The organism is Tissierella sp. (assembly GCF_032104385.1).
Lineage (GTDB): Bacteria > Bacillota > Clostridia > Tissierellales > Tissierellaceae > Tissierella.
Map to the genome: position 1 here is coordinate 190972 of NZ_DAMCHJ010000003.1, position 57671 is coordinate 248642.

Sequence of the window (57671 nt, forward strand, 5' to 3'; positions counted from 1 at the left end):
CACTAATGCAGCTGGTGGTGTAAATACTGGATTTATTCCTGGAGATTTAATGATTATTAATGACCATATTAATTTCACGGGTCAAAATCCTTTAATTGGAGAAAATTTGAAAGAGTTTGGGGCAAGATTTGTAGATATGTCTAGGGCTTATAATAGAGAATATATAAGAATTGCAAAAAAAGCAGGGGGAAAATTAGGATTAAACCTTAAAGAGGGAGTTTATATGTGGTTTACAGGCCCTACTTATGAAACTCCTGCAGAAGTAAAATTAGCTAGAAATTTAGGTGCTGATGCAGTAGGCATGTCTACAGTTCCAGAAGTAATCGTAGCAAATCATCAAGGAATTAAAGTTTTAGGTATATCATGTATAACTAATATGGCAGCTGGAATACTAGATCAACCTCTTAATCATGAAGAGGTTATAGAAACATCTATGAAGGTAAAGGATGATTTTGAAAAATTATTAATTGAAATAATTAATAATTTTTAATTGAGGTGATATTTATGAGAATGTATGATATTATCAAGAAAAAAAGAGATGGATATTCTCTTACAACGGAAGAAATAAATTATTTTGTTGAAAATTATACTAATGGAAATATTCCTGATTATCAAGCTTCAGCATTGTTAATGGCAATTTATTTTAATAAAATGGATAAGAGGGAAACTCTAGATTTAACAAAGTCCATGATTAATTCTGGAGATACATTTGATTTATCAGGAATAAATGGAATAAAGGTAGACAAACACTCTACAGGTGGAGTAGGAGATAGCGTGACTTTAATTTTAGGTCCAATGATTGCGGCCTGTGGAGTTCCGTTTGTTAAAATGTCTGGCAGAGGTCTAGGCCATACAGGAGGAACTTTAGATAAATTAGAAGCTATTAAAGGTTTTAGAGTTGCTTTAAATAACGATGAATTTGTAAATAATACAAATGATATCAATATTTCTATTTGTAGTCAAACTGGAAACATTACTCCTGCAGATAAGAAATTATATGCTTTAAGGGATGTTACAGCTACTGTTGAAAATATATCATTAATTGCAGGCAGTATTATGAGTAAGAAATTAGCTATTAAATCAGATGCTATACTTTTAGATGTTAAAGTTGGTTCTGGAGCTTTTATGAAAAATATAGATGATGCAATTACTTTAGCTGAGGAAATGGTTGCTATCGGTAATTCATATGGTAGAAAGACAACTGCTGTGGTTACTAACATGGATGAACCTCTTGGCAGGGCTGTAGGAAATGTTTTAGAGGTAAAAGAAGCTATAGAAACTTTACAAGGTAAAGGACCAGATGATTTATTTGAACTATGTTTAGTTTTGGGTTCCAAATTACTGATTCTCGCTGAAAAGGTAAAAGATGAAACAGAAGGAAGAAAAATGCTCATTGAGGTTATAGAGTCAGGAAAAGCATATGAAAAACTTATTGAATTAGTTGAACACCAAGATGGCGATATTTCCTATGTGAAAAATATAGAACTATTACCTAAGGCTAAATATATTTTAGAAGTGAAAAGCGATAGAGAAGGATATATTAAATCTATTAATGCTGAAGAAGTAGGAAAATCTGCTTTAATTTTAGGTGCAGGTAGGGAAACAATAGACTCTCAATTGGATTTATCTGTTGGAATTATTTTAAATAAAAAGGTAGATGACAAAATTGAGATGAATGAACCTTTAGCTTATATTCATGCAAATGATTTAGAAAAGGCCAAAGATGTAGAAAAAAGATTGAAGAAAATTTTTATTATAGGTGATAAAAACATTGAAAATAAGCAGTTAGTTTATAGGGAGATAAATCACATTTAATTACTATAACCAATTAATGTTATTGTTCATTATCCTGTATAAATAAGGAATTTTGTGGATAATATAAAAGCAAACACATGAAATGGAGGTAATAGGTTGAAAAGAAGACTTGTATCCATTATGTTATTGCTTTTAATATCAACCACTTCTATTCCTTTTGAAGCCTATGCGGATACTGATTTAAATATCAATGGCAAGTCCGCGATACTTATGGATGTTAATACAGGAGCTATAATTTACAAGTTAAATGAACATGATAGATTAGCTCCTGCCAGCATAACTAAGATAATGACTTTATTATTGGGAATGGAAGCAGTAGACTCTGGCAGAATAAAATTGACTGATAAGGTAATGGTTAGTGAATATGCTTCTAAAGTAAAAGGTTCTACTGTTTTTTTACAGGCGGGAGAAACTCAGATTGTAGAGGATTTGTTTAAGGCTATAGCCATTAGGTCTGCTAATGATGCTTCTGTTGCATTAGCAGAGCATATTGCTGGTTCCGAAGATATTTTTGTAAAAATGATGAATGAAAAGGCTAAGACATTGGGCATGGAAAATACTAAATTTCATAATGCCAGTGGTATGCCTAATGACAATCACTATATTTCTGCATACGATGTAGCATTGATGTCTAAAGAATTGTTAAAGCATGAAAAGATTCATCAGTGGCTAACTACTTATATGACTGAAATGAAAGTAGGTAAAAATAAATCTAGTACTCAGGTTATGGTAAATACTAACAGATTAATCAAAGAATATGATGGAGCCACAGGAGTTAAAACTGGTTCAACTAATGAGGCTGGATTTTGTTTGTCTGCATCAGCTAAACGAGGGAATTTAGAGTTAATAGCAGTTGTTATGGGAGTAAATAATTCTAAGCTTAGATTTGATGAGGCAAAAAGAATGTTGGACTATGGTTTTGCCAATTATGAATCTATTACTATAGGAAAAAAAGGAGATATTATTGCTACATTGCCTGTAGAAAAAGGTAAACTGAAAGAAGTAGATCTTATGCTTTCTAAAGATTCTCATATATTATTACCAAAAGGAGAAAAAGCTGAACTTGTTAAAGACATTATTTTACCTGATATAGTAAATGCACCTATACTAGCTGGTGATGAAGTTGGTGAACTTGTAATTAGTATAGATGGTAAGGAAGCTGATAAAGTAAAATTAATTTCTAAAACAAATGTTGAAAAGGCTAATTTATTTAATATGTTAAATAAGACAATAAAAAATTATTTAAGCATAAGATAAAATTAACATAAAGAATTTATATAACCTCGACTTTAATGAGTCGAGGTTGTATAATGTTATAGTATAGGTTATTAGAAAAGGGGAATCAGGATGAATATTATTTATAATTTACCAGGTCTTTTTATAGCTATTATATTCCACGAGTTAGCCCACGGATTAACAGCATATTGGCTAGGGGATAATACAGCAAAAAATGCGGGAAGATTGACATTAAATCCCCTTAAACATGTGGATTTGGGAGGATTTCTCTGTTTAGTTATATTTAAATTTGGTTGGGCCAAGCCTGTTCCAATAAATCCATTTAATTTCAAGAATAGAAAGAAAGATACTATCTTAGTATCTTTAGCGGGACCAATATCTAATTTTATAATTGCAATTATTATTGGATTTATTTTATCTTTAAATATAATAACTAATGCTGTATTTTTTAAGGTTCTTTTTATAACTTTATGGTATAACATTATGCTAGGAGTATTTAATTTACTTCCATTTCCTCCGCTGGATGGATCTAAGATTGTTGCATCTTTACTTCCTAGTAAAATAGAGTATTATTTCTATAAATATGAAAGATATTTGTATATGATTCTTATAGTTCTTATAGCTACCAATATCATAGATAGAATAATGAGCCCTATTATAGATGTTATATTAAATTTACTAATTTCAATAATAGGGTAGGAGTATTTATATGGACTATAAAATAACAATTGATGCATTTGAAGGACCTATGGATTTGTTGCTTCATCTTATTGATAAAGCGGAGATAGATATATATGATATACCAATTAATCTTATAGCGGAGCAATTTATTGAATATATTAGACAAATGGAAGAGTTGAACTTAGATGTAGCTAGTGATTTTTTGGTAATGGCAGCTACATTATTAGAGATTAAATCTAAATTGCTTCTTCCAAACAAAGTTAGTCCTTGCGATACTCAGTTGGAGATGGAGGAAGTAGACCCTAGAGCAGAGCTTGTAAGGAGATTGGTTGAATATAAAAGGTATAAAAATATAGCGGAAGAGTTACGAATATTCGAAAATATACAATCCAAAGTTTATTATAAGCCAAAAGAAGATTTAATGGATTTTGAAGATAAAGAATTTCAGCTTGAAGAATTAAACATAGACTTATTATTAAAATCCCTGAGCAATATTATTGAAAAAAGGAACAAGGAAAATAAAGTTTTAGACATTAGTGAAATACAGAGAGATGAATTTACATTAGAAGAATGTATAAAGGATATAAAACAAAAACTTAATATAGACAGAATATTAAAATTTAGTTTTTTCCTAGATGAAAATAGTACTAAAAAAGAAATTATAACATATTTTCTATCTATTTTAGAACTAATCAGAATGAAATATATAAATGTAATGCAAGAAGAAGATTTTTCAGATTTAATTATTCGTAGAAGAACAGAAGAGGAGCAGTAGTTTATGGATAGTAAAGAACTTAAATCTATAATTGAATCTTTATTATTTACTTGGGGTGATCCCTTGGATATTAAGGACATATCATCTATTTTAGAAGTTGATGAGAAAGAGCTATCTAATATTATGCAGGAAATGATAGATGAATTCGATTATAATATGCGGGGAATTAAAATAATAAAGGTAAATGATTCTTATCAATTGGGAACTAGACCAGAGAATTTTGAATGGATTAAAAAATTATCAAATCCTAAGGTAACAAAAAATTTATCTAATGCAGCTTTAGAAACATTATCAATTATTGCTTATAGACAACCTATTATTAAATCGGATATAGAGGCAATAAGAGGTGTAAGATGTGACAAGGCAATAGAAACATTAGTGGAGAGAGGTATAATTGTAGAGGTTGGACGGCTAGAAAGAGTAGGCAGACCAATATTATATGGGACTACTGATGTTTTTTTAAGGTGTTTTGGCTTAGAAAGTTTAGATGATTTACCTCCTTTAAAAGATATTGTAGATGATATAAACAATATAAATGTGGAAAAATAATACTAAATTTAGTATTATTTTTCTTTTTTTTGGAAATATATAGATATTAGTCACAAAGGAAGTGATACTATTATATATGTTTTTCTTTTTATACTCTTGTGTTTAATAATATTTCTAATACCATTTAAGATTAAAATTTATTATGAGTTTATCAATAGCTCAAAATATAAGATAACTCTTACATATTTATTTGGTTTTATTAAAAAGGAGATTGCTTCTACGAATAAATATATAGAGAAAGATAATGCTAATAGATATAATAATTTAAAGTTAAATTATATTAGGCTTATTCAACATTTTATTAACAAAGGAAAAATGGAAAAGCTATATTTTACAGTCAATATTGGCTTTAATAGTGCTAGTTTATTAGGCATATCCATAGGTATTATTTGGGCTATGATTAACAGTATGTTTATGTATTTTCTTAATGATTATGATATAGATAGAATTTATGATAAGGATATACAAGTAAATCCAAGATTTAATCAAGATATTTTTGAGTTGTTTTTTTTATGTATAATTAAAGTAAATTTGGTTTATATTATTATTGAATATATTAAGATATTAAAGATGAGAAAAGGTGGTGAGAGTATTGCCAGAACATCCAATTGAAGGATTAATGAAAACGACAATGACTAGCTTAAAAGAAATGGTAGATGTAAATACTATTGTAGGCGATGCTGTACATGCAGCAGATGGTTCTGTGATAATACCAGTTTCTAAGATATCATTTGGATTTGCATCAGGTGGAAGTGAGTTTAGTAGAGATAAAAAAAATAATATGTTAGATGGAGATTTTCCATTTGGTGGAGGAAGTGGAGCAGGTGTTTCTGTATCACCAGTAGGATTTATTGTTGTAGGGAATGAACAGATAAAGTTACTAACAGTGGATGAAGGTAGTAGTGCTCTAACAAATCTACTTGGATTTGTTGAGAAAATGGCGGGTAATTTACAGCAGTCCTTTGCTAGTAAAAATAACAATACTAATACTCAAGAAAATATGAATTGTAATGAAATACATTAGAAATTCACAAATTATTTTCTATATTAGGAGCAGGATATATATCTTGCTTCTTTTAAATTAAAGTGGATTGATAGGAGGTTATCTCAATGAAAGTATATAAATATATAGCTTTGATATTGATAATAATTTTAAGTTCTAGTATAGTATATGGTGAAAATTTAAGTTTAAGTGCTGAATCTTGTATATTAATAGAGGGGCAAACGGGAAGAATACTTTATGAAAAAGATGCACATAGAAAAATGCCAATGGCAAGTACTACAAAGATTATGACAGCTTTAGTTGCGCTAGAAAAAGGAAGTCTGGATGATAAAGTGGTTATTAAGAATGAATGTGTGGGTATAGAAGGGTCTAGTATATATTTAAGAGAGGGAGAAGTTATCACCTTAAGGGATATGCTTTATGGTTTGATGCTAAGATCAGGAAATGATGTGGCAGAAGCTATAGCCTTACATATTAGTGGAAGTATGGATAGTTTTGTATCCTTAATGAATGAGAAGGCCAAATCAATAGGAGCATTAAATACAAATTTTGTTAACCCTCATGGTTTGCACAATGATTTACATTATTCAACTGCTTATGATTTAGCGTTGATAACAAAAGCAGCATTTTCATATGATGAATTTGCTAATATTGTAAAGTCCAAGTCCTATGTTTCAGATAGAATAGAAAATAATTATTTTTATAATAAAAACAAAACTTTATGGGAATATAATGGTGGAGACGGTGTCAAAACTGGATATACAACTAAATCAGGTAGGTGTTTAGTTTCATCAGCAAGTAAAAATGGTATGCGTCTTATAGCAGTATCTCTTAGGGCTGGTGATTGGTTTAATGATAATTATAAATTATTGGACTATGGATTTAATAATTATAAACAATCTTTTATATACGATAAAGGACAATTTCTAAAAAAACTAAATGTAATTAATGGAAACAAGGGATATGTTGATTTAGTTACTGAGAAAACTTTTTTTTATCCATTGAAAGAAGGAGAAAGAGAGAAGGTAAAGATTAGTATAGATATTCCCAGTGATATTGAAGCTCCTATAGGAAAAGGAGATAAAATAGGTTATATTTACACATATTTAGATGGTCATTTAATAAATAAGAGTGATTTGATAGCTAAATCTTCTGTAAGAAGGATTAATTCTATAGAGAAACTTTTTAATAATATTAAGTTTAAATAGAATTATATGGAATATGAATTTACATTCCAATGGAAAAGGGGTAATATAGTAATACAAGATGTTGAAAGGGGCTTTAAAATGAGATTACAAAAATATATTGCATTATGTGGTGTAACTTCAAGAAGGAAGGCAGAAGAATTAATAGTAGAAGGTAAAGTAAAGGTAAATAACAAGGTGATTAAGGAGTTAGGCACTACTATAGACCCAGATAAGGATATAGTAAAAGTAAATGATAAACGAATTCAAGTTGAAAGAAAAAAAGTTTATATCATGTTAAACAAACCTATGGGGTTTGTAACTACTTTAAAGGATGAGAAAGATAGAAAAATAGTAACAGATTTAATAGAGGATGTGAAAGAGAGGATTTATCCTGTAGGAAGATTAGATACAGATACTACAGGGCTTTTGATTTTAACTAATGATGGTGATTTGGCTTATAAGCTTACTCATCCAAGTAAAGAAATATTAAAGAGATATATAGCTATTGTAGATGGTGTGCCAAATAAAAGAGAATTAGAAAAATTTAGACATGGACTGATAATTGACGGTAGAGTTACTTCTGAGGCTTATATAAAAATAGCCAAGAGATATGAAACTGAATCTATTCTTGATATTTCTATACATGAAGGAAGAAATAGACAAGTAAAAAAAATGTGTGAAGCCATTAACCATCCTGTTAAAAAATTAAAGAGGATTGCTATAGGTGAGTTAGAGCTTGGTGGTTTAGATATAGGAAATTGGAGATTTTTAGAAAATGATGAAATTGAATATCTAAAGAAACTTTAGTTATAGTAGGTGAAGATATGTTATTATTCCGAAATTATAAAATAGATGAGATTGACAAAATAAAAGAAATTTTAAATAAAGAGGGGATTGAGGATTTACTTATAGAAGATATTGTTTATGTTGTTTTAGAGGATAAGGAATTAATTGGAGTGGGGAAAGCAATAGAAAAGGATGAAAAATGGATATTACAATATTTAGTAATTAGACATGATAAACGAAAACAAAAATTAGGAGATGGACTTTTTAGGGCAATACTAAATAAACTTTATAACCAAGGTGTTGAAAAGATTTATTGTAGTTCCGTTAATACTTATTTGATAAAACAAGGGTTTATCCTAAACTGTGATAATCAATTAGAACTGAATATACATGATTTTTTTAATAAAGGCTGTAGTTGTTGTGGAGGATATAATGAATTACAATGAAATCATAAATACTTTAAAGATATCTAGAGATATAATTTATAATTGTGTAAAAGAAGGACATACTGTAGTTGATTGTACTGTTGGTAATGGACATGATACAGTTTTATTGGCTGAATTAGTTGGTTCAAATGGAAAGGTCTATGGATTTGACATTCAAAAAGAGGCGTTAGAGATAACATTTGAAAAATTGACTTGTGAAAACCTAAACAATAGGGTAATATTAATAGAGAATGGTCATGAAAATATTGATTTATATATTGATGAAAAAGTAAATTTTGTTATTTATAATTTAGGATACTTACCTAAGGGAAATAAAGACATTAAAACTTCTAAAGACACAACTTTAGTATCTTTAGAAAAATCGCTTAATTTATTGAAAGATAATGGAATAATTCTTATTACTTGTTACATAGGTCATGAAGGTGGACTTGAAGAAAAGAATGCAGTAGAAGATTTTTTAAAAGGACTTGATCAAAAAAAATATAATGTAATAAAATATGATTTTATCAATCAAAGGAATTATCCACCTATTTTATATGGAGTGGAGAAAGCTAAAACTAGGAGGGACTAAAATGGCAGGTGTAAAAATCACAGACACAATTTTAAGAGATGCTCATCAATCTTTGATAGCAACAAGAATGAGATTAGAGGATATGCTTCCTATAGCAGAAAAACTTGATAATGTTGGGTTTTATGCATTAGAAGTATGGGGAGGCGCTACATTTGATTCTTGCTTAAGATTTTTAGATGAAGATCCTTGGGAAAGATTAAGGGCGCTTAGAAAGGTGTTTAAAAAGACGAAACTACAAATGTTATTAAGAGGTCAAAATCTTTTAGGATATAGACATTATCCTGATGATGTAGTAGAGGAGTTTGTGAAAAAATCAATTGAAAATGGAATAGACATTATTAGAGTATTTGATGCTTTAAATGATATTAGAAATATAAAGAAATCAATAGAAGCAACGAAAAAATATGGGGGACATGCTCAAGCAGCAATTTCTTATACAACAAGTCCTATACACAATATAAAGTATTATGTAAACTTAGCTAAAGAGATGGAGAGTTTAGGAGTTGATTCAATATGTATTAAAGATATGGCGGGAATTCTTCTTCCATATCCAGCAAAAGAATTAGTTAAGGAAATGAAGAAAGCAGTAAAAGTACCAATAGAAGTACATTCCCATTTTACAAGTGGAATAGCAAATCAAACCTATATGCAAGCTATAGAAGCTGGAGCAGATATTATAGATACTGCAATATCACCTTTAGGAAATGGTACATCTCAACCTGCAACAGAGCCAATGATTGCATCTTTAGAAGGTTCTCCTTATTATCCTAGTGATATTGATATGAAATTATTGTTAGAAGTATCAGATTATTTTAAAGGATTGAGAGATAAGTATCTAAAAGAAGGGTTACTTAATACTAAAGTATTAAATGTAGATGTAAATACATTAATATATCAAGTGCCAGGCGGTATGCTTTCCAACTTAGTATCACAATTAAAAAGTCAGGGTAAAGAGGATAAATTTGATGAGGTTTTAAAAGAAGTTCCTAGAGTAAGGGAAGATTTTGGGTATCCTCCTTTAGTAACTCCAATGAGTCAAATGGTTGGAACACAAGCAGTATTTAATGTAATACTTGGGGAGAGATATAAAATGGTACCTACTGAAGCTAAAAATTATGTGAAGGGCTTATATGGTAAACCAACCTTACCTATATCAGAAGAAATTAAAAAGAAAATTATTGGTGATGAAGAAGTATTTACAGGTAGACCTGCTGATTTAATGGAGCCTCAGTTAGATGAGTTTAGAAAAGAGATTAAACAATATATTGAACAAGATGAAGATGTTTTGACTTATGCTTTATTTCCACAGGTAGCTATAGAATTCTTTAAGCAAAGACAAGCCAAAAAGTATAAAATAGATACAGAATTATTAAATGAAGAGTTTCAAACATATCCAGTTTAAAATGAGCCTTTAAAGGCTCATTTTTTCTGTAATAAATATTATCAATATGAAGTTAAACTTGCAAAATAAATATTAATCCATTAAAAATGAAATAAAACTTGCAATAGATATTTTGTTTTGATATTATTATATTAAGAAATAAATACATCATAAGGGGGAAATAAAATTGTCGATGAAGACAGAAAAATCTCTTACAGTAGATAAAAATTGGTGTAAAGGATGCGGCATTTGTGTTGCATTTTGTCCTAAAAATGTACTTGAAATAAAGGATGGAAAAGTTAATATTAAAGATTTAGATTCATGTATAAAATGCGGACAATGTGAACTTAGATGTCCAGATTTTGCTATTTATTTAGGGGGCGAATAAGATGACCGAAAAAAGTATTAAATTGATGCAAGGTAATGAAGCTTGTGTAGAGGGGGCTATTGCTGCAGGTATGAGGTTCTATGCAGGATATCCTATAACACCATCTACTGAAATCGCAGAGCTTTCAGCTGAAAGATTACCCAAAATTGGTGGAAAGTTTATTCAAATGGAAGATGAAATAGCCAGTATATCTGCTACTATTGGTGCTGCTATATCAGGAACTAAAGCTATGACAGCAACCAGTGGTCCAGGATTTTCTCTTAAGCAAGAGGGCATAGGATATGGGGTAATAACTGAAACACCTTGTGTGATTGTAAACGTTCAAAGAGGTGGCCCAAGTACAGGTTTGCCAACAGCTCCAGCTCAAGGTGAAATTATGCAAGCTAGGTGGGGAACTCATGGAGACCATTCCATTATAGCTTTGTATCCATGGTCAGTGAAGGAAATTTATAAAACAACTATAAGAGCATTTAATTTAGCGGAAAAATATAGAACTCCAGTAATTCTTTTAATGGATGAAGTAATCGGACATATGAGAGAAAAGATAGAGTTATCTGATGAAGAAAAAATAGAAATATATAATAGAAAGAGACCAAGTTGTTCACCAGAGGAATATAAGCCATATAGAGTACAGGAAGGAGATATCGTTCCTGAGATGGCTGGCTTTGGTGAAGGATATAGATTTCATGTAACAGGGCTAGTACATAGCGAATCAGGTTTTCCGTCAGGAAACGAAAAAATAGCTGAATCCTTAATTAATAGATTAATAGATAAAATAGAAGATAATGTAGATGATATTGTGGAAGTACAAGAATATTTACTAGATGATGCAGATGTTGCTATCGTTGCTTTTGGTTCCACAGCGCGTTCTGCTAAATCAGCTATAGATGCCTTAAGAGAGCAGGGAATAAAGGCAGGTTTATTTAGACCTATTACCATTTGGCCTTTAGCAGAAAAACAATTAATAGATTTATCAAATAAAGTTAATCGTATAGTAGTTGTAGAAATGAATATGGGTCAATATTTCTTAGAAGTAGATAGGGTTGCAGGAAAGCATGCTAAGGTGGAGAAATATGGCAGGGTTAATGGAGAGCTTATAACTCCAGAAGAAATTATTTCTTTTATTAAGGAGGTTTAAAATGCCAAGTCAATTAGTTAACGAATATTTCAGAACTGAAAATCTACCACATATTTGGTGTCCGGGATGTGGTAATGGTATAGTTACAAGGGCCATAGTTAAAGCTATTGATAATTTAGGATTAAATAAAGATAAGGTTTGTATAGTATCAGGAATTGGATGTTCTTCACGAGGTTCTGGATACTTAGATTTTAATACCATACACACTACTCATGGAAGAGCACTTGCTTTTGCTACTGGTATAAAGTTAGCTAATCCAGAGTTACATGTGATTGTTATAACTGGAGATGGAGATTCATCTGCTATTGGTGGAAATCATTTAATTCATTCTGCTAGGAGAAATATAGATATTACTACTATTGTATTTAATAATAATACTTATGGGATGACAGGCGGACAATATTCTCCTACAACGCCTACAGGAGATAAAGGTACTACTGCTCCATATGGAAATATTGATGCTAATTTTGATTTGTGTGAACTTGCTAAAGCAGCGGGAGCCACTTATGTAAGCAGAGGTACTATATTTACTGCTAATATGTTAATAAAACAAGTAGAAGAAGGAATAAAAAACAAAGGGTTTTCATTTATTGAGGCTGTAACAATTTGTCCAACTTACTATGGAAGGAAAAATAAAAAAGGTGAAGCAATAGATATGATGAAATATTTAAAGGAAAATGCTATAAATATAGCAGCCTATGATAAATTAACTGATGAGCAAAAGATAGGTAAATTTGTTGTAGGAGAATTATATAAGAGTGCTAGACCAGAATATACTGAAGAATACCAAAAAATAATTGAATCTTTTTCAAAGGAGAGATAGATATGGTACGTCAAGAATTAAGATTAACGGGTTCTGGCGGTCAAGGACTTATATTAGCTGGGATTATATTAGCAGAGGCTGCTTTATATGATGGTATGAATGTAGTTCAATCTCAGTCCTATGGACCAGAAGCTAGAGGAGGAGCTAGTAAAGCAGAAGTAATAATTAGCAAGGATGAAATTAATTATCCTAAGGTAAATGAATGCGATATAATGCTTACACTTACACAGGTTGCATGTGATAAGTACATAAAATCATTAAAGCCTGGCGGAACATTGATAATAGACAAATCTTTAGATAATATTCCAAATAGAGATGATATTATTATATATAAAGTTCCTATATTAGAAACTGCAATTAATAAATTAGGTAAACCTATGGTAGCTAATATTATTGCTTTAGGTAGTATATATGAATTAACTGAGATAGTTACTAAGGATTCTCTTGAGAGGGCAGTATGTGATAGGGTACCAAGAGGAACAGAAGAATTAAATAAAAAGGCTTTAGAAGAGGGATTTAATCTAATAAAGGCTCATAAGGAAGAGTGTTATGGAGACGTATGTTGATATTATTAAAAACATCCAGAATAATTTCAACAACTTAAGTAAGGGACAAAAACTTATAGCAGAATTTATTATTAATAATTATGATAAAGCAGCATTTATGACTGCAGCCGCATTGGGTGAAACTGTTAATGTAAGTGAATCTACTGTTGTGAGATTTGCTAATACTTTAGGATATAAAGGATATAGAGAACTTCAAAAGGATTTACATGAATTAATTAAAAACAAACTTACTACAGTACAAAGACTTACAATGGCAAATGAGTATTCAAATAGAGAAAATGCATTGAAGAAGGCCATGGAAAAGGATATGGAAAATATTGATAAGACAATAAATGAAATTGGACATAAGACTTTTCAAGATGCTATTGACTTAATACTCAATGCAGAAAACATATATATCCTTGGACTGAGATCATCTTCTTTTCTGGCGGGATACTTAGGATTCTATCTTAGTTTTTTAATAAAAGGTGTAAAGGTTATTACATCAGGTCCTAATGATGTATTTGAACAATTACTGAAAGCAGATTCTAAAGATTTAATAATTGGTATTAGTTATCCTAGATATTCAAAAAGAACATTAGAAGCTTTAGATTTTTGTGTGGAAAAAAGTTGTAAAATTATTAGTATAACAGATAGTTTAATCTCACCGGCAGCAAAATACGCTGATATTTCTTTAATAGCTAGTAGCGATATGCTTTCATTTGTAGATTCGTTAGTTGCCCCTATGAGTTTAATAAATGCTTTGATAGTTGCTATAGGTATGGAGAAAAAGAATGATATTAGATCTTCATTTGAAGATTTAGAAAATATTTGGAAAAAATACAATGTATACGATGTTAATATAAATAGTAAGGATAAATAAAAACGATATTAAAATATCGTTTTTATTTATCCAGCTTTATCATATGAAATCTTATCATAAATGATATACTTTATTATATTGTAAATTTGTTATATTATATAAATAAATACAAATATTATTGTTAAGAGGTGTTATTATTGACAAGATTATTTTTAATAAGACATGGACAATCGGAATGGAATAAACTAAACTTAATCCAAGGACAAAAAAATACTATATTAACCGATTTAGGAAAGAAACAAGCTATGAATTTAGGACATAGACTCGAATCAGAAAATATAGATATAATATATACTAGTGATTTATCTAGAGCATACACTACAGCTAAGATAATATCTGATATAATAAATAAACCATTAGTATCTAGTGAGTTTCTTAGGGAAATAAATTTTGGACCATGGGAAGGATTGAGTATACAAAAAATACGAGATGATTATAGTTATGAATATTCTATTTGGAATAAGGAGCCGCATAAATTGAATATGAATGGAGCTGAAACGTTAAAAGTATTACAAGAAAGATCTATAGGTTATATAAATGATATTATAGATGAAAACAAAGGGAAAAATATTGCTATAGTTTCTCATAGTGCAACATTAAAAGCTATAATTTTAGGACTATTGAGCATTAATATATCTCATTATAAGAATATTTCTTTAAGTAATGTTTCCCTTAGTATAATTGAATGTAGGACTTATAATAATGTCTTAACGTCATTAAACGATATATCTCATTTAAAGGAGCTGCTGTAAGTGAATGAAAAAGTTTGTATAGTAGGAGCTGGACCAGCTGGAATTATTGCAGCTGGTATTGCAGGTTCTAGAGGGAAAGATGTAATATTAATTGATAAGAATGAAAGGATAGGTAAAAAACTTTTTATTACTGGAAAAGGTAGATGTAATATAACTAATAATGCATCTATTGAAGATTTCTTTGATAACGTAATGAAAAATAAGAACTTTCTTTATAGTAGTTTTTATAGTTTCACAAATAGAGACGTAATAACTTTACTTGAAACCTATGGATTAAAAACAAAGGTAGAAAGAGGAAATAGAATTTTTCCAGAGAGTGACAAATCATCAGATGTTATTAAAGCTTTTCAAAAGTTTTTATCAGATAACAAAGTTAATATATTGTTAAATACTAGTGTCAATTCCATTGATGTTAAAAGTGGGAAATTTATAGTAAATACAAATAATAATGAAATGAGCTTTGATAAGTTAGTAATTGCTACAGGTGGGAAATCATATCCTACTACAGGTTCTACTGGTGATGGATATAAATTTGCTGAAACATTTGGACATAGCATTACTAAAATAAGACCCTCCTTAGTCCCAATTGAAATTAAGGAAAATTGGATTAAAGATTTACAAGGATTATCTCTTAAGAATGTAACTTTATCTGCTTATGCTAAGAAAAGATTATTATATGAAGAATTTGGAGAAATGATTTTTACTCATTATGGAATTTCAGGACCAATAGTTCTTTCCATAAGCAATTATTTATATAGATATATTAATGATGGAATTCGCTTATTAATTGATTTAAAACCAGCACTAGACAATAAAAAATTAGATGACAGAATATTAAGAGATTTTGAATTAAATAATAACAAGAAAATTAAAAACTCCTTAGATGATTTACTGCCTCAAAAGTTAATACCAATTATAATATTTTTAGCAGATATAGATCCTGAAAAAATAGTAAACCAAATTACCAAGGAAGAAAGGTTAAAATTATTAAATTCTATTAAAGAATTTCCTCTTAATTTTAAATCTTTTAGGCCAATAGAAGAAGCTATTGTTACATCTGGAGGAATAGTGACTAAAGAAATAAATCCATCTACTATGGAATCAAAATTAGTAAAGGGTTTATATTTTGCAGGAGAAGTTATTGATGTAGATGCTTTAACGGGAGGATATAATTTACAAATAGCTTACTCTACTGGATATCTAGCGGGAAGTCATGTATAGTTTAATTTATCTTGCGTTTTTTTAATAGGCTAATAAACCATTCAAATATTGTTTTTAATTAAAGTAAAATAGCTTGTTTACTATAAGAATTTAATATATAATTATTAAGGAGTGATGCTATGAATATTGTAACAATTAGAGGAGCTATCACTGTTCCTGAAAATTCAGTTTCTAGTATACTAGATAGTACTAGAGAATTATTAGTCGAAATTGAAAAAGAGAATAATATAAATCGTGACAAGGTTATTAGCGTAATATTTTCTTGTACTAATGATCTAGATAAGGCATATCCTGCTAAAGCAGCTAGAGAACTAGGGTATACAAATGTTGGGTTAATGTGTTTTAATGAGATGTATGTGGAAGGAAGCCTTGATAGATGTATTAGATTAATGGTGTTCTATAACTCAATAATAAATCAGAAGGATGTAAAACATATTTATTTAAGAGATGCAAAGATTTTAAGACCTGATTTGCCAAATAATGCCTAAGCCACCCAAAGGTGGTTATTATTTTGTAGTTGAAGGTTCTTTTATTGGAGGGATATTATGTTAGATAAAAATATTACAATTGCTATAGATGGTCCAGCTGGTGCTGGTAAAAGTACTATTGCAAAAAAGATAGCTGAAGATTTATCCGTTGAATATGTGGATACAGGTGCAATGTACAGGGCTTTAACTTTAAAGGTATTGAGACTTGGAGTAAATCCTTTGTCTGCAAATGATGTTATTAATGTCTTAAAGAATACTTCTATTGATTTTAAAGGTAATCATATTTATCTTGATGATATTCAAGTAGATGAGAAAATAAGAGATACTATTATAAATAAGAATGTTTCTTTTGTCGCACAAATTAAAGAGGTAAGAGAAGGTATGGTCAAAATACAACAAGAATTGGCCAGAACAAAATCAATTGTTATGGACGGCAGGGATATAGGTACTGTAGTTTTGCCAAATGCAGACTTTAAGTTTTTTCTTACTGCAAGTGTTGAAGAAAGAGCGAATAGAAGATATAAAGAATTATTAGAAAAGGGAGAAAAAGGAATATCCTATGAGCAGGTAAAATTTGATATAGAAAATAGGGATAGGATAGATAGTACTAGAGAAATTGCTCCCTTAGTGGAAAGTAAAGATGCTCATAGAATTGATACTACCAATAAAACTATAGATCAATCTGTAGAAGAAGTTATTTCTATAGTTAGAGGGAGGTAATTATATGTATCTTTATAATGTGGTAAAGGTAATAGTAGGGATAATATTTAGATTATTATATAGGATAGAGGTTCATGGTAAAGAAAATGTGCTAGAAGAAGGAAGATTAATATTATGTTCCAATCATATAAGTAATCTAGATCCCATTATTTTATCTATCGTATTTCCTCGCCAAGTCTGTTGGATGGCGAAGAAACAGCTTTTTAAAAATAAAATATTATCATATTTTTTAACTAAAATTGGGGCATTTCCAGTAGATCGTGAAGAATCAGATTTATCAGCAATAAGAAATGCATTAAAGGTTCTAAAAAAAGAAAGTGTATTAGGGATATTTCCAGAAGGGACTAGAGTAAAAGAGATGAATATAGAAAATGCAAAACCTGGAGTTGCATTGATAAGTATAAAGGCTAATTCACCAGTTTTACCTGTATATATAGAAGGAAATTTTAAGCTTTTTAGCAAGATAAGAGTTTATTTTGGAAAACCAATTGATTTTTCTAGTAATGATGATAAGAAATTGACTACAGAGGATTATCGTTTATTTAGTAAACAAATCCTTCGTTCAATATATTCTATTAAAGATAAAGAGGTGGAAATGTAGTGGAGATAATTATAGCTGATAATGCTGGGTTTTGCTTTGGAGTAAAAAGGGCAGTTGATATTACGAATACTGAACTTTTAAATTCTAATAACAATATTTATTCACTTGGACCTTTAATCCATAATTCCCAAGCAGTAAAAATTTTTGAAGAGAAAGGGTTAAAGACTATTGATGAAATAGAAGAAATTGAAAATGGTAGAGTAATTATAAGATCTCATGGAGTAAGCAAATCTATTATAGACAAGATTAATGATATGAATCTAGATATTATTGATAGTACTTGTCCTTATGTAAAATCTGTACATAAGAGGGTTGAAGAATATCAAAATCAAGGATATAATATAGTAATAATTGGAGATCCAAGTCATCCTGAGATAATTGGAATAAATGGCTGGTGTAAAAACCAGGCATTTATTGTAAATTCCTTAGAAGAGGCAAGGAAATTGCCTAAAATGGATAAAATATGTGTAGTTTCTCAAACCACAAATACACAAGAAAAATTTGAAACTTTATCAGAGATGATAAAAGAAAAAGGTAATGAGATTGAAGTATTTAATACAATTTGCAATGCTACAAATTTACGTCAAGAATCATGTAAAGAGGTTTCAAGCAAGGTAGATGCCATGATTATAATAGGTGGATATCACAGTTCAAATACAAATAAACTAGTAGAAATTAGTAAAAAGTATTGCAAAAATGTATATCATATAGAAACTTCTAAAGAATTACCTTTACAAGTACTATCAAAATTTAATAAAATAGGAATAACAGCAGGTGCTTCAACACCTGATTGGATAATTAAGGAGGTAGTTGAAACAATGGACAATATTAACAGTAATGAAATGATGGAGGCAATTGAAAATTCTTTTACTAAAATTCATAGAGGTGATGTATTAAAAGGTAAGGTAATTTATGTTACTAATAATGAAGTTATGGTTAATATAAATTATAAATCTGATGGCATTATTAATAGAGAAGAATTATCTAATGATCCAGATGTAAAACCAAAGGATCTATATAAGGTTGGAGATGAAATAGATGTTTATGTAGTCAAATTAGATGATGGTGAAGGTAATGTGGTTCTTTCGGCAAAGAGAGTAAATGATTTTAAAAATTTAGATACAGTTGAAAAGATATTTAATGATAAAGAGAGAGTTGAATGTAAGGTATTAAATAATATTAAAGGTGGCCTTTCTGTAATAGTAAATGGAGTTAATGGGTTTATGCCAGCTTCTCAGGTTTCTATTAATTTTGTATCTGATTTAAGTGTATATAAAGGTAAAGTTCTAATAGCTAAGGTTATTGACTTTGACAGAGAGAAAAAAAGAGTTATTTTATCTAGAAAAGAAGTAGAAAGAGAAGAATTAAATAATAGGAAAAAAGAGTTATGGGCAACTCTTGAGGTAGATCAAATGGTAGAAGGTATTGTACAAAGATTAACTGACTTTGGTGCTTTTGTGGATTTAGGTGGAGTGGATGGATTAATTCATATATCAGATTTATCTTGGAATAGAGTTAAGCATCCTTCAAATGTGGTTAAAGAAGGACAAAAAGTTCTAGTTAAAGTATTAGCTTTAGATAAGGAGAAAGGAAGAATTTCCTTAGGCTTAAAACAAACTGTTGAGGAGCCATGGACTGCTTTTTCTAAAAATGTAAGTGTTGGAGATATTGTTGAAGGAACAGTTGTGAATTTATTGGATTTCGGTGCGTTTGTTAGATTAAAAGAAGGAGTAGATGGATTACTTCATGTTTCGCAAATATCAAAAGAACATATTAATAAACCAGCAGATGTTTTAAAAGTTGGAGAGAAAATTAATATAAAAGTTATTGACATTAATGAAGAAGAAAAGAAAATTAGCTTAAGTTTAAAAGAAGTCAAAGAAACTAATGAAGTGGTTGAAGAAGATGTAATTTTAAATAAAGAGCCAGAAATTACGATTGGAGATATTGTAGATAATAATTAATAAATTGCTAAAGGCTAAGGGTTTTAATGTAGTGAAATTACATTAAAACCCTATATTGCATTTTTGCTTAAATACTTTTAGGAGGTAAAAATGGATAAATACGAAGCATTTAAAAAGAATGTAAATGAATTAATAAATATAGATTTAAATTATTATAAAGAGAAACAAATGAAGAGAAGAATATCATCTTTATTAACTAGAAATAACTTTAAAGATTTTGATGATTATTTTATTGGAATAAAGAAGGATAAAAAGCTATTAGAACAATTTATTAACTATCTGACTATAAACGTTTCTGAATTCTATAGAAATCCTTCTCAATGGGATGTATTAGAAAAAGATATAATTCCTTCTTTGATGAAGAAAAATAAAAGAGGGCTAAAGGTTTGGAGTGCAGCTTGTTCTACTGGAGAAGAACCATATTCTTTAGTTATGATGTTATCTAATTTTTTTCCTTTAAAAGATATCAAAATATTAGGAACTGACTTAGATGATGAGGCTATGAACAAAGCAAAATTAGGGTTATATAGTGAAAAATCCTTGGCAAATCTTCCGAGAGGATTTAAGGAAAAATATTTTAATAAAATAGAAAGCTCATATAAAATATCAGATGATATTAAAAAATGTGTTGAGTATAAGAAGATGGATTTGTTAAAAGATAGATTTCCATCAAATATAGATTTAATAGCTTGTCGTAATGTAATGATTTATTTTACCGAGGATGCAAAGAAACTTTTATATTCTAAATTTTATAATTCCTTAAGTGATAATGGAATATTATTTGTTGGGAGTACTGAGCAAATAATTATGCCTGAAAAACATAAATTAAAGGCAGCAAAGACATTTTTTTACGAAAAGATGATTTAAGATTGAAAAATTATAACTAAAAGGAGGAATAGATTTGGATGCCAAGATGTTTTTGGAATTATTAAGTAATGATAAAGGTATCTCTGGATATGAGTATACCTTAAGAGATACCATAGTATCAGCATTTAATGAATATACTGATGATATTATAGTAGATAAACTTGGAAATATCATAGTAGTGAAAAAGGGAAAGCCTAATGAAAACAATATAAAGATAATGCTTGCAGCTCATATGGATGAAATTGGATTAATGGTAAAGGATATTGAAGAGAATGGATTTATTAGATTTACTAATATAGGAGGAATTGATCCTAGAACTATTTTAGGTCAAGAAGTTATTGTACATGGTAAGGAAGATTGTTTTGGAGTCATAGGCTCTAAGCCTCCTCATTTACAAGAACCATCAGAACATGAAAAAGCTATAAAGATGGAAGACATGATTATAGACATTGGATTTTCTAAAGAAAAAGTTGATGAATTTATAAATATAGGGGATTCAATAACTATTAGAAGAAAAATGGTTAATCTTCAGGGAACAAGAGTAGCTGGAAAGGCTTTAGATGATAGAGCTGGAATAACTGTTATTTATGAATGTATCAAAGAGTTAAGTAAGATAAAACATGAAGCAGATGTATATTTTGTTTCCACAGTACAAGAAGAAGTCAGTATGGCTGGAGCTTTAGTTAGTGCCTATAAAATTAACCCTGATATTGGGATTGCTGTAGATGTTGGATTTGGCACAACTCCAGAACTTTCTAAATCCGATTCTATGGAACTAGGCAAAGGGGCTGGTATTACATTAGGTGGAAATATTCACCCAACACTTCGAAAAAAACTTACAGAAGTAGCTAGAGAATATAATATTCCATTCCAAATGGAAATAACTCCAGGATTAACTGGAACTGATGCAAGGGCTATGATGATAACTAAAGAAGGAATTCCTTCTTTAGTACTTTCAATACCTTTAAGATATATGCACACATCAGTTGAAGTAGTTGATATGATTGATATAAAGCATACTGCAAAGCTATTAGCATTTTTTATTGCTTCTATTTCTAGTGAGAATTTGGAGGGACTATTATGCTATTAAAACAACTAACGGAAGTGTCAGGAGTATCTGGTAATGAAAAAGAAGTTAGAGATTTAATAATTTCTGAAATAAAAGAGCACGTTGATATCTTAAAAATAGACAGGATAGGTAATATCATTGCATATAAAAAAGGTAAAAGTACTGATAAAAGATTAATGATTACAGCACATATGGATGAAGTTGGATTACTCATTAAAGAGATTGATAGTATGGGGCTACTTAAATTTACAACAGTAGGTGGAATAGATAAAAGAATTTTAGTATCTAAACCTGTTTTAGTTGGGAAAGATAAAATTATGGGTGTAATTGGTGCAAAGCCAATTCATCTTCAAAAAAAAGAGGAATGGAAAAGAGCCTTAACATTAGATGAATTATACATAGATATAGGTGCAAAATCTAAGGAAGAAGCCGAAAAATTAGTTGCTATTGGTGACTATGTTTCCTTTGCATCTGATTATGTAGAATTTGGTGAAAATTTAGTTAAGGCAAAAGCACTTGATAACAGGGTTGGATGCTCCCTTTTAGTTAATCTAATTAAAGAGGTAAAAGATATTAGTTTTTATGCTGTTTTTACAGTAATGGAAGAAATAGGATTAGTAGGAGCTGGGCCAGCAGCTTATGAAGTTAATCCAGATATTTCATTAATATTAGAAGGAACATTATGCTATGATATGCCGAAGTTGGATACACATTTAGTTCCCACTTATCTTAACAAAGGGCCTGCTATATCGCTAATAGATAGAACTACAGTATATAATCATAAATTTAGAAGAAAAGTAGTCAGTATTGCAGAGAAGAATAATATCCCATATCAATATAGAAAAACTTCTATGGGAGGAAATGATTCTGGGAAAATTCACACTACTAGAGAAGGCTCACTAACCACTACTATATCAGTTCCTTGTAGATATATACATTCACCAGCATCTGTAATGAGTAAAGAGGATTACAACAATACGTACTTGCTTTTGAAGGCAATTTTATCTGAATATGAAAGGGAGGAATTATAATGAGTATGAACTTTAGCTTGTTAAAAGAATTAGTTGGAGTTTATGGTCCGGCAAGCAATGAAAAATTAATAAGAGAATATATTTTAAATGAAATTAAAGATCATGTGGATGAAATGGAAATAGATGCTCTAGGTAATTTAATTGCTAGAAAAAAGGGTAATGGGAAAAAAGTTATGATTTCTGCCCATATGGATCAAATTGGACTTATGGTAATTGATATAGATGAAAAAGGATTTTTAAGATTTACAAATGTAGGTGGTATTTCCCCAATAGTTTCTTTAAGTCAGCAAGTTATATTTGAAAATGGCACTATTGGAGTTGTTTATGCTGAACCTATTGAGGATATATCCAAGTTAAAATTAGAAAATATGTATATAGATATTGGTGCTTTTAGTAAAGAAGAAGCAGAGAAAAAAATAAGTATAGGTGATATTTGTATATATAAATCTGAGTATATAGAAAATGAAAATGTTGTATTTACTCCTTATTTAGATGATAGGGTTGGATGTTTTATTGCAATTGAAGCTCTAAAATCAATAAAGAATCCAGTCAATGATTTATACTTTGTTTTTTCAGTTCAAGAAGAAGTAGGACTTAGGGGAGCTAAGACTGCGGCATATAGAATTGAACCTGATATAGGGATTGCCTTAGATGTAACTAGCCATGGTGATACTCCTAAGGCTAAAAGATTTGCTATTGGATTAAATAAAGGAGCTGCAATTAAGGTAAAAGATAATTCTATTATCTGTCATCCAAAAGTAAAAGATTTATTAGTTTCCTTAGCTAAGGATAATAGAATTCCTTATCAAATGGAGGTATTAGAATTTGGTGGTACAGATTCTGGAGTTATCCATATTAACAAAGAAGGAGTTCCGTCTGGAGTAATTTCTATACCTACTAGATATGTTCATTCTACTATAGAAATGGCATCTAAGGATGATATTATTAATTGTACAAAGCTTTTAGTAAAGTTTTTAGAGGATAAGTTAGATATATAAGAACTTGAGTGTGGTATAAGTGATATTAATAAATTTCCCATTGTATATGTTTAATATATATTGCAGTAGATAGTAAACAGCCAATAATTGAGATGTATTTTCCAATTATTGGCTTTAATAATAAAATCCATTTTTACCGTAATCAAGATGGATTTTATTATTTTTCATCGACAATTATATATATAAAATACTATATGTTTTTTATAAAATATTAGGTTTTTGTTTAACTATGAAATAGTATATTGAGTTTTGTATTATTATGAAATAATTTGTATGAAAAAAGTTTTTAAAAAATAAAGGATTTATAATTTGTTTATAGAACTATATATTAGATAGAGATTGGATTCGAGGGGGATATATTATGTTGGATTTGAATCATGAATACACTATATCGGAAGTATCTGAACTAACTGGATATGCTCCACATGTCCTAAGATATTATGAGAAAGAATTTGAAATTGATATTCCAAGAAATAATTCAAATCATAGGTATTTCACATATAAAGAGATTGAATTAATACAATATATAAAGACTTTGCAGGATAAAGGATTTACTAATAAGCAGATAAAGCTTATAATACAATCTCCAGAAATTATGGTGAACAATCATGAAGAAACAGATATTGTTGCTGTTGAAGATAATATGTTTTTTGATACATATCAATTAGCAAAAGAAATAAGTATGACTTTGGAAGAAGAATTCTTTGATAAATTATTTAATCATATTAATGAAGGTTCAGAAAAAAATATTAAAGTAATAGAAGAATTAAGAGATGAGGTAGCAATGCTTCGAAATGAATTGAATTCTAAGGAAAGAGATGTTTTAATATGTGAAAATGCCAAGCTTAAAATGAAAATAAAGGAGAAAACCTTTGAAAATATAGAATTGAATGAAAAACTAAAAAAAATTGAAGAAAAAGAAGTAGGGTTTTTTAAGAAGATATTTAAAAAGAAATAGTATAAGGGTATAATAAACTCTTATACTATTTCTATATGTTTAGAATGAATTTTATTTTATATTATCTTTGAGCCTCATATTTTCTTAAAAGTTTAACAAATAATTCAGGAACCTTAGCCATGTTTTCAGGTGATTCAACAAAAGAAATTCTGAACTGAGTTTTTCCTGGATTTTCTTCATCATTTTTAACATCATAGAAACCCTTCATTGGTGCTACAAGTAAAGTTGTTTCAACTCCATTCATATCAACTGAACCTTCCCCTGCACAATATAGAACGAAATCAATTGAATCAAATCCTGGCTTTACAACATTTCTTACATCTATTACTGAATAAATTGATGCATCTGGACTTGAAACAATAAGATTAGGTTCTTGTTCTTTAAGACCATTATAAACTTTTACTATTAAATCTTTATAATAATCTCTTTGTTGTTTACACCATCCAAGAATACTTTCTTTGCTTTCATGAGCTAATGCTCCGAAAATATATTGTCCAATTACATTAGCACAAAGATTAGCTGTATATTCAGCAACGGAACGGTTGTTAAATTCTGCATTATCTGTAATAACGGCACCTATTCTTAGACCACATGCATTCCATACCTTTGAAGCAGTCTCAATACTAATTCTTCTTCCTTCAATCCCTGGGACATCTGCATCTGTTAATCCCCAAATACTTACAAGTTTTTCTTCTTCATTATAATATAACTCACGATAAGCTTCATCACTTACCATCCACATATTATACTTAACACAAAGCTTAGCAAGGTCTTTTAAAATATCATATGTGTAATATTGTCCTGTTGGATTATCATATGGAATTATTAAAAGTGCTCCTGGATTATTTGATTTGATCATTTCTTCAACTTCATCCATATCCGGTAAATTAAACTTTCCATCTTCGCCCATATGACGTTTTATAGTTACAGTTTTACGACCAATTCTTTCTGCAAATGAAATATAGTTTGTATAAGCAGGGTCAATCATCATAAGAGGTCTTTCATCAGTTCCAGCTGGTCCGCAAACCCCTAGAAGTAATAATTCCATACCAGATGAACCACCATCTGTTACTTGAACATAAAGATTACTTGTATCAAAACCTTCACTCTTTAAGATATTCTTAAAAGCATTTTGTGCTTCTACAGTACCTGCTGTTCCTGAATATCTAACAACTCCATTTGCAAAAGGACTTTCAGATGAATTAAGTCCAAACATTCTCTTTTGCATAGCTGGATTTGTTGGTAAAGATACGTTTCCTATTCCAACATTAATTACTGCTTGAGGTTTTACTTTACGTTCGTCATATTTCATTTGAGCTAAACGAACATCTGATGGTTTTCTTGATTCAAAATGTGCTGATAGTATTGGTTTACTCATTATAAATTTCCCCCTCTTTTATATTTTATATGAATTTTTGCCAATAAATTTAATTAGTCTACTTACATCTATTATACACTAATTAAAAAATTTTTCATCCTATTCTTAATTTTTAGGATAAATTATTTACTTTATTGTGAGTTAAAGTTAAATCACTTAGTTTAAACATTTTATAGACTTCTAGTGTATTCTATTAGTTTTATGGTTTTAACAATAGTTATAATTATGCTATAATATATTTAATATAAAAATTAATGAGGTGTAAAAATGAAGGAAAGCAAAAGACAAAAAAAGTATCTCATAAAAACCTATGGTTGTCAGATGAATGAGCATGACTCTGAAAAAATATCATGGATTTTAGAGAGAATGAACTATATTGAAACTGAAAATATAGAAGAGGCAGATTTTATAATATATAATACTTGTTTAGTTAGGGAAAATGCTGAATTTAAAGTATATGGAAACTTAGGTTCATTAAAGCAATTAAAAAGGGAGAAACCTGATTTGATGATTGCAGTTTGTGGTTGTATGATGCAAAGAGAAGAGGTTAGGAAAGTTATATTGTCTAAGCATAGACATGTAGATATAATATTTGGTACTCATAATATTCATAAGTTGCCTCAACTAATTAATAACCATATGAAAACTGGTGAAACTATTGTAGACATACTTGAAGATGGTAGAGAAATAATTGAAGATATAAATTCTAATAGAAAATATTCTTATAAGGCATTTGTTAATATTATGTACGGATGTAATAATTTCTGTACTTATTGTATAGTTCCGTATACTAGAGGAAGAGAAAATAGCAGAGAGCCAGAGAATATAATTAAAGAGATAGAGGAATTAGCTAAAAATGGATGTAAGGAAGTTACTTTATTAGGTCAAAATGTAAATTCTTACGGAAAGAATTTAAAGAGAAATTATAACTTTACTGATCTTTTAAAGGATATTAATAAAATAGACGGAATTGAAAGAATTAGGTTTATGACATCCCACCCTAAAGATTTATCTGATGACTTAATTAATTGTTATGCTACTTTAGATAAACTATGTCCCCACTTGCATCTACCTGTTCAATCTGGTAGCAATAAAGTTTTAAAGGAAATGAATAGAAATTATACTAAGGAAAATTATTTAAAAATTATTGCCAAGTTAAAAGAATTGGTTCCAGAAATAGCTATTACAACGGATATTATAATTGGATTTCCAGGGGAAACAGATGAGGATTTTAATGAGACATTAGACTTAGTTAAAGAAGTAAAGTTTGATTCGGCATTTACTTTCTTGTATTCTATTAGAGAAGGTACTAAAGCCGCCAAAATGGAAAATCAAATAGATGAAAAATTAAAACATATTAGATTCGAAAGATTAACAGATACATTAAATGAAATTGCCTTAGGTATAAATCAGAAATTATTAGGTAAAACATTGGAAGTCCTAGTGGAAGAAATAAGTAAAAATAACACTGAAGTTTTAACAGGAAGAACAAGAACTAATAAACTTGTACATTTTAAAGGAAGTAAAGAACTTATAGGTTCTTTAGTTAATATAAAAATTGAAAATGTTAAAACTTTTACGCTTGAAGGTAGTATAGTTTAATTTTTACTGCTTAGAAGGGGGAAATTTTTTGGAAAATTTAACACCAATGATGCAACAGTATATGAGTATAAAACAACAATATAAAGATTGTATCCTCTTTTTTAGATTAGGAGATTTTTATGAAATGTTTTTTGAGGATGCAATAACTGCATCTAGAGAATTAGAGATTACCTTAACTCAAAGAGATTGCGGAATGGATGAGAAGGCTCCAATGTGTGGAGTACCTCATCATGTTTCTGACTCTTATGTATCTAGATTAGTTGAAAAAGGTTATAAAGTAGCTATATGTGAACAAATAGAAGATCCTGCCTTAGCTAAGGGAATAGTAAAAAGAGATGTAATAAAAGTTGTCACTCCAGGTACTATAACGGATCAATCTATTTTAGATGAAAAGACTAATAATTACTTAGTATCTATTTATTTAGATAATTTGGGAATTGGCATCTCTTATGTTGATAACTCAACAGGAGAAATGTATACTACTGAATTTATAGGAGAAGATGATAAAATTAATTCTTTTCTTATAGATGAACTCGGAAAAATACTTCCTTCAGAAATCATATGTAATGAAATGTTTAGTAAAAACACAAAGGTTTTAAAGGTTTTAAAAAATACTATTAACCCTTATATTAATATCTATAAAGAAAACGAATTGGAGAAGAAAAACTGGAAAACTATAGTTTTGAATCATTTTAATATATCTAATTTAGAGGCATTAGAATTAAATAATAGAATATACTCTATTATTGCAACTGGAAAGCTAATAGAATATTTATATACAACACAAAAATCTTCACTGGATCATATCAATAATTTATCCTATTACAAACCAAATAATTATATGATATTAGATATAAGTACTAGAACAAATCTGGAAATACATGAAACAATTATAAAGAAGGATAGAAAAGGAGCTTTAATTGGATTATTAGATAAAACCTCTACTTCTATGGGGGGGAGACTTCTAAAAAAATGGTTAGAGCAGCCTTTAGTAAATATAACTGAAATAGAAAAACGAAATAGTGTAGTGGAGCATTTTTTAAATAATATTGTAACAATGGATGATATTAAGTTTATTTTGAAACAAATATATGATATTGAAAGACTTACCAGTAAGATATCTAATGGAAATTGTAATGCAAGAGATTTAATGTCTTTAAAATCTTCAATTTCTGTTTTGCCAGATTTTAAAGGGATGTTAAAAGCTTCTGATAATATAGAATTAAGCAATATGGGAACAAAACTTGATACATTAGAAGATATTTATTTGATAAAGGAATTAATGAAAATCCTCCTATATCTTTAAAAGATGGTGGATTAATAAAAGAAGGATATGATGCTGAGCTAGATGAAATTAAAGAAGCTTGTACAAGAGGAAAAGAATGGCTTGCAATGTTAGAAACTAAAGAAAGAGAAAAAACTGGTATTAAAAATTTAAAAATAGGATTCAATAAAATTTATGGATATTATTTTGAAGTAACTAAATCTAATATTTCTTCAGTTCCTGATTATTTTATAAGGAAGCAAACCTTAACTAATTCTGAAAGATACTATACAGAGGAATTAAAAAATATGGAAAGCAAAATTTTAGGTGCTGAGGTCAAATCATTAGATTTAGAGTATCAAATTTTTAGTGATATTAGAAATGAAGTCAAAAAAAATATTGAGCGAATCCAAAATGCAAGTAGAATAATTTCTCAAGTTGATGTATTAAATGCATTTGCGCAGGTTGCATATAAATTAAACTTTGTTAAGCCAAATTTTAATAAAAAAGGAATAATTAATATTAAAGATGGTAGACATCCAGTAGTAGAAAGTAATATTGAAAATAATTTATTTATACCTAATGATACCTATTTAGATACAAAAAATAATATGGTTCAGATTATTACAGGGCCAAATATGGCTGGGAAATCTACTTATATGCGCCAAGTTGCTATTATTACTCTTTTAGCTCATATAGGCTCTTTTGTTCCTGCTAGTAGTGCGGATATATCTATAGTAGATAGAATATTTACTAGAATTGGAGCTGCAGACAATCTATCACAAGGTGAAAGTACCTTTATGGTGGAAATGAATGAAGTATCAAATATTATAAAATCTGCTACTAATGATAGTTTAATTATTTTAGATGAAGTAGGTAGGGGTACTAGTACCTATGATGGACTAAGTATTGCTTGGGCTATAGTGGAGCATATTACAAATAATATAAAGGCAAAGACTCTGTTTGCAACTCATTATCATGAGCTAACTCAGCTTCAAGAAAAAAATAATGGTATAAAGAATTTAACAATAGTTGCCCAAGAAAAAGGAGATCAAATTATTTTTTTAAGAAAGATAGTTGAAGGCAGCACAAATAAAAGTTATGGAATAGAAGTTGCTAAATTAGCAGGAATTAATAGAGAAGTCATTAATAGAGCTAATGAGATATTGTCATTAATAGAAGGTAACCATCAAATAAATATTAATAATATACCGAAAGAAGAACCAAAGCAGTTAAATTTAGTAGACTACAAAAAGGATTATTATCTTGATAAAATTTTAAATCTAGATATAGATAGTATAACACCAAGGGAGGCCTTAAATATCCTGTATAATTTAAAAGAGGATGCTAAAAAATTAAGGAGAGATAGTAATGGGTAGAATTAAGCTGCTAGATAATACAACTATACAAAAAATAGCTGCAGGTGAAGTTATTGAAAGACCATCATCTATAGTTAAGGAATTAATAGAAAACTCTTTAGACGCTAACTCAAGTAATATAACTGTGGAAATTAAAAATGGTGGCAAATCTTATATTAGAGTTACTGATGATGGAGATGGTATTGAAGCAGATGATTTGAATTTAGCTTTTAAAAGGCATTCTACATCAAAATTATCTTCTGTTGAAGATTTATATAGAATAAGATCTTTGGGATTTAGGGGAGAGGCTTTAGCTAGCATATCACATGTTTCTATGGTAGAAGTCATGACTAAGACTAAAAATGGGGTTGGAGGTATTCAGGCTATAGTAGAAGAAGGAGAAATCATTTCTAAAGAACCTATAGGATGCCCAAAGGGAACTACTATTATTGTAAAAGACTTATTTTATAATTTACCTGTTAGAAAAGAATTTTTAAAATCAGATTTAATCGAATCTAATCAAATTTCTGATATAGTATATAGAGTAGCTCTTGGGAATTTAAAAGCTTCTTTTAAATTTATACGAGATAATAAAGTTGTTTTAAAGACTTCAAAAAACAATAATATGGAAGCTCATATATATAGCATTTTAGGAAAAGAATTTTCTAAGAATTTAATTGAGATTGAGTTTGATGACTATGGAATTCATCTAAATGGATTTATATCTAATAATAATTTATACAGGAGCAATAGAAATCATCAATATATATATATTAATGGAAGATATATAAATAATATAAATATATCAAATGCTATTGAAAGTCATTATAGATCTATTATTCCATTAAATAGGTTTCCGTGCTTTATTCTCTTTATAGAATTGGATCCTAGTAGTATAGATGTAAATATCCATCCAACAAAACAAGAAATCAAATTTGTTAATCAATCTCAGATATTTTCAGTAATAGATAAAGTTATAAAAAACGCATTATATCCTTCAATATCTGTTCCTAAGGTAAATTTCAAACAGACAACGGAAATAATTAAGGAAGAAAATCCTCCATTATTGTTTATGCATAAAAATACTGATATACAAGATGATATTATAGTTAAAGACTTTACTAAAAATAAAATAATTGAAGATAGAACTTTAAATAAATCTGTTGAATTAGATGTAATTCCAAAAAATGAATTTTTAATTAGTGAAAATATTAATAATGAAGAACAGTTTCCTGAGGAAGTTATTATTGAGGATAAAGCTACAGATATTAAAAATATTCTTTCTGATATGGAGCCAATAGGAGTAATATTTAATACTTATATATTAGCTGAAGATAAAGTAAATCAAAAATTATATTTTATTGACCAGCATGCTGCACATGAGAGAGTTATGTATGAAAAGTATTTAGAGGAATTTAATAATGAAAATATAATTACTCAACAACTTTTAGTACCTGAAGTTATAGAATTGACAAACTCTGAGATGAATAATTTTATAGAAAATAGATTAATTTTTATAAAGCTAGGATTTGATATTGAAGGATTCGGAAATAATAGTGTAGCCATAAGATCTGTTCCTCTGCTCTTTGGAGTACCAAAGATTAAAGAATTATTTTATGATTTATTGGATAATATCAATAATATTAAAAGTAATTATGATACTAGATTAGATAAAATAATGAAGATTGCTTGTACTAAGGCTGTTAAAAGTGGAGATCATATGAGTAAAATTGAAATACTTAGTTTATTTAAACAACTGAAAAGATGTAATAATCCACATAGCTGTCCTCATGGCAGACCAACTATTTTGGAAATGAGTAAAACAGATATAGAAAAAGCTTTTCTAAGAATTATGTAGAAGGATGATTTTATGAAAGATAAAGATAATTTGTTTATTTTAATAGGGCCTACAGCCATAGGGAAAACGGCCTTATCTGTAGAATTAGCTAAAAGAATAAATGGGGAAATTATTTCAGCGGATTCTATGCAAATATATAAGTATATGAATATAGGTTCAGCTAAAATTACTAAAGAAGAAATGGAGAACATTCCTCATCATTTAATAGATATAGTATTCCCAAATGAAGATTTTACTGTAGCCGATTTTAAGAATAATGCTGTTAAATTAATTAAAGATATTAATAGTAGAGGTAAATTACCAATTGTTGCAGGAGGAACAGGATTATATATTAATTCTTTGGTATATAATCTAAATTTTACTCAAGTTGCTCCAAATGAAGAAATTAGAGTTAAACTTGAATATTTAGGAGATAAATATGGAAATGAATATTTACATCAACAATTAGAAAAAATAGATATAGAAAGTGCAGAGAAAATAAGTGTTAATGACCGAAAAAGAATAATTAGAGCAATAGAGATATTTAAAATTACAGATAAACCAATGTCACAACATAATAAAAATTTTAGAATACCAATAGAAGATTATAATCTAGTAATGATTGGACTGAATATGGATAGAAAAGAATTATATAATAGAATTAATCTTAGAGTAGATATAATGATAGAAGAGGGGCTTATAGAAGAAGTCAATAACCTTTTAAAAATGGGATATAATAAAGAACTTGTGTCTATGCAGGGTATAGGATATAAAGAGATTATAATGTATTTAGAAGGTAATATTTCACTAGAAAAATCCATAGAGTTAATTAAACAGGGCTCAAGAAATTATGCTAAAAGACAGTTGACATGGTTTAGAAGAGATAATAGAATTAAATGGGTGAACGTAGACGAATTTTCTAATCTTGATGATTTAAGCCAATATATAATTGACTATTCTAAAGATAAGATTATAATTAATAAATAAGGGAGGGATAAGTATGAAACAGAATATAAGCTTGCAGGATGTTTTTTTAAATAAATCTCGGAAAGATGGAATTGGAATAACAATATTTTTAGTTAATGGTTATCAGATAAAAGGTCAAGTAAAAGGATTTGATAATTATACTATAATTTTAGAAAGTGAAGGAAAGCAACAATTAATATATAAACATGCTATTTCTACAATAATACCTATGAAACAGATAGACTTAGATAACTAATTTTAATATTTTAGTTTTGCAGATGTCTCTGAAATTATCAGAGGCTTTTGTATTTTAAAAACAATGGAAAGGTGAATTGAATGAATGAGTTAACTATAAATAAATTATGTCAACAATTTGATTTAGATAAAGAGATTATTGAATTTATTAATAAAAAAGAAAATTTAATTTTAGATAAATTTGATGGAGTTAATGAAATTAAAGAATATAATCAATATAAAGTTATAAATGCAATGCAAAAATGTAGATTATCTTCTACGGATTTTAATTGGACAACAGGTTATGGATATGGAGATATAGGAAGGGATAAAGTAGAACAAATATATGCTCATGTATTTAATACAGAAGACGCTCTAGTTAGACCTGCTATTGCTTCAGGAACTCATGCTATTACTTTAACCTTGTCAGGTCTTTTAAGGCCGGGAGATGAACTTATAGCCATAACAGGAGCACCTTATGATACACTTCAAAAGGTAATAGGATCTAAAGGTAGTATGTCAGGCACTTTAATGGATTATGGGGTTATATATAAAGAAATTCCTCTAAAAGGAAATCTTATTAATATTGAAGAAGTGATAAAAAATATATCTAAGGATACTAAAATACTTATGATTCAAAGATCTACTGGATATAGCGATAGAAGGGCACTGACCATTGAAGAAATTGAAAATGCAATTAAGGTTATCAGAAAATATAACAAAGGTTTAATCATTATGGTTGATAATTGTTATGGAGAATTTCTTGAATTTAAAGAGCCAACTGATGTTGGAGCTGATATTATGGCCGGGTCATTGATAAAAAACCCAGGTGGAGGAATTGCTTTATCAGGAGGATATGTTGTAGGAAAATCAAATTTAGTAGAACAAATAGCAAATAGATTAACTGCTCCAGGATTGGGAAAAGAATGTGGGCTTACTTTCGGTACTACAAGGAGTACATTACAGGGGTTATTCTTAGCACCTCATATAGTATCTGAAGCAGTTAAAGGAGCATTATTAGTAGCAATTGTATATAAAGAACTAGGATTTAATGTGGTTCCTGATGTTGATGACTTAAGATCAGATATAATCCAAGGGGTGCAGTTAAATAACCCTGAAAGGATTATTGAGTTCTGTAGAGGAATTCAAGCTGCTTCTGCAGTGGATTCATATGTTGTTCCTGAAGCTTGGGATATGCCTGGATATGAAGATAAGGTGATTATGGCAGCAGGTGGTTTTATAGAGGGCTCATCCATTGAGCTTAGTGCTGATGGACCTATAAGAGAGCCGTATTTTGCATATTATCAAGGTGGTTTAACATATGAGCATTGTAAATTAGGTGTGATGAAATCTTTAAGCAATTTATATAGGACAAAGTTAATTGATGAAATAAAAATATTTGAATAATAAAATAGCAGGATATTAATATCCTGCTATTTTACATTTTTCTAAATAATCCTATGACTTTGCCTAAAATAGACACATCTTTTGCATAGATAGGTTCCATGAATTGATTTTCAGGTTGTAATCTTATTCTATCTTTTTCTTTAAAAAATCTTTTAACTGTAGCTTCATCTTCTAGTAAAGCTACTACTATATCACCATTTAATGCAGATTTTTGTTCTCTAACTAAAACTAAATCCCCATCTAGAATACCTGCATCAATCATACTTTCTCCTTGGATTTTAAGCATAAATACATCATGGCCTTCAACAAGTTCCAATGGCACAGGATAGGTATCTTCAATATTTTCTACAGCCAATATAGGGGTGCCGGCAGTTACTTTTCCTAAAATAGGTATATCAACAGTTTTCTTAGATATAAGCAGAAAATCATCATTTCTATCAAGGATTTCAATAGCTCTAGGTTTAGTAGGGTCTTTTCTAATATAACCTTTGGACTCAAGTTTTTCTAAATGACTATGGACAGTTGAAGTGGACTTCAAATTAACACCTTTGCAAATATCCCTTACAGCTGGTGGATAGCCTTGTCTTTGAACCTCAGATTTTATATATAATAAAATTTCAATTTGTTTCTGAGTCAAATCTTCATACATAAAACACACCTCTCATTCATAATATATATTTAATAGTCTAATTTTGATTTATTATATCATATTATCAAAAATATTTCAAACAAAGGTTCGTTTTATTTCGTAAAAACCATTGACAAAGAACCTACGTTTGTGTAAAATGTTTTTAGAACGATTGTTCAGAACTAATGTGCGAGGTGGAATTATGAAGAAGAGATATAAAATAATTAACAAAAAAAGATTTTTCTTATTTATTACTTCCGTATTTGCTTTTATCTCAATTATTTTCTTTACTGTATTATTAAAAAATAAAGCCTATAGTTCAGTTTATCAGACTAGTTATATGGAGGTTAAAATTGTAGAAGGGGACACGCTATGGAATATTGCATTAAATTATCTTCCTGAAAAAACTGATGTAAGAAAAATGGTATATGATATTAAAGAATTTAATGAAATGGAAGACTTTTATATTTACCCAGGAGATAGAATAAAAATTCCAGTTATAAGTAAATAACCAGTAAAAAGAGCTAAAAAAAGATTTGATTTTTAGCTCTTTTTACTGGTTCTAGTTGACAAAGGATTACTTTTTACTGCATCTCTAAGTCTTTCGTTATCAATATGCGTATATATTTGAGTTGTAGATACTGATTCATGTCCTAAAATTTCTTGTAAGGCTCTAATATCTACATTTCCATACTTATACATCAGTGTAGCAGCTGTATGTCTTAATTTATGCGTAGAATAGATAGAAGTATCTAATCCAGCCTTTTCTAAATACTTATCAATCATATGTTGAATAGCACGATTACTCATTCTGTTTTTTCTTTTACTTATAAACATAGCTTTTTCATCTATTGCATTTTTAGGCCTAAGGGCAAGATAATCTTGAATAGCTAATATGCATGCATCATTTAAAAAAATAGTTCTTTCTTTATTTCCTTTACCGATTATAGACAAAGTATCATTTTCTTTAATCTTATCTATATCTATACTAGATAATTCTGATAATCGTAAGCCACAATTTAAAAATAACATAATTATTGCATAATCTCTTTTACGATATTCTTCATTACTGTTTTCTAAGACTGTATTCAATAATAGCTCTGATTGTTCTAATGTAAGATAAGCGGGATGCCTATTATCTTTTTTAGGAAACTCTAATGCTTCAGCGGGATTTTTTTCTATTAAATTTATTATGGAATATAAGTAATCAAAAAAAGATCTAAGGGACGCTACTTTTCTTGATTTAGTAAAATTTTTATTATCTCGTTTTTTATCAGCATATGAGATATAAGCATGTAGATCTTGGATATTTAATTTTTTTATTAATTCTAAATCAATATCAGATATATCAATTTCGTCAAAAGGCTGCTGAGAATCAACAAGCCTGTATCTTAACTTAATGAATCTGAAAAATGTTCTCAAGTCAAAGAAATATTCCCTTACTGTATTAGGAGAAGAACCTTTAATGGTTTCCATATAATTTAAGTAATCTTCAAGAATTAATGGTATATTATTCATTATGTACCTCTTTTCATTAATTATTAGTCACAAAATAGTTATTTTGTGACTAATAATATTTTACACTAAAATTATCCAAAAATCAAATTTAATATAATATTTAAATGATAATATTTTTTTGTGGATATTATTATTTTAAATCAATATTTTTATTTTTAATAATGCATAATAAAAAAATAGTCTATTTAACCTCAGAAAATGATATAATCAGCTAAATAAAGTAAAAGTTGTAACAAAAATTACAATCAATATCTTAAGATTCACAAGAACAATATTTAAGCCATATAACGAGCTTATGATGATTCTATCTAATCATTAACATAAACCATTAGGAATTAAAACTAAGCTCCTTAAAATCGATTTCGTGAGGTCGTTTTTAAAGTCTGTAATCAAAAAGGAACTAATGTTAATTTATCCAGCAAAGTTTATATTGATAGTTAGTATGAATCCATGACCATTTGGTTATTATGATTACCACTTATATGAACGTGTAAATTCCCAAATCAAGTTTGCATAATACAATTATGTAAACTTGATGAAATTGAAAGCTATAATATTATAAAAAGGTTAACATAAATATAATATGTTAACCTTTTTTATAATTTGATTTTTTACTCTTCTACTATTTGTTTTATTCTTTCTAATCCTTTTTTAATATTTTCCATGGATGTTGCATAAGATAATCGTACATATTTATCATCTCCAAAAGCTATACCAGGTACTACTGCTACTTTACCTTCTTCAAGTAATAAACTTGCGAAATCTAAAGAAGAATTTATTACTTTACCTTTTATTGTTTTGCCTAATAGTTGTGTAAAGTTTATCATTATATAGAAAGCACCTTGAGGTTTTCTACAGCTTAACCCTTTAATTGAATTTATAGTTTCAACCATATAATTTCTTCTTTCTACAAAATGTTTTTTCATTTCTTCTACACTGCTTTGATCTCCTACTAAGCCTTCAATACTTGCATATTGAGATATAGAACAAGGATTAGATGTTGCATGACTTTGCATATTGCTCATTACTTTAATTATATCTTCGTGAGCAGCTGCATATCCAATTCTCCATCCAGTCATTGCATATGCCTTTGACATACCATTTATAAGTAATGTTAATCTCTTTATATCCTCATTAAATGATGCAATACAAACATGTTTGTTATCATCATATACTAATTTTTCATATATTTCATCAGAAATAATAAAGATATTATTTTTAACAGCCCATTCTGCTATATGTCTTAATTCTTCTTCAGTATAAATAGAGCCTGTTGGATTGCTTGGACTATTTAATATAATGGCTTTAGTTTTATTAGTTAATACTTTGTTTAAATCATCTACATTAAATTTAAAATCATTTTCTTCCTTTGTTTCTATATGAACAGGAACACCATCTGCAAGTCTTACTAATTCAGGATAACTTACCCAATATGGAACGGCAAATATAACTTCATCACCTGGATTTAATATTGCCATTAAAGCATTATGTATAGAATGCTTTGCACCACTGGATATTATAATATTACTTGGTTTATATTCTAGACCATTATCTCTCTTTAATTTCTCACATATAGCTTTCTTTAACTCAACTATTCCAGATGCTGGAGTATATCTAGTTAGACCTTCCTTTATTGCTCTAATACCTTCCTGTTGGATATTTTCTGGAGTATTAAAGTCTGGTTCGCCAGCTCCAAAACTAACAACATCTATTCCAGATTCTTTCATAGCTTTTGCCTTTGCAGTAATCTCCAAAGTAATTGAAGGTGTTATCCTTAAACCTTTTTCTGATAAATTAAAATCCATAAAAATCATACCTCCAAAATAATATTTGTTTTATAGAGTTATATTCTTTCCCCATATATATCTTTTAACACATTTTTAACAATAAGTAAAGAATCTTCGAAAGAAGTTTTATTTTGTAACAACAATATTTTATAATGTTTTTTTCCTTCGTCAGTTATTCTATATCTTCTTATAGACCTTTTATCAGGTTCATCCCACCATCCTTCAATATAACCTTCTCCTTCTAACTCTCTGAGAAGAGGATATATCATTCCTGGACTCGGTTCCCATCTATCATTTAATCTAGTTTTTATTTCATCCTTAATTTTATTTCCATAATAAGACTTTTCATTTAATAGATGTAATATATAAAGTTTAACAAAAGAAGTAGTACTTATTTTTGTCGGAAATTGTCTTTGTCTTTCTCCCTTATATATAGTCAATTATATCCTCTCCTTAAATTCTGGGATTGTATTGATATTAATAAAATATTTACCCAGTATTAATTCTCCATTTATTAAATCACCATGAAAATCAGAACCGCCGGTAATTATTAAATCATTTGACTTTGATATATTAATCAAATAATCTGTATCTTCGTTACTATGTTCAGAATGTATGCACTCTAATCCATCTATACCCAATGAAATACAATGATTTATTATATCCTTATTCTTTAGAATGCCTGGATGAGCTAAAATAGCAATACCTCCAACGTTTTTTATTAAAGATATAGTTTCATCAATTGTTATTCTATATCTTTCAGCATATGCTGGTTTACCTCTATCTAAATATTTATTAAATGCTTCTAGGATATCTGTTACATAACCTTTTTTAATCAATGCTCTAGCTATATGAGGTCTACCAATATATTCTTCTCCACAAAACTCTCTTACTTCATCTAATGAAATTTCAAGCCCTAATACATTAAGTTTCTTAACCATTTCAACTCCTCTAGTTAATCTTGCATCTTTTAACTTATTTGTTATTTTAATAAGGTTATGATCCTGATAATTTATAAAATATCCAAGGATATGTACTTCTTCATCTTTGAATGTACAACCAAATTCAATTCCTGGAATCACGATAAAATTATTATATCTATTCGCATATTTAATAGCTGATTCAATTCCGGTTATTGTATCGTGATCAGTAATTGCTATCCCATTTAAACTTGCTTTAACCGCTAAATCAACTATCTGTTTTGGTGAAAATATTCCATCTGAATGATTTGTATGTACATGTAAATCAAAAATCATCAAATTCCTCCTTTATAATAAAGTATATTGATGATAGTATGCGCGAAACGAGTTATAAAAAACCTGCCATACTGGCAGGTTTTTTATAATATTATCTTGGCTCAATAATCAACTTTATAGCTGTTCTTTCTTCACCATCTATCATTATATCTGTGAAGGCTGGTATACAAATAAGATCGATTCCACTTGGAGCAACAAATCCTCTTGCGATAGCTACTGCTTTTACGGCTTGATTTAAAGCACCGGCTCCTATTGCTTGAATTTCAGCAGCTCCCTTTTCCCTTAATACACCTGCTAATGCTCCTGCAACAGAATTTGGACTTGATTTTGCTGATACTTTTAATACATCCATTAAATTAGCCCCCTCTAACTAAATTTTTTAAATATATTTTTATATTATTTACTTCCATATTTGGTTTTTATTTAAAAAATTATTATTTAGCGTATTCAATAGCCCTAGTTTCACGAATTACATTTACTTTAATTTGACCTGGGTAATCCAACTCAGATTCTATTCTTTTTACAATATCTCTTGCCGTATGAATTATCTGATTTTCAGAGACTTCATCAGGTTTTACTAAAATTCTAATTTCTCGTCCTGCTTGAATTGCATAAGATCTTTCTACTCCATCGAAGGAATTTGCTATTTCTTCAAGCTTTTGCAATCTTTTGATGTAAGCTTCAAGGGTCTCTCTTCTAGCCCCTGGTCTTGCTGCTGAAATAGCATCAGCTGCTTGTACTAAAACAGCTTCAACTGTCTGTGGCTCACAATCACCATGATGAGCAGCAATACCATGTAAAACTTCTTTGGACTCTTTATATCTTCTAGCTAAGTCTACTCCTATATCAACATGTGGCCCTTCAACTTCATGATCCACAGCCTTTCCTAAATCATGCAATAGACCTGCTCTTTTTGCTATCTTAACATCAGCTCCTAACTCTGCAGCCATTATACCTGCAAGATGTGCTACTTCCACAGAATGTTTTAGTACATTTTGTCCATAACTTGTTCTGTATTTTAATCTACCTAGAAGCTTAACTAATTCTGGATGAATTCCATGAACACCTGCATCAAATGCAGCTTGTTCACCTTCTTCACGAATAATATTATCTACTTCTTTTTTCGCTTTTTCTACCATTTCTTCAATTCTAGCAGGATGTATTCTACCATCAACTATAAGTTTTTCTAAAGCTATTCTAGCAACTTCTCTTCTTACAGGATCAAAACCCGATAGAACTACAGCCTCTGGAGTATCATCAATAATTAAATCTATTCCAGTTAATGTTTCTAAAGTTCTAATATTTCTTCCTTCTCTTCCAATAATTCTCCCTTTCATTTCATCATTTGGAAGAGCTACAACTGTTACCGTTGTTTCAGCTACATGATCAGCTGCACATTTTTGTATTGCCGTAGATATTACCTCTCTTGCCTTTTTATCTGCTTCTTCTTTAGCCTTATTTTCCATTTCTTTAATCATAATAGCAGATTCATGAGCTATTTCTTTTCTAATTTCATCTAACAACAATTCCTTTGCTTCATCTGAAGTCAAACCAGAAAGTCTTTCTAGCTCTAGCACTTGATTTTTGCAAATTTCATCAATTAAAGTTTCTTTATCTTCAACTTCTTTAATCTTTTTGGCTAAGAGCTCTTCTTTTCTTTCAATCGCATCACTTTTTCTATCAATACTTTCTTCTTTGTTAAGTATTCGTCTTTCAAGTTTCTGAAGCTCATTTCTTCGTTCACGATTTTCTCTTTCTGCCTCATTTCTAAGCTTATGGATTTCCTCTTTGACTTCTAATAAAAGCTCTTTTTTACGAGCTTCTCCATCCCTTTCAGCATCTTCAATGATTTTTTTAGCTAACTCTTCAGCATTATTTATTTTGCCTTCTCCGATAGTTTTTCTTATAAAATAACCAACGAGAATTCCAATAATTGGCCCGAGAATTGCAATTAAAATTTCAATAACTAAACACCTCCAATTGTATAAAATTTTCAAGTTCCATACTACATTTTCATTTTCATTAAATATAAGCATATCTTACAAGCTTAATAAATTAAAATAATAAATTGTATAGAATATACCACATAACTTAATTTTATTACTTTTACAATATAATGTCAAGATGTTTAAGATGTTATCCTTGTTACAGTACTCTCAGAACCTTTCATATCTACCTTATATGCATTATTACCTATAGCTGCTAGATGATGATTATGAGTTACCATAATTATTTGTCTATTAAATAATTCAGATGTCTGCTTTAGAAAATCAGCAACATTAAAAATAAATTCATCACTTACATGCTTTGCAGGTTCATCTAGAATTAGCGGTCCTTCAATTTTAGGTTTATGAATTTGTAAAAAAGCAATTCTTAAAGCTAAAGAAACTATATCAACAACACCACCGCCTCTTGATAATTCAGGCTTAGTTTTAATTAATATATCTTCCGCTTTATTAATTACATAAAATTCAGCATTTGATTTTCCCCGTTGTTCTTCAATTTCAACTAAAAATTCAATATCAGATTCGAATATAAATTGCAAACATTTAGTGACTAAAGATTCAATTTGATTTTTAGCCTGTTCTCTAGCAAATTCTGAGGTTTTTTGAAATAGTATACTTACTTTAGATAGCAGTTCTATTTCTTTTTCTATATTTTGAAGGTTTTGTTTTTCCATTTTTAATTGTTCTTTGATTTTATCTCTCTTTCCTGATTCCCTTGCAATATACTCTTTTGACTTAATTAAATAAGCATCTAATTCTTGTAAATCTTTTATCATCTCATCACTTCTTTTCTAATAAGTCTTTTGGCAGTAATTCATTAGCTTCTTTAAATAATCTATCTATTTCTAATGTTAATTTATTAATCTCATTTTCCAATTCTTTTGGCTCAACACCAAGACTTTTCAATTCCTTTATTATTTCTTCTTCTTGCTGTGTTAATTGCTCTAATCTTGCTTCAGCTTTATATTTTAAATTTTTAGCTTTTTCAAGATTTTCTTTTAAGCTATTAAGTTCTTTCTCGTAATCCATACTATACCTCCTAATTATAATGACTTATAATATGCTCAATTTTATCATCGTCAATTATGCTAAAACACAGAGGGCAAACCTCTTGTTTTAATAACAGTTCTCTATAGTTTGATATTTGAACTTCTACTTCATCTTTATATTCCTCTGTTAAAAGAGTTGTTCTTATAAATTCTTTTTTATTACAGCTATAGTTAATGGATAAAGTCTTTAATCTTGTCAAAAGATTTATCTTTTTTTGTAAGTCTATGTAAATTACAGAGATGTTATCTATTTCTTTCAATTTTTCAACATATTTAATTCCTATAGCTAAACTCTTTTTTAAGAATAACTCCTTTTCCTTTATAATACTAAGTTTACTTAGTTCATAAATATTATTATGAATTATGCTTATATTATCTTGTAATATGTCAAGACCATTTAATTTAGCTGATATATTATTAAACTTATTGATTTCATACTGTACTAAATCAAGCTTAGATTTATAATTTGTTAATTTCGATTTCAAATTGTATAATGAAATCATTTTTAAAATATTATTTTCAGCTATGTTAATATTTTTTAAGGAGTTAATAATATTTGTATTTTTTTCTTTATATAAATATAGCTCATTTATAATATTATTTTGTTTCCTAAAATAATTGATCATATTAATATTTAAAGAAATATCTTTTAAAATACAGTCTGCAGTAGTTACTTTTTTAAGTTTTTCTATATATAAACTTAAGTTTCTCTTTTCATGTAGAATAGTTAAAAATTTATGTAACAATTCTTTATATCTATTTATTATTCTATCTTTTTCTTTTATTTCATCTTTAATTTTTTCAACTTGATCAATTCTATTTTTTATTTCATCTAGATAACTATATTCCAATAATTCTTTTTCTAAGTGAATAACACTATCTTCCGTATTTTTTTTCTTATTAGATAGATTACGATTATCTCTTAAGGTTTCACGTAAAGCGTCATCAATTATATTGACTCCTACAAGCCTTCCAATGGAGCTTGCCCTAGTAGAAGCTCTTTCTGACAATAGAAAAGCTCCTTCCAATTGATCACTTAAGTTAATTGAGCTAGAAAGCTCGCTATCTAACAATATTTTTTTAATTCCTATTCTATCAATGATTTCTTGTGGAACATATATCCCAAAACCTTCAAATTTAGTTTCATTATCATCAGCATCATAAAGAAAATAAATATTTTTGCTTTTGCTTCTATATCTTTTTATCTTTGTACCATCATTAAACATAAGAGTTACGCTACATTCACTAGTTCCCTCTCTAATAAAATAATCTCCGGAAGGTTCATTATAAAGAGCCCATTTAATACCTCTAAGAATTGCGGTTTTACCACTATCTGATGGACCAATAATTACGTTTAATTGATTATCAAATTCTATAATTGAATTCTTATGTGATTGAAAATTCTTTAAGATTACCTTTTCAATATATTTCATATTTAATCACCAGCTAAACCTTTCATCTGAATAATTGCAATCCTTCTTAAAGCCTCTATCTTAACTTCATTTTCCACATGTTCTGCATTAGATACTTCCATTAATACTTCATTTATATCCATTTTTTCAAAATCTAAAGCTGCATCTATAGTCTGTTTAAACTCAAATATTCTTTCACGCTTAAACAGATTATTCTCTATTTCTTTTCTGTCCAATACTTCTTCTCCAGGTAATGCTGTTTTTAAAGGAATCTGCTTTATTATTATACTTTCCTCCAAATCTATTAATACTGCTTGTGGAATTCTTTCAATTTCTTTTAAACTATTTGTTATTCTAACTAGACTACCGGGATTAATAAAATATTTCCCATCAATATTGGTAAGTTTAAACCCTGCATGGTAATGACCAGAAAGAGTAATATCTGCTAAAGTATCTTTTATATCATCAATTAAAGTATAAGGAATACCTTTTATGAAAGGTCTGTCTAATAGCATACCATGAACCATATGTATGGAATAGTTTACATCATCATCCTTTTCTTTTAACAAATAATAATCTAGATGATCAGGTGTATCAATATCATATACATATGGTTGTCCAGTCAATTGTACTTTAATATTATCTTTTTCAAGAATTATTTTTTCACCATTTTTAATTAGTTTAACTACTCCTAATGCATCTAATAGTCCTAACATTGTTCTATTTATTGTTTCGGGATTATGTCCATAGATATCATGATTTCCACTTATTAAATAAAGTGGAACGGGTATCTTATCTAAAATCATCGCAAATCTACTTGCAACAGTTATAGATATATCTGGTCTATCAAATAAGTCTCCTCCATGAAGAACAAAATCTACATTATTCTTTTTAATTATATCAATAATTTCTAGCAATTTTTGTTCAATTGTATCTACAAATATATCTTTTCTATTTTTTGGTGTAGTTCCCCTAATATGAGTATCAGTAAAAAATAATAACTTCAAGTATAACACCTCACAAATAGACCTCCTTTGATAGGAGGTCTATATTTCTTTATTTATCTTGCTCCTCAGAATCTTTAGATATATCCATGGAGTTAGTATTATCTTCAATTAAACCAAAGTGTACACGAACTTTATTTTCAACTTCTAATAATATATCAGGATTTTCTCTTAAGAAATCCTTAGCATTTTCTCTACCTTGCCCAAGTTTATGTTCATTATAACTATACCAAGAGCCCGATTTATTGATAATATTAGCATTAACAGCAGAATCTAGAACATTACCTTCTTTAGAAATACCAGTACCGTACATAATATCAAATTCTGCTTGTTTAAAAGGTGGTGCTAACTTATTTTTTACAACCTTAATTCTAGTCCTATTTCCAAGAATATCATCGCCTTGTTTTATTGAATCAATTCTTCTAACATCTAAACGGATACTGGCATAGAATTTTAATGCTCTACCACCTGTTGTTGTTTCAGGACTACCAAACATTACTCCAACTTTTTCCCTAAGTTGATTTATAAATACTACAGTTGAATTCGACTTATTAATGGTACCAGCTAGCTTTCTAAGAGCCTGAGACATAAGTCTAGCTTGAAGTCCAATATGACTGTCTCCCATCTCTCCTTCTATTTCTGCTTTTGGTACAAGAGCAGCTACAGAGTCAATTACAACTATATCTATTGCTCCACTTCGCACTAAAGCCTCTGCTATCTCCAAGGCTTGCTCTCCTGTATCTGGTTGTGATATTATAAGATTTTCAATATCTACACCTAATCTTTTTGCATATGAAGGGTCTAAAGCATGTTCAGCATCTATAAAGGCAGCAATGCCACCTAACTTTTGGGATTCTGCAATCATATGAAGTGACACAGTAGTTTTACCTGAAGATTCTGGGCCAAATATTTCAATTATTCTGCCACGTGGAATCCCACCTATTCCCAAAGCAATATCAAGATCTAAGGAACCTGTTGGTATTACATCTATATTTAGTTTTGCATCTTCACCTAGTCGCATAATAGAACCTTTTCCAAATTGCTTTTCAATCTGGCTTAAGGTTAAATCTAAAGCCTTTTTCTTCTCTGTATTATCGATCATAAGTATTCCAGTAGAACTGGATTCACCCCTTTCTCTTTTCGAACATTCGTTCTAATTATATATTACAACATAATTTGAATTAAGTCAATCATTTATTAACATAAATTTTCTTAATTCAAAAAATGCTCTTATGGATGCTTTATTTTGTATAGATTGTCTATTTCCATTGAAATTACATTTAATAGGTATAGATATACCTTTATGTGCAATACACATATATACTAATCCCACTGGTTTTTCTTCAGTTCCACCATCTGGACCAGCAATTCCTGTTATAGATAATGCTAAATTCAAGCTATTTCTAGTTAATAATCCATTAGCCATTTCTATAGCAGTTTCCTTACTCACGGCGCCATATTTTTTTAATGTATCAGAACTTACTCCAAGTTCCTCTTTTTTCGCATTATTACTATAAGTAACAATACTTCTGTCAAAAACTTCAGATACACCAGGTATACGACTGAATTTACTACTAATTAATCCTCCCGTACAGGATTCACAAAAGCCAATCTTATAGTTTTTTTCTTTTAGTAAATTAAATACTATAACTTCTATTGGAACATTGTCAAAACCATATATATACTCATCAAATCTATCTTCTAGTATTTTGATCATGTTATTTACTTTATTTTCAATAATATCTTTATCTTTTCCTTTACCTACTATTTTAATCTCAACCTCTACTTCTTTGGCAAATGTTGCAATTTTAATATCTGGATCCTTATTTATCAAATCCTTTATTTGCATTTCTAGCTGAGATTCACCCATACCTATTATATTAATAGATCTATTGATAATATTAAAATCTTCATGAAGAAGAGGTATTACTTCATTATTAAGCATTAATTCCATCTCATTTGGAGGCCCAGGTAACATTATTATCATTTTATTATCTTTAGATAAAAAAATACCAGGTGCAGTGCCAATAGAATTTTTTAAGAACTGACTTCCTTTTGGTTTTAGAGCTTGTTTTAAATTATTAGGAGACATTGCTTTATTTAAATTGCTAAATAAGCTTCTAATATTATCTTCCATATCTTTATCTTTAACTAGCTCTAAACCTAATGCTTCAGTTATGACCTCTTTTGTCAAATCATCATCTGTAGGACCTAGCCCTCCTGTTGTAATTATAAGATCCGCTCTTTGCAAAGATATTTTTATAATATCCTTAACCCTAGTTTTATTGTCATCAACAGAAGTGTGATAATAAGTTTCTATTCCAAGTTCTAATAGTTTACTAGAAATGTATTTACTATGAGTATTTAAAGTACTGCCCATAGTAATTTCTGAGCCTATTGTAATAATTTCTGCTATCATTGTAATCACCTTTTATTTAATACCCATTTTAAGGGCAGATTTATTTTTATATATATAATCTATTCCAGATATTATTGTAAAAAATAATGAAATATATAACATAATATAATCAAAAGGAAGATTAATTAAATTAAATGGAAAATTATTCAGTAATAAAGCAATTATAGCTACTAATTGTGTAATAGTTTTTATCTTACCTAATGAACTTGCAGCTATAGTTATACCTTCTGAAGCCGCAATTATTCTAAAGCCAGTGATAGTAAATTCTCGTGCAATAATCAACACTACAACCCAACCAGGAACTTTACCTAATTCCACTAAAGAAATCAAAGCAGCTGATACCAAGACCTTGTCAGCTAGCGGATCTACAAATTTTCCAAAATTAGTAATCATATTTCTACTTCTAGCAATATATCCATCCAAGGTATCTGTTAAGGATGCAATGATAAAAATTGCAGCTGCCAAATAAGTATTATATGGAAGATTAGAATATAATACAAACATGAATATTGGTACTAAAAATACTCTGAAAATAGTTATTTTGTTTGCTAAGTTCACTAGATTACCTCCCCTATTAAATCATACTCTAAATAATCAGTTACTTTAACTTTTATAAAATCACCTATCTGTAGTTTTTTAATAGAGTTAACATAAACAACACCATCAATTTCGGGGCTATCCATATACGTCCTACCAACATAAGTATTATTACCACAAAGTTCTTCTATTAATACATTAAATGTTTTTCCAACCTTGCTCATCATGATATCCTCGGATATATCTTTTTGAAGTTCCATAACTTTATCTCTTCGGTATTCTTTTATTTCTTGTGAAACTTGGTTTGGAAGATCATAGGCAGGAGTATCTTCCTCTTGGGAATAAGTAAAAACACCTAATCTCTCAAATTTTATATTTTTAATAAAGTTTAATAGATCATTAAAATGTTCTTCAGTCTCTCCAGGAAATCCTACAATAAATGTTGTTCTTATAATTATTTCAGGGATTTCTTTTCTCAATTTATCAATTAATAAAATAATATTCTCCTTGCTTGTTCTTCTATTCATTTTTTTTAGAACATTATTATTTACATGTTGTAATGGAATATCTACATATTTAACCACTTTTTGATTGTTTTTAATTGACTTTATTAGATTATCATTAAAATTATCAGGATATAAATATAGTAATCTAATCCAAGTAATACCATCTATATTATTTAGTTCATCTAACAATTTATATAAGGAATATTCTCCATATAAATCAATCCCATAATCAGAAGTATTTTGACCAATTAAAATTATTTCCTTTACCCCATTAGAAGCTAAATACTTTACTTCTTCTATAATGTCTTCCATTTTTCTGCTTCTATGCTTTCCTCTTAACCTAGGAATAATACAATATGTGCAAAAGTTATCACATCCCTCAGAAATTCTTACATATTCCGTAATATTAAAATTAATTCTTTTTACTTCTTCTAAGTAATCTACATCTATATTTCCTGTCTTTTTAATTCTTTGAGATTTTAATTCTAATTCTTTAATAACTAAGGAAATATCCTTTATATTTCCAGTACCAATTACGGCATCAATATCAGGAATTTCATCCATTAATTCTTGAGAATATCTTTCAGCTAAACAACCTGCTAATATTAAGTATTTACAATTACCTTCGTTTTTATATCTAATCATTTCCCAAATAGTTTCTATAGATTCTTCTTTTGCCTTCTCTATAAACCCACATGTATTTACAATGATAGTGTCTGCTTCCTCTAATGAACTAGCCACTATATAATTACTTTCCCTTAATATACTTATCATTAGTTCCGAATCTATTTCATTTTTTGAACAACCTAAAGTAACAACGTAAATTTTTTTTGTTTTCATTCTATCTCTCCTTAAATGTTGACTCTAAATCTTCTGGTGATAATAATACCTTTCTAGGCTTACTACCTTCATATCCTCCTATTACACCCCGTTCTTCCATTTCATCTACGATTCTCGCAGCTCTAGCATATCCAATTTTTAATCTCCTTTGTAACAATGAAATTGAAGCCTGTCCTTCTTCTACAACTAAAGATATTGCAGTTGGTAATAATTCATCACTGTCAGTAAAGGATATTTCCTTTGAATTTTCTACTACTTCAATAATATCTTCATTATATTCAGTTATATCCTGAGCTTTAAGAGAATTAACTACAGCTTCTACTTCTTCATCAGATATAAAAGCACCTTGTAACCTAGAAGGTTTCGAATAAAAAGATGGATAAAATAACATATCACCTTTTCCTAAAAGTTTCTCTGCTCCTGCCATATCTAAAATGGTTCTAGAATCCACTTGAGAAGATACAGCAAATGATATTCTTGAAGGTATATTAGCCTTTATAGTACCAGTTATAACGTCTACAGATGGTCTTTGGGTGGCCACAATAAGATACATTCCTGCAGCTCTAGCCATTTGAGCAAGTCTACAAATATAATCTTCTATTTCTTGAGCTGCAACCATCATTAAATCTGCTAATTCATCAATTATTATAACTATTGTAGGTAATTCTTCATCTTCAGTATCTTTAGTCTTGTTATTATAAGATTTTATGTCCCTAACATTATTTTCAGCAAATAGTTTATATCTTTTCTCCATCTCAGTTACAGCCCAGTTAAGTGCAAAAGCAGCTTTTTTTGCATCAGTTACTACTGGAATTAATAAATGAGGGATACCATTATATATACTTAATTCTACCATTTTAGGATCTATAAGTAAAAGTTTAACATCTTCAGGAGAGGATTTATATAATATACTCATGATTATGGTATTGATACAAACTGATTTTCCTGAACCAGTAGCTCCCGCTATGAGTAAATGTGGCATTTTATCAATAGTAGACACTATCACATTGCCTGATATATCTTTTCCAAGAGCTAAAGGTATAGGAGAATCAATAGTATTATATGTTTCAGAAGTAATTATTTCCTTCAGAAGTACACTACTTTTTATTTTATTTGGAACCTCAATACCTACGGCTGCCTTACCAGGGATAGGTGCTTCAATCCGAATATCAGAGGAAGCCAAACTTAAAGCTATATTATCAGATAAAGATACTATCTTGCTAAGTTTGATCCCAGGAGAAGGTTGCAGTTCATAACAAGTAATAGTCGGTCCTTTATTAATTTGAGTAATTGTTGCATCAATTCCAAAGTTTTTCATTGTTTCTTCAATTATCTTAGCATTATTTAATATCTCTTTTCTATCATCACTGTCTTGATTTGATGTTGGAGATTTTAGTAAGGATAAGGAGGGTGTATTGTATGTAGAAATATGATTCTTATTTTGTTTGTTTTTTATTTCAGTATCTATATTATTTATTTCTTCAATATTCATTTCTTTTGAATTTTCTTTTTTTTGATTTTTTACATAATCTAAGATTTTAATATCATTTTTAATATCTTCTTGATTTAATTCGGGTTTTATCTCATTTACTATTTTAAATTTAGGTTTATTTCTTTTACTTTCTGCTGTTTTCTTCACATTTTTAGATTTCAAAAAAATATCTTTAACTTTAATATTGGTTACAATTAATGTATTTATAATAATAATAAATCCTAAAACAAGATAAGAACCTATTGAACCAAATAATCTATAAATAAAAAAACCAAAAAAACTACCAATTATACCTCCGCCTTTTCCAATTTTACTTAAATTAATGGAACTATTAATCCTATCAATAAATTTATAATCAAAAGGATTTATTCCATCAAGCATAATTAATATGCTTAAAAGTATAAACCCCATAGATAAAATCATTCTTCCTTCCATATGCTTATAATCATCTAAGAAAAAGATAATTCCGGAAGCTATTATGATTAAAGGAAAGAAATAAGAGCCAAACCCCATTAAAGAAAAAGTAGTACCTTTAATTATAGAACCTATTATCCCCATATTAGAGCTAAATAGACTTATCATTGATAATATACCTAATGCAATTATAATTATTCCTATAATATCTTTATTATATTTATTTTTTTTTTGAGTTTTTTTAATAGTTTTCTTTTTAAGGTTCAAAAAACTCCCCCCTTTTTAAAGTATATGCTGTAGTTATTATAGCATAATTTGGAATTCTATTCTATTTATTTTTATCCTCTACCATATTATCAAGTTTTTTTAAAGCGGTTGAAAAACCTCCTACTTCATCAATTAATTTATATTTTACTGCTTCTTCTCCAACTAATATCGTTCCTACATCATTTGCAATTTCATCTGTTGAATACATTAACTCGTTTAGTGTTTTGCCATCTATTTCTGAAGTTCTTAATATAAAATTGATTATTCTTTGCTGCATCTTTTGAAAATATCTAAAAGTTTGTGGCACACCAATAACTAAGCCAGTAGTTCTAATGGGGTGTATTGTCATAGTTGCAGTAGGAACAATAAATGAATAATCTGTTGAAGTAGCTAAAGGTACTCCAATGCTATGTCCTCCACCTAAAACTAAAGATACTTTAGGTTTATCCACTGAATTTATTAATTCAGAAAGAGCTAAACCAGCTTCTACATCTCCACCAACAGTATTTAAAATAATAAAGATTCCCTCTATTTTAGGATCCTGTTGAGCTGCTATTAGTAAAGGAATAATATGTTCATATTTAGTAGCTTTTTTGTCATTAGGGGAAATTGTGTGACCTTCTATTTCCCCAATAATAGATATAAATTGAATATTATTTTTTACTTCCGGAATATTAGTAGTACCTATTTCTTTAATATTTTCTAGTTTTTCCTCTTGAATTGGGGAATTGTCATCTTTATTTTTCTTATTCATATTTTCCTCCTAAAATAATTAATATCTATAGCATTTACTTAAAAAAACAATAATATTCCTTATACAAAAAAATACATATATCTTATTGAGATATATGTATTAAAAGTATAATAATTATTCAATTTCAATAATAATCATATCATAACCTATCTTTCTAATTGTATCCCAATGTATTTCTATATCATTACTTTCTAAACCTAAAATTCTTAATCCTAATCTTTTTTCAGGCACTAATAAAGAAATAATTTTACCAGTTTCTTCATCAATTAAAAGGTCACTATCTACTATCATACCAAGTCTACCACCATTATTTAAATTTACAATTTCTTTTTGACCTAATTCGGATAAACGCATAAAATCTCCTCCTAATTCTTTATATTATATAATATTATAGGAATTTGAGTAATATACGTTATCATTTATGATAACATCTTATTAGATATCAATACCCAGAATGACCAAATCCTCCCTCGCCTCTAATAGTCTCATCTAAATCATCAGCTATTATTAAGGTAGCTTTTTCATATTTAATGAATACCATTTGTGCAATTCTATCACCTTTGTTAATGATATATGACTCTTTACCAAGATTAATTAAAATCACTTTGATTTCTCCCCTATAATCACTATCTATTGTGCCAATTCCATTGGCTAATGTTATTCCGTGTTTTAAAGCTAATCCTGACCTACCCCTAATTTGAGCTTCATATCCTTCTGGTATTGAAAGAAATAATCCCGTTGGTACTAAAACCCTATCTAGTGGTTTTACCTCTATAGACTCATGAATATTAGCTTGTAAATCCAATCCCGCTGCTCCATTTGTCTTATATTCTGGTAATTGAAACTGAGACTTATTAATTACTTTTACTTTCATGCTAACCACACTCCATTAAAATAATATATTTTTTATTTTTTGTTCAGTCATATCTTGATTTTTAATATCTCCTACATATGCAATATTAATGGCTTTTTTGTTAAATACGATTTTTATTATTTCTTCTATATCACTTAAATTTACTTTATCAATTTTATTTAATATTTCATCAGGAGATTGTACTCTATTAAAAAGCGATAGAGATTTTCCTATTTCATACATTCTACTAAATGTTCCTTCCATTCCAAGAACATAACTGCCTTTTAGCTGTTCTTTAGATTTATCTAATTCATCTTTTGAGATTAATTTTTTTCTAATATCATCAATTTCTTTTCCAATATGTTTTATAGTTTTTAATAGTTGGGATGGATGTAATCCAGTGTATATACTTAATATACCTATATCTTTATAAGATGATGGATATGATTCAATAGCATAAGCTAAACCTAAATCTTCACGTATTTTTTGAAACAATCTCGAACTCATACTACCCCCGAAAATATTATTTAATACTAATAATGCCTCTATGTTTTGAGAAACAATTGGCAAACCTTCCATTCCAATGCAAAAATTTAGTTGTTCTGTGTTTTTATTGATACCTTTTAATTTATTGGTGAAACTATAAATATTGTTGATCTTATCATCATTTTTATTAGAATTATTAAAGTTGCCAAAATAATGATTTAACATTTTGAAAACTTCTTTGGTGTCAATATTACCTGCTAATGATATAACTATATTTTCAGGCCTATAATTATTAAAAAAATAATTAATAAGTTCATCCCTATTTAAATTCTTAATACTTTCTTCTATGCCTAATATGGGATGACCAAGAGGTGTATCTTCAAACATTATATCATTTAATAACTCACTGACCATATCCTCAGGTGAATCTAGATACATATTTATTTCTTCTATTATTACTGTCTTTTCCTTTTCTATATCTGATTCTAAAAAATTTGAGTTAGTCAACATATCTGCTAATACATCTATAGCTATATCTATATGATTATATAAGACCTTAGCATAATAACATGTGCTTTCTTTACCAGTAAAAGCATTTAATTGACCACCTATATTATCTATTGCTTCTGCAATATCTTTAGCTGTTCTCTTTCCTGTACCCTTGAACAACATATGCTCTATAAAATGAGATACCCCATTATTATGCTTGTCCTCTTTTACAGAACCATTATCAACTATAATTCCAATGGAAACAGAGTTGACATAGGGAATCTTTTCCATGACAACTCTTATACCATTATCCAATTTATCTATTATATACATATTCTCCTCCAGTATTACTAATTGTTTTTTATTACATCACTTATTGTACCAATTTTATAACCATTTTGATATAGGTAATTTATTATTTCTGGTAATGCTTTAACTGTTTCTTCAGTAGGATGCATTAAAACAATTGCAGAATTATGTATCTTTGGAATAACCCTATTAATGATTACATCTTTTGTACTATCTTTTCTCCAGTCAATCGTATCTATACTCCACATTATAAGTTCATATCCTAAATCTTTTGTTGCCTTTACAGTATTATCATTGTAAGCACCTGATGGCGGTGCAAAATATTTTGAATCAATATTCAAGGTTTCCTTAATTATATTATGAGCTTTCACTATTCCTTCTTTATTTTCATTATAGGATAATTTATCATAATCTACATGACTATAACCATGATTCCCAATTTCATGGTTATCATTATATATCATTTTTAAAGTTTCCTTATTTTTTTCTGCCCATTTACCAGTTACAAAATATGTAATTTTAATATCATTTTCTTTAAATATCTCTAACATATTTGGAATGTTTTCATCTCCCCAGTCTACATTACAAGCAAATGCGATTATCTTTTCATCAATATTCCCCTGATAGTATACATCTGAATTAAAAGTTTCTTCTGTCTTATTATAGACTCTTAAAATAGATAAAGTTATTATAACTAGTATTAAAACAATTAAAATGGTAAACAGAGTCTTTTTATTCACAATAACTAATTTCATATACATCCCTCCAATATCTTATATATCTATATATATTCAAAGGGTTAGTAAATTATCCTAAAAAGTAAATTAGGGAAACCATTTTCATAGGTTCCCTTTATTGATTAATTATTATAAGTTTACATATTATCATTTATGATAACATCTTATTAGACATTAATATTGAAAATAAATAGGTCTATATTAAACTTCCCTATACTAAAGTGTTTCCATTATTGCTTTTACAATTTATGAGACACAAAAACATGAACCTTATTTTGGTTCATGCATTAGTATTTTATTCTTCTGTTTTAGTTTCTTCTGGAAGTAATACCTTTCTAGATAGATTAACTCGACCTTGATTGTCTATTTCCATGACTTTAACTAATATTTCATCTCCTAAAGCTAATACATCCTCTACCTTATTGACTCTTTCTCTAGCTATATTAGATATATGAAGCAGTCCTTCTTTTCCATTTAAAACATCTACAAAAGCACCAAAGTTAGTTATACGTGTTACCTTACCTAAATAAATATCCCCAACTTCAACTTCTTTAACTATTTTATTTATCATATCCATAGCCTTTTCTCCATCTTCTTGGGTTATGGAAGAAATAAACACCTTTCCACTATCATCAATGTCAATTTTTACGCCTGTTTCATCTATTATCTTGTTAATCATTTTTCCACCAGGTCCAATAATATCTCTTATTTTATCTGGATTTACTTGCATTGTATACATCTTAGGTGCATATGGTGATAAATTTCCTCGTGGAATTGAAATAGTTTCTGCCATTTTATCCAAGATATAAAGTCTTCCTTTTCTTGCTTTTTCCAAGGCTTCTTCTAGAATTGGTTTATCTATTCCAGCTATTTTTATATCCATTTGTATAGCCGTAATTCCATCTTTAGTACCAGCTACTTTAAAGTCCATATCTCCCAGATGATCTTCCATACCTTGTATATCAGAAAGAATAGCTAATTTATTACCTTCTTTTATTAATCCCATTGCTATCCCGGCTACAGGAGATTTTATAGGTACACCTGCATCAAGTAAAGCTAAAGTACTTCCACAAACACTAGCTTGAGATGAAGAGCCATTTGAACTTAAAACTTCGGATACAAGTCTAATAGTATAAGGGAAATTATCTTCTGATGGTATAACTGGTTCAAGAGCTCTTTCTGCCAATGCGCCATGACCTATTTCTCTTCTTCCAGGTCCTCTTAAAGGTCTAGTATCACCTACTGAATATGGCGGGAAATTATAATGATGCATATATCTTTTAGATTCTTCCTCTCCTAATCCATCAATAACTTGGGCATCACTAATAGCACCCAAAGTAGCAATGGTGAGAACTTGAGTTTGACCCCTTGTAAATAATCCTGAACCATGAGTTCTTGGAAGTAAACCTACATCTGTTGTAATAGGACGTATCTCATCAACCTTCCTATTATCTGGTCTTTTACCATCCTCAATAATTAGTCTTCTTACTTCTTCTTTTAACATATCTTCTATTATCCCATTAATATCTTGTTCTGATTCAGGATATTCTTCTAAAAACACTTCTTTAATTTCTTTATTTACGTTATCAATATTATTTAATCTTTCTTGTTTCTCAAAAGTATTAATAGCATCAATTAATTTTTTTCTACCAAATTCAATAATTTTTTCTCTAATTTCTTCATTTGGCTTAAATAAATTATATTCTTCCTTAGTTTTTCCTATTTCCTCTGCGATATCTTCAATAAATTCACATAATTTCACAATTTCACCATGTGCTGTTAAAATACCTTCTAGCATTACCTCTTCTGTAATCTCATTAGCACCTGCTTCCACCATCATTATAGCATCTTTAGTCCCTGCCACTACTAAATGTATTTCAGATTTATCTCTTTCTTCACTAGTTGGATTTATAACAAATTTTCCATCTATTAAGCCAATTAATACTGAACCTGTTGGCCCATTAAATGGTATATCTGATATGGATA

General features: G+C 28.9%; 60 protein-coding genes (1 of these 60 running past the window's edge). 37 read left to right on the plus strand and 23 right to left on the minus strand.

What is annotated here, in order from left to right; genetic code table 11:
• The 29 genes from RT714_RS04930 to RT714_RS05070 all read left to right on the plus strand — a co-directional run.
• Positions 1-490 (plus strand): purine-nucleoside phosphorylase (locus RT714_RS04930; RefSeq protein WP_313756469.1); only part of this gene is annotated, 490 nt, incomplete at its 5' end.
• 14 nt (positions 491-504) lie between these two features.
• Positions 505-1815 carry a pyrimidine-nucleoside phosphorylase gene (locus RT714_RS04935; protein ID WP_313756470.1) on the plus strand — a complete coding sequence of 437 codons (1311 nt, stop codon included), beginning with the start codon at positions 505-507 and terminating at the stop codon, positions 1813-1815.
• 96 nt (positions 1816-1911) lie between these two features.
• Positions 1912-3072: a D-alanyl-D-alanine carboxypeptidase family protein gene (locus RT714_RS04940; protein ID WP_313756471.1), complete on the plus strand. Its 1161-nt coding sequence runs from the start codon at positions 1912-1914 to the stop codon at positions 3070-3072.
• Between the two features lie 90 nt (positions 3073-3162).
• The gene (locus RT714_RS04945) at positions 3163-3750 is read left to right on the plus strand and encodes a site-2 protease family protein (protein WP_313756472.1); all 588 of its coding nucleotides are present in this window, start codon (positions 3163-3165) and stop codon (positions 3748-3750) included.
• Positions 3751-3760: 10 nt separating this feature from the next.
• Positions 3761-4507, plus strand: a complete 747-nt coding sequence (locus RT714_RS04950; RefSeq protein ID WP_313756473.1) for a segregation/condensation protein A — start codon at positions 3761-3763, stop codon at positions 4505-4507.
• Positions 4508-4510: 3 nt separating this feature from the next.
• The gene (gene scpB, locus RT714_RS04955; RefSeq protein ID WP_313756474.1) at positions 4511-5056 is read left to right on the plus strand and encodes an SMC-Scp complex subunit ScpB; all 546 of its coding nucleotides are present in this window, start codon (positions 4511-4513) and stop codon (positions 5054-5056) included.
• A 96-nt stretch (positions 5057-5152) separates the two neighbouring features.
• Positions 5153-5668, plus strand: coding sequence for a DUF2953 domain-containing protein (locus RT714_RS04960; RefSeq protein WP_313756475.1), 516 nt, complete (start codon positions 5153-5155; stop codon positions 5666-5668).
• A 7-nt stretch (positions 5669-5675) separates the two neighbouring features.
• Complete coding sequence (gene ytfJ / locus RT714_RS04965; protein WP_313756476.1) at positions 5676-6080, plus strand: GerW family sporulation protein; 405 nt, start codon at positions 5676-5678, stop codon at positions 6078-6080.
• A gap of 86 nt (positions 6081-6166) precedes the next feature.
• Positions 6167-7267, plus strand: a complete 1101-nt coding sequence (locus tag RT714_RS04970; RefSeq protein ID WP_313756477.1) for a D-alanyl-D-alanine carboxypeptidase family protein — start codon at positions 6167-6169, stop codon at positions 7265-7267.
• Positions 7268-7345: 78 nt separating this feature from the next.
• Complete coding sequence (locus RT714_RS04975) at positions 7346-8053, plus strand: pseudouridine synthase (protein ID WP_313756478.1); 708 nt, start codon at positions 7346-7348, stop codon at positions 8051-8053.
• 17 nt (positions 8054-8070) lie between these two features.
• On the plus strand, positions 8071-8478 hold the full coding sequence (locus tag RT714_RS04980; RefSeq protein WP_313756479.1) for a GNAT family N-acetyltransferase: 408 nt from the start codon (positions 8071-8073) through the stop codon (positions 8476-8478).
• Entirely contained in the window at positions 8465-9049 is a 585-nt protein-coding gene (locus tag RT714_RS04985; protein ID WP_313756480.1) for a class I SAM-dependent methyltransferase, read from the plus strand. The genes RT714_RS04980 and RT714_RS04985 overlap by 14 nt, the downstream gene beginning before the upstream one ends.
• Before the next feature lies 1 nt (position 9050).
• A complete protein-coding gene (locus RT714_RS04990; RefSeq protein WP_312668269.1) occupies positions 9051-10451 on the plus strand; it encodes an oxaloacetate decarboxylase subunit alpha in 1401 nt (466 codons plus the stop codon).
• Positions 10452-10623: 172 nt separating this feature from the next.
• A complete protein-coding gene (locus RT714_RS04995; protein ID WP_072972878.1) occupies positions 10624-10818 on the plus strand; it encodes a 4Fe-4S binding protein in 195 nt (64 codons plus the stop codon).
• 1 nt (position 10819) lies between these two features.
• Positions 10820-11956 (plus strand): 2-oxoacid:acceptor oxidoreductase subunit alpha, encoded by a 1137-nt coding sequence (locus RT714_RS05000; protein WP_313756481.1) that lies wholly within the window; start codon positions 10820-10822, stop codon positions 11954-11956.
• Between the two features lies 1 nt (position 11957).
• Complete coding sequence (locus tag RT714_RS05005; protein WP_313756482.1) at positions 11958-12779, plus strand: 2-oxoacid:ferredoxin oxidoreductase subunit beta; 822 nt, start codon at positions 11958-11960, stop codon at positions 12777-12779.
• 2 nt (positions 12780-12781) lie between these two features.
• Entirely contained in the window at positions 12782-13345 is a 564-nt protein-coding gene (locus RT714_RS05010) for a 2-oxoacid:acceptor oxidoreductase family protein (protein ID WP_313756483.1), read from the plus strand.
• The gene (locus tag RT714_RS05015) at positions 13329-14207 is read left to right on the plus strand and encodes a MurR/RpiR family transcriptional regulator (RefSeq protein WP_313756484.1); all 879 of its coding nucleotides are present in this window, start codon (positions 13329-13331) and stop codon (positions 14205-14207) included. Before RT714_RS05010 ends, RT714_RS05015 begins: the two co-directional genes overlap by 17 nt.
• Before the next feature lie 137 nt (positions 14208-14344).
• Complete coding sequence (locus RT714_RS05020) at positions 14345-14959, plus strand: histidine phosphatase family protein (protein WP_313756485.1); 615 nt, start codon at positions 14345-14347, stop codon at positions 14957-14959.
• Positions 14960-16180, plus strand: a complete 1221-nt coding sequence (locus tag RT714_RS05025; protein WP_313756486.1) for an NAD(P)/FAD-dependent oxidoreductase — start codon at positions 14960-14962, stop codon at positions 16178-16180. It begins immediately after the preceding gene.
• 119 nt (positions 16181-16299) lie between these two features.
• Positions 16300-16668, plus strand: a complete 369-nt coding sequence (gene aroH, locus RT714_RS05030; protein ID WP_313756487.1) for a chorismate mutase — start codon at positions 16300-16302, stop codon at positions 16666-16668.
• Between the two features lie 57 nt (positions 16669-16725).
• Positions 16726-17388 carry a (d)CMP kinase gene (gene cmk, locus RT714_RS05035; RefSeq protein ID WP_313756488.1) on the plus strand — a complete coding sequence of 221 codons (663 nt, stop codon included), beginning with the start codon at positions 16726-16728 and terminating at the stop codon, positions 17386-17388.
• A gap of 4 nt (positions 17389-17392) precedes the next feature.
• Positions 17393-17989, plus strand: a complete 597-nt coding sequence (locus tag RT714_RS05040; protein WP_313756489.1) for a lysophospholipid acyltransferase family protein — start codon at positions 17393-17395, stop codon at positions 17987-17989.
• The gene (locus RT714_RS05045) at positions 17989-19953 is read left to right on the plus strand and encodes a bifunctional 4-hydroxy-3-methylbut-2-enyl diphosphate reductase/30S ribosomal protein S1 (protein ID WP_313756490.1); all 1965 of its coding nucleotides are present in this window, start codon (positions 17989-17991) and stop codon (positions 19951-19953) included. The genes RT714_RS05040 and RT714_RS05045 overlap by 1 nt, the downstream gene beginning before the upstream one ends.
• A gap of 90 nt (positions 19954-20043) precedes the next feature.
• A complete protein-coding gene (locus tag RT714_RS05050) occupies positions 20044-20820 on the plus strand; it encodes a protein-glutamate O-methyltransferase CheR (RefSeq protein ID WP_313756491.1) in 777 nt (258 codons plus the stop codon).
• 34 nt (positions 20821-20854) lie between these two features.
• Positions 20855-21910, plus strand: a complete 1056-nt coding sequence (locus tag RT714_RS05055) for a M42 family metallopeptidase (RefSeq protein ID WP_313756492.1) — start codon at positions 20855-20857, stop codon at positions 21908-21910.
• Positions 21901-22920 (plus strand): M42 family metallopeptidase, encoded by a 1020-nt coding sequence (locus RT714_RS05060; RefSeq protein ID WP_313756493.1) that lies wholly within the window; start codon positions 21901-21903, stop codon positions 22918-22920. The genes RT714_RS05055 and RT714_RS05060 overlap by 10 nt, the downstream gene beginning before the upstream one ends.
• Complete coding sequence (locus RT714_RS05065; protein ID WP_313756494.1) at positions 22920-23918, plus strand: M42 family metallopeptidase; 999 nt, start codon at positions 22920-22922, stop codon at positions 23916-23918. Before RT714_RS05060 ends, RT714_RS05065 begins: the two co-directional genes overlap by 1 nt.
• 361 nt (positions 23919-24279) lie before the next feature.
• A complete protein-coding gene (locus tag RT714_RS05070) occupies positions 24280-24876 on the plus strand; it encodes a MerR family transcriptional regulator (protein WP_072972194.1) in 597 nt (198 codons plus the stop codon).
• A 61-nt stretch (positions 24877-24937) separates the two neighbouring features.
• Here the strand turns inward: RT714_RS05070 and RT714_RS05075 are convergent, their stop codons facing one another.
• Positions 24938-26254: a pyridoxal phosphate-dependent aminotransferase gene (locus tag RT714_RS05075; protein ID WP_072972197.1), complete on the minus strand. Its 1317-nt coding sequence runs from the start codon at positions 26252-26254 to the stop codon at positions 24938-24940.
• Positions 26255-26521: 267 nt separating this feature from the next.
• Here RT714_RS05075 and miaB point away from each other — a divergent pair, with 267 nt between their 5' ends.
• From miaB to RT714_RS05110, 7 genes are all read left to right on the plus strand, one after another.
• Positions 26522-27856: a tRNA (N6-isopentenyl adenosine(37)-C2)-methylthiotransferase MiaB gene (gene miaB / locus RT714_RS05080; protein WP_313756495.1), complete on the plus strand. Its 1335-nt coding sequence runs from the start codon at positions 26522-26524 to the stop codon at positions 27854-27856.
• A 28-nt stretch (positions 27857-27884) separates the two neighbouring features.
• Positions 27885-29162, plus strand: coding sequence for a hypothetical protein (locus RT714_RS05085; protein WP_313756496.1), 1278 nt, complete (start codon positions 27885-27887; stop codon positions 29160-29162).
• 14 nt (positions 29163-29176) lie between these two features.
• Complete coding sequence (gene mutS, locus RT714_RS05090) at positions 29177-30499, plus strand: DNA mismatch repair protein MutS (protein WP_313756638.1); 1323 nt, start codon at positions 29177-29179, stop codon at positions 30497-30499.
• The gene (gene mutL / locus RT714_RS05095; RefSeq protein WP_313756497.1) at positions 30492-32336 is read left to right on the plus strand and encodes a DNA mismatch repair endonuclease MutL; all 1845 of its coding nucleotides are present in this window, start codon (positions 30492-30494) and stop codon (positions 32334-32336) included. The genes mutS and mutL overlap by 8 nt, the downstream gene beginning before the upstream one ends.
• Before the next feature lie 12 nt (positions 32337-32348).
• Positions 32349-33302, plus strand: coding sequence for a tRNA (adenosine(37)-N6)-dimethylallyltransferase MiaA (gene miaA, locus RT714_RS05100; RefSeq protein ID WP_313756498.1), 954 nt, complete (start codon positions 32349-32351; stop codon positions 33300-33302).
• Positions 33303-33315: 13 nt separating this feature from the next.
• A complete protein-coding gene (hfq, locus tag RT714_RS05105; protein WP_313756499.1) occupies positions 33316-33537 on the plus strand; it encodes an RNA chaperone Hfq in 222 nt (73 codons plus the stop codon).
• Between the two features lie 80 nt (positions 33538-33617).
• The gene (locus RT714_RS05110; RefSeq protein WP_313756500.1) at positions 33618-34922 is read left to right on the plus strand and encodes a methionine gamma-lyase family protein; all 1305 of its coding nucleotides are present in this window, start codon (positions 33618-33620) and stop codon (positions 34920-34922) included.
• Between the two features lie 31 nt (positions 34923-34953).
• Here RT714_RS05110 and lexA read toward each other — a convergent pair whose 3' ends face one another.
• The gene (lexA, locus tag RT714_RS05115) at positions 34954-35571 is read right to left on the minus strand and encodes a transcriptional repressor LexA (protein ID WP_072972222.1); all 618 of its coding nucleotides are present in this window, start codon (positions 35569-35571) and stop codon (positions 34954-34956) included.
• Between the two features lie 181 nt (positions 35572-35752).
• Between lexA and RT714_RS05120 the strand changes: the two genes are divergently transcribed.
• Positions 35753-36061 carry a LysM peptidoglycan-binding domain-containing protein gene (locus tag RT714_RS05120; RefSeq protein WP_313756501.1) on the plus strand — a complete coding sequence of 103 codons (309 nt, stop codon included), beginning with the start codon at positions 35753-35755 and terminating at the stop codon, positions 36059-36061.
• 32 nt (positions 36062-36093) lie between these two features.
• On the opposite strand, the gene RT714_RS05125 is transcribed toward RT714_RS05120, so the two are convergent.
• The 21 genes from RT714_RS05125 to RT714_RS05225 form a co-directional block, all read right to left on the minus strand.
• A complete protein-coding gene (locus tag RT714_RS05125; RefSeq protein ID WP_313756502.1) occupies positions 36094-37068 on the minus strand; it encodes a tyrosine recombinase XerC in 975 nt (324 codons plus the stop codon).
• Between the two features lie 611 nt (positions 37069-37679).
• Complete coding sequence (locus tag RT714_RS05130) at positions 37680-38873, minus strand: pyridoxal phosphate-dependent aminotransferase (RefSeq protein WP_313756503.1); 1194 nt, start codon at positions 38871-38873, stop codon at positions 37680-37682.
• 38 nt (positions 38874-38911) lie between these two features.
• A complete protein-coding gene (locus RT714_RS05135; RefSeq protein ID WP_313756504.1) occupies positions 38912-39295 on the minus strand; it encodes a PadR family transcriptional regulator in 384 nt (127 codons plus the stop codon).
• The gene (locus tag RT714_RS05140) at positions 39296-40111 is read right to left on the minus strand and encodes a PHP domain-containing protein (RefSeq protein ID WP_313756505.1); all 816 of its coding nucleotides are present in this window, start codon (positions 40109-40111) and stop codon (positions 39296-39298) included.
• A 91-nt stretch (positions 40112-40202) separates the two neighbouring features.
• Positions 40203-40463 carry a stage V sporulation protein S gene (locus tag RT714_RS05145; protein WP_072972247.1) on the minus strand — a complete coding sequence of 87 codons (261 nt, stop codon included), beginning with the start codon at positions 40461-40463 and terminating at the stop codon, positions 40203-40205.
• An 82-nt stretch (positions 40464-40545) separates the two neighbouring features.
• Entirely contained in the window at positions 40546-42147 is a 1602-nt protein-coding gene (gene rny / locus RT714_RS05150; protein ID WP_313756506.1) for a ribonuclease Y, read from the minus strand.
• 92 nt (positions 42148-42239) lie between these two features.
• Positions 42240-42893: an ATPase gene (locus RT714_RS05155; RefSeq protein ID WP_313756507.1), complete on the minus strand. Its 654-nt coding sequence runs from the start codon at positions 42891-42893 to the stop codon at positions 42240-42242.
• 4 nt (positions 42894-42897) lie between these two features.
• Positions 42898-43146 (minus strand): hypothetical protein, encoded by a 249-nt coding sequence (locus RT714_RS05160; RefSeq protein WP_313756508.1) that lies wholly within the window; start codon positions 43144-43146, stop codon positions 42898-42900.
• A 10-nt stretch (positions 43147-43156) separates the two neighbouring features.
• The gene (locus tag RT714_RS05165) at positions 43157-44599 is read right to left on the minus strand and encodes an AAA family ATPase (protein ID WP_313756509.1); all 1443 of its coding nucleotides are present in this window, start codon (positions 44597-44599) and stop codon (positions 43157-43159) included.
• Between the two features lie 2 nt (positions 44600-44601).
• Entirely contained in the window at positions 44602-45594 is a 993-nt protein-coding gene (locus RT714_RS05170) for a metallophosphoesterase (protein WP_313756510.1), read from the minus strand.
• Between the two features lie 40 nt (positions 45595-45634).
• The gene (recA, locus tag RT714_RS05175) at positions 45635-46684 is read right to left on the minus strand and encodes a recombinase RecA (RefSeq protein ID WP_313756511.1); all 1050 of its coding nucleotides are present in this window, start codon (positions 46682-46684) and stop codon (positions 45635-45637) included.
• Positions 46685-46768: 84 nt separating this feature from the next.
• Entirely contained in the window at positions 46769-48001 is a 1233-nt protein-coding gene (locus tag RT714_RS05180; RefSeq protein WP_313756512.1) for a competence/damage-inducible protein A, read from the minus strand.
• A gap of 12 nt (positions 48002-48013) precedes the next feature.
• Positions 48014-48559 (minus strand): CDP-diacylglycerol--glycerol-3-phosphate 3-phosphatidyltransferase, encoded by a 546-nt coding sequence (gene pgsA / locus RT714_RS05185; protein WP_313756513.1) that lies wholly within the window; start codon positions 48557-48559, stop codon positions 48014-48016.
• A complete protein-coding gene (rimO, locus tag RT714_RS05190) occupies positions 48559-49884 on the minus strand; it encodes a 30S ribosomal protein S12 methylthiotransferase RimO (protein WP_313756514.1) in 1326 nt (441 codons plus the stop codon). The genes pgsA and rimO overlap by 1 nt, the downstream gene beginning before the upstream one ends.
• A 1-nt stretch (position 49885) precedes the next feature.
• Positions 49886-52057, minus strand: coding sequence for a DNA translocase FtsK 4TM domain-containing protein (locus tag RT714_RS05195; protein ID WP_313756515.1), 2172 nt, complete (start codon positions 52055-52057; stop codon positions 49886-49888).
• A 61-nt stretch (positions 52058-52118) separates the two neighbouring features.
• Entirely contained in the window at positions 52119-52811 is a 693-nt protein-coding gene (locus RT714_RS05200; protein WP_313756516.1) for an ATP-dependent Clp protease proteolytic subunit, read from the minus strand.
• Positions 52812-52925: 114 nt separating this feature from the next.
• The gene (locus tag RT714_RS05205) at positions 52926-53165 is read right to left on the minus strand and encodes a YlmC/YmxH family sporulation protein (protein WP_313756517.1); all 240 of its coding nucleotides are present in this window, start codon (positions 53163-53165) and stop codon (positions 52926-52928) included.
• An 88-nt stretch (positions 53166-53253) separates the two neighbouring features.
• Positions 53254-53685, minus strand: a complete 432-nt coding sequence (gene dut / locus RT714_RS05210; protein WP_313756518.1) for a dUTP diphosphatase — start codon at positions 53683-53685, stop codon at positions 53254-53256.
• Positions 53686-53700: 15 nt separating this feature from the next.
• Entirely contained in the window at positions 53701-54972 is a 1272-nt protein-coding gene (locus tag RT714_RS05215) for a pitrilysin family protein (RefSeq protein WP_313756519.1), read from the minus strand.
• 17 nt (positions 54973-54989) lie between these two features.
• Positions 54990-55703 carry a polysaccharide deacetylase family protein gene (locus RT714_RS05220; RefSeq protein ID WP_313756520.1) on the minus strand — a complete coding sequence of 238 codons (714 nt, stop codon included), beginning with the start codon at positions 55701-55703 and terminating at the stop codon, positions 54990-54992.
• Between the two features lie 277 nt (positions 55704-55980).
• Positions 55981-57671, minus strand: the 3' portion of a protein-coding gene (locus RT714_RS05225) for a polyribonucleotide nucleotidyltransferase (protein ID WP_313756521.1). Its footprint extends 406 nt past the window's final position; the window shows 1691 of its 2097 coding nt (coding positions 407-2097); its start codon lies off the right edge, out of view; it ends in the stop codon at positions 55981-55983.

Excerpts from the sequence above, each read along its gene's own strand:
- RT714_RS05050 (WP_313756491.1), top strand. The coding sequence starts at position 20,044 with ATGGATAAATACGAAGCATTTAAAAAGAATGTAAATGAATTAATAAAT.
- RT714_RS05165 (WP_313756509.1), bottom strand. The coding sequence starts at position 44,599 with ATGAAATATATTGAAAAGGTAATCTTAAAGAATTTTCAATCACATAAG.
- miaA (WP_313756498.1), top strand. The coding sequence starts at position 32,349 with ATGAAAGATAAAGATAATTTGTTTATTTTAATAGGGCCTACAGCCATA.
- mutL (WP_313756497.1), top strand. The coding sequence starts at position 30,492 with ATGGGTAGAATTAAGCTGCTAGATAATACAACTATACAAAAAATAGCT.
- RT714_RS04980 (WP_313756479.1), top strand. The coding sequence starts at position 8,071 with ATGTTATTATTCCGAAATTATAAAATAGATGAGATTGACAAAATAAAA.
- scpB (WP_313756474.1), top strand. The coding sequence starts at position 4,511 with ATGGATAGTAAAGAACTTAAATCTATAATTGAATCTTTATTATTTACT.
- RT714_RS05220 (WP_313756520.1), bottom strand. The coding sequence starts at position 55,703 with ATGAAATTAGTTATTGTGAATAAAAAGACTCTGTTTACCATTTTAATT.
- cmk (WP_313756488.1), top strand. The coding sequence starts at position 16,726 with ATGTTAGATAAAAATATTACAATTGCTATAGATGGTCCAGCTGGTGCT.
- RT714_RS05130 (WP_313756503.1), bottom strand. The coding sequence starts at position 38,873 with ATGGATTTTAATTTATCAGAAAAAGGTTTAAGGATAACACCTTCAATT.
- RT714_RS05145 (WP_072972247.1), bottom strand. The coding sequence starts at position 40,463 with ATGGATGTATTAAAAGTATCAGCAAAATCAAGTCCAAATTCTGTTGCA.
- RT714_RS05215 (WP_313756519.1), bottom strand. The coding sequence starts at position 54,972 with ATGTATATAATAGATAAATTGGATAATGGTATAAGAGTTGTCATGGAA.
- RT714_RS05000 (WP_313756481.1), top strand. The coding sequence starts at position 10,820 with ATGACCGAAAAAAGTATTAAATTGATGCAAGGTAATGAAGCTTGTGTA.
- RT714_RS05060 (WP_313756493.1), top strand. The coding sequence starts at position 21,901 with ATGCTATTAAAACAACTAACGGAAGTGTCAGGAGTATCTGGTAATGAA.
- RT714_RS04950 (WP_313756473.1), top strand. The coding sequence starts at position 3,761 with ATGGACTATAAAATAACAATTGATGCATTTGAAGGACCTATGGATTTG.
- RT714_RS05015 (WP_313756484.1), top strand. The coding sequence starts at position 13,329 with ATGGAGACGTATGTTGATATTATTAAAAACATCCAGAATAATTTCAAC.
- recA (WP_313756511.1), bottom strand. The coding sequence starts at position 46,684 with ATGATCGATAATACAGAGAAGAAAAAGGCTTTAGATTTAACCTTAAGC.
- RT714_RS04975 (WP_313756478.1), top strand. The coding sequence starts at position 7,346 with ATGAGATTACAAAAATATATTGCATTATGTGGTGTAACTTCAAGAAGG.
- RT714_RS04990 (WP_312668269.1), top strand. The coding sequence starts at position 9,051 with ATGGCAGGTGTAAAAATCACAGACACAATTTTAAGAGATGCTCATCAA.
- aroH (WP_313756487.1), top strand. The coding sequence starts at position 16,300 with ATGAATATTGTAACAATTAGAGGAGCTATCACTGTTCCTGAAAATTCA.
- RT714_RS05140 (WP_313756505.1), bottom strand. The coding sequence starts at position 40,111 with ATGATTTTTGATTTACATGTACATACAAATCATTCAGATGGAATATTT.
- rimO (WP_313756514.1), bottom strand. The coding sequence starts at position 49,884 with ATGAAAACAAAAAAAATTTACGTTGTTACTTTAGGTTGTTCAAAAAAT.
- RT714_RS05070 (WP_072972194.1), top strand. The coding sequence starts at position 24,280 with ATGTTGGATTTGAATCATGAATACACTATATCGGAAGTATCTGAACTA.
- RT714_RS05180 (WP_313756512.1), bottom strand. The coding sequence starts at position 48,001 with ATGATAGCAGAAATTATTACAATAGGCTCAGAAATTACTATGGGCAGT.
- dut (WP_313756518.1), bottom strand. The coding sequence starts at position 53,685 with ATGAAAGTAAAAGTAATTAATAAGTCTCAGTTTCAATTACCAGAATAT.
- RT714_RS04935 (WP_313756470.1), top strand. The coding sequence starts at position 505 with ATGAGAATGTATGATATTATCAAGAAAAAAAGAGATGGATATTCTCTT.
- RT714_RS05065 (WP_313756494.1), top strand. The coding sequence starts at position 22,920 with ATGAGTATGAACTTTAGCTTGTTAAAAGAATTAGTTGGAGTTTATGGT.
- RT714_RS05155 (WP_313756507.1), bottom strand. The coding sequence starts at position 42,893 with ATGATAAAAGATTTACAAGAATTAGATGCTTATTTAATTAAGTCAAAA.
- miaB (WP_313756495.1), top strand. The coding sequence starts at position 26,522 with ATGAAGGAAAGCAAAAGACAAAAAAAGTATCTCATAAAAACCTATGGT.
- RT714_RS05110 (WP_313756500.1), top strand. The coding sequence starts at position 33,618 with ATGAATGAGTTAACTATAAATAAATTATGTCAACAATTTGATTTAGAT.
- RT714_RS05120 (WP_313756501.1), top strand. The coding sequence starts at position 35,753 with ATGAAGAAGAGATATAAAATAATTAACAAAAAAAGATTTTTCTTATTT.
- hfq (WP_313756499.1), top strand. The coding sequence starts at position 33,316 with ATGAAACAGAATATAAGCTTGCAGGATGTTTTTTTAAATAAATCTCGG.
- RT714_RS05005 (WP_313756482.1), top strand. The coding sequence starts at position 11,958 with ATGCCAAGTCAATTAGTTAACGAATATTTCAGAACTGAAAATCTACCA.
- RT714_RS04995 (WP_072972878.1), top strand. The coding sequence starts at position 10,624 with ATGAAGACAGAAAAATCTCTTACAGTAGATAAAAATTGGTGTAAAGGA.
- RT714_RS04985 (WP_313756480.1), top strand. The coding sequence starts at position 8,465 with ATGAATTACAATGAAATCATAAATACTTTAAAGATATCTAGAGATATA.
- RT714_RS05010 (WP_313756483.1), top strand. The coding sequence starts at position 12,782 with ATGGTACGTCAAGAATTAAGATTAACGGGTTCTGGCGGTCAAGGACTT.
- RT714_RS05040 (WP_313756489.1), top strand. The coding sequence starts at position 17,393 with ATGTATCTTTATAATGTGGTAAAGGTAATAGTAGGGATAATATTTAGA.
- RT714_RS05205 (WP_313756517.1), bottom strand. The coding sequence starts at position 53,165 with ATGCGTTTATCCGAATTAGGTCAAAAAGAAATTGTAAATTTAAATAAT.
- RT714_RS05075 (WP_072972197.1), bottom strand. The coding sequence starts at position 26,254 with ATGAGTAAACCAATACTATCAGCACATTTTGAATCAAGAAAACCATCA.
- RT714_RS04970 (WP_313756477.1), top strand. The coding sequence starts at position 6,167 with ATGAAAGTATATAAATATATAGCTTTGATATTGATAATAATTTTAAGT.
- RT714_RS05200 (WP_313756516.1), bottom strand. The coding sequence starts at position 52,811 with ATGAATAAGAAAAATAAAGATGACAATTCCCCAATTCAAGAGGAAAAA.
- RT714_RS05160 (WP_313756508.1), bottom strand. The coding sequence starts at position 43,146 with ATGGATTACGAGAAAGAACTTAATAGCTTAAAAGAAAATCTTGAAAAA.
- lexA (WP_072972222.1), bottom strand. The coding sequence starts at position 35,571 with ATGTATGAAGATTTGACTCAGAAACAAATTGAAATTTTATTATATATA.
- RT714_RS04945 (WP_313756472.1), top strand. The coding sequence starts at position 3,163 with ATGAATATTATTTATAATTTACCAGGTCTTTTTATAGCTATTATATTC.
- rny (WP_313756506.1), bottom strand. The coding sequence starts at position 42,147 with ATGCTTATATTTAATGAAAATGAAAATGTAGTATGGAACTTGAAAATT.
- RT714_RS05125 (WP_313756502.1), bottom strand. The coding sequence starts at position 37,068 with ATGAATAATATACCATTAATTCTTGAAGATTACTTAAATTATATGGAA.
- ytfJ (WP_313756476.1), top strand. The coding sequence starts at position 5,676 with ATGAAAACGACAATGACTAGCTTAAAAGAAATGGTAGATGTAAATACT.